Genomic DNA, 55,829 nt, shown 5'->3' on the forward strand with positions numbered 1-55,829 from the left:
AAGGCCCCCCCCCGGCGGGCCATATCTGGGGGGGGGCCCACTTGGGCGCCACGCCCATGATCTGCCCGCACTCCCTCGCTCCAGCCCCTTGACGAGCCACCGACAAAGATGACTTGATGTCCTCATGGGAGCGCTCCCACCTCGTCCAGGGAAGGGAACACCATGCGCGTCATCGACCGCTTACCGCTACGGGCCCTGCTCGTGCTGACCACCCTGCTCCTCCCGCTCGGCCTCACCCTCCCCCTCGCCCCGCGCGCGGTCGCGGCACCGGACGCGGCCCCCGTCCGCATCATGCCGCTGGGCGACTCGATCACCGGCTCACCGGGCTGCTGGCGGGCCCTGCTGTGGAACAGGCTGCAGGACGCCGGCCACACGGACATCGACTTCGTGGGCACCCTGCCCGGCCAGGGCTGCGGCGTGGCGCACGACGGCGACAACGAGGGCCACGGCGGCGAGCTGGTGACCAACGTCGCGGACCGGGACCTGCTGCCCGCGCGGTTGGCGGCGACTCGGCCGGACATCGTTGTCATGCACTTCGGTACGAACGATGTCTGGAGCAGCGTTCCTCCCGAGCGCATCCTCGCCGCCTACACCAAGCTGGTGACGCAGATGCGGACGGCCAACCCGGACACACGGCTCCTGGTCGCCCGGATCATCCCGATGAACCCTGCCGGCTGCACCGGCTGCGCCCAGCGCGTCGTCGATTTCAACGCGCGGATTCCGGGTTGGGCCGCGGAGGCGAGCACCACCCGTTCGCCGGTGACCGTGGTCGACCAGTGGACGGGCTTCGACACGGCCACCGACACCTATGACGGCGTGCACCCGGACGACGCCGGCAACGAGAAGATCGCCGCCCGCTGGTATCCGGCCCTGGCGGACGTCCTCGAACAGGGCGTCCCGGGCGGCCCCGGCGATCCTGGCGACCCCGGTGACGACGCCACCTGCACCGCGTCGTTCCTGGCCGGGTCGACCTGGCCGGGCGGCTACCGGGCCGAGGTGACGGTACGGAACACCTCCGCCGCCGCGCTCACCGGCTGGACCGTGACGGTGGTGCCGGCCGACGGCGCGCGGCTGACCCAGGTGTGGGGCGGCACGCCCGGCACCGCCGACGACGGCACGGTGACCGTCACCGACGCGGGCTGGAACGGCACTCTCGATCCCGGCGCGAGCGCCTCCTTCGGCTTCATCGCCAGTACCCCGGCCACCTCCGGGGTTCCGGCGGCAACCGTCGACTGCACGGCCACGGCGGCCTCCTGACCCGCGGCGCGCGTACAGCACTCCCCCCGTACAGCCCTCACACCGACGCACGCACCGCACCACCCACGGCACGGATGCCGCTCCCTCATGAACCACGGCACGGACAACGCACCAGCACCGGATCCGGAATCGAACCGGGACCGACCCGCCCCCCGCGTCACTCCTCCCACCCGAATCGCCCCTCTGGAGCCGCCATGAGATCCCGTCCGCCCGCGCCCTCCCCTGCGTCCGCACCGACCTCCGTCCCCCGTATCACCGCACTCCCCCGTACAGCCGGCCTGATCTCCGCCCTCCTGGGCCTCCTGCTCCCCCTCCTCGCCCTGGGCACCCCGGCGCACGCGGCACCCACCGGCTTCCGCGTCGAGAACGGCCGGCTGCTGGAGGCCTCCGGGAACGACTTCGTGATGCGCGGGGTCAACCACGCCCACACCTGGTACACGGACCGGATCAGCTCCCTCGCGCACATCAAGGCCAAGGGCGCCAACACCGTGCGCGTGGTCCTCTCCAGTGGCGACCGGTGGACCGCCAACGACACCGCCGACGTGACGAACGTCGTCGCGCAGTGCAAGCAGAACCGGTTGATCTGCGTCCTCGAGGTGCACGACACCACCGGTTACGGCGAGCAGAGCGGAGCGGCCACCCTCTCCCGCGCCGCCGACTACTGGATCGGCGTCCAGAGCGCGCTGACCGGCCAGGAGGACCACGTCGTCGTCAACATCGGCAACGAGCCCTACGGCAACACCGGCTACGCGAACTGGACGGCCGACACCAAGGCCGCCATCCAGAAACTGCGCAACGCGGGCTTCGACCACACGCTGATGGTCGACGCCCCCAACTGGGGCCAGGACTGGGCGTTCACCATGCGTGACAACGCCGCCTCGGTCTTCGCCGCCGACCCGGACGCCAACACGGTGTTCTCCATCCACATGTACGGCGTCTTCGACACCGCCGCCGAGATCAGCGACTACCTGGGCCGTTTCGTCTCCGCGCGACTGCCGATCGTCGTGGGCGAGTTCGGCCACGACCACTCGGACGGGAACCCCGACGAGGACGCCATCCTGGCCGTCACCCAGCAGCTCGGCCTCGGCTACCTCGGCTGGTCCTGGAGCGGCAACGGCGGCGGGGTCGAGTACCTGGACATGGTCACGAACTTCGACCCGGGCCAGCTGACCAGTTGGGGGCAGCGGCTCTTCAACGGCGTCAACGGCATCGCCGCCACCTCCGAGGAGGCCGAGATCTACTCCTCCGGCTCGGGCGGTGACACCACGGCCCCGACCGCCCCCGGCACGCCGGCCGCCTCCGCGGTGACCTCCTCGTCGGCCACGCTCTCCTGGGCGGCGGCCACCGACGAGAACGGGGTGACGGGCTACGACGTCGTCCGGATCGGCGACGGTGAGGAAACGGTCGCCACCACGACCACAAGCACCTCCGCCACCCTCACCGGTCTCTCCCCCGGGTCCTCCCACACGTTCGCCGTGTACGCCCGGGACGCGGCCGGCAACCGCTCACCGCGCTCCGGCACGGTGACGGTCACCACGTCCTCCGGCGGGAGCCAGGGCTCCTGCGCGGTCGCCTACCGGGTGGCGAACGAATGGCCCGGCGGATTCCAGGGCGAGGTGACCATCCGCAACACCGGCAGCTCGGCGGTCGCCGGCTGGACGCTGAACTGGACCTTCCCCGGCACCCAGCGCGTCACCACCATGTGGGGCGGCACCCCCGTCCAGACCGGTTCCGAGGTCGGTGTCGCCTCGGCCCCCTACACCGCGTCGATCCCCGCGGCGGGCTCCGTCACCCTCGGCTTCACCGCCACCACGACGGGCAGCAACCCCGCCCCGTCGGCGTTCACCCTCAACGGGTCGGTGTGCACCGTGGCCTGAAGAACGCGCTGCCCGGAAGGGTGCCCTTCCCCCTTCCGGGCAGCGATCCATTCGGGCCGGGCCGACCGGTTCGTGCACGTCAGACCAGGTGGGCGAAGACCACCAGGTTCTCGGTGTAGTCCTTGGCCTTGCGGTCGTACTCCCCGGAGCAGGTGATGAGCCGGACCTGGGCATCGTCCGTGTCGGCGTAGACGCGCTCGTCGGGGAAGCCGTCCTTGGCGAACGACTCCACGTGGTCGACCACGAACTTCGCCTCACGCCCGTCGGCCCGCTCCACCTCGAAGCGGTCGCCCTTCTCGAGTTCGGAGAGCCGGACGAACACCGCGGCCGAGGTCTTCGTGTCCACGTGTCCGGCGATGATCGATGTTCCGCGCTCCCCCGGGGACGCTCCGTCGGCGAACCAGCCGACCAGGTTGATGTCGTCCGGGGGTGGTGCGTCGAGCTGGCCCGAAGCGCCGATGGCCAGATCGGTGAAGGGCGCGTCGACTTTGATGTCGGGGATGCGCAACCGGGTCGGGGCGGACCGCGGCAGGTACGTGCCGGCCGGCTGAGGCGCGTCGGAACGGCTTGGCTCAGGACGCGTGGCGGAGGCAGAGGAAGAAGCGGCGGCGGAAGCGGTGACCGTGGCAGAGGCCGCGGGAGGGGCGTGCTTGCCGAGGGCGTCGGCAGGCGGGCCCTCCCTGCCGCCGAGCAGGGTCACCGCCAGCACCAGGATTGCCGTACCCCAGAAAATCGCCGTCATGACGGCGCGCAGCTTCCGCCGCGCCGGGGCCGGATCGGTGGGGACGGAGGAAGGGGGGCGGGCTGCCATCGGGGACCACCTCATTCGGATACGGCAGCAAGAACGGGGGGCGAAAGGGCGAGCGGGGCCGCCATGACACGCGACGCGTGTACGGCGGCCCCGTCTGCTATGGCGCCGGGCATGGCTCAGGCCACGCTTCCGGACGCCTTCTTGCGCCGCAGCGCGTAGGCACCGGCGCCGAGAACCGCCAGCGCGGCCAGGCCGCCGCCGGAGACACTCGGGTCGGAGAGCCCGCCACCGCCGGTGTGCATGCCACCGCTCGGCTTCTCGTGCTCCCAGTCCTTCTTGCCCTCGTACTCGTCCTTCGACTCTTCCTTGTCGTGCTTGCCGCTCCAGCCGTCCTCATTGACGGCGGCCAGGGCGCCACCACCGGTGTGCACACCGCCACTGGGCTTGTCGTGCCCCCAGTCCTTCTTCTTGTCCTCGTCCTCGTGCTTGCCCTTCTCCTCGTCCTTGTCCCCGTACTTGCCCTCGTCCTTCGACTCGTCCTTGTCCTCGTACTTGCCCTCGTCCTTCGACTCGTCCTTGTCGTGCTCGCTGCTCCAGCCGTCCTCGCTCACGGCGGCCAGGGCGCCACCACCGGTGTGCACACCGCCACTGGGCTTGTCGTGGCTGCTGTCCTTCTTCTTGTCCTCGTCCTCGTGCTTGCCCTTCTCCTCGTACTTGCCCTCGTCCTTCGACTCGTCCTTGTCGTGCTCGCTGCTCCAGCCGTCCTCGCTCACGGCGGCCAGGGCGCCACCACCCGTGTGGATTCCGCCGTACGGCTTGTCGTGGCTGCTGTCCTTGTCGTGCTCCTTGCTGTAGGAAGACTTGTCGTGCTCCCCGTCGCCCATCGTGAGGGAGAAGGCTGTGGGCGCCGAGACCACGAGGGCCGCGGTGGCCGTCGCGGTGGCGAGCAGCATGCGGGCAGAGCGCATCCGAGTGTCCTTCCGTCGGTGGCCCCGGCTGCTGACCCCACGTCAGCACATGGACCGAGCCCCGACGTGATCTACCGTCAGTCATGGACCCGACTCCCACCATTCGAGGCGCTCACACGGGTTACAGAGCCACTCCCACGGCGGTATCGACGCCTTCCCCATGCCGCACGGGCCAGGCCCGCCACCGGAAGCGGAACCCCTGCCGACTCCGCTCGCACGGTGTCGTGCCGCGCTCCGGCCTCGCCCGCCTCCTCCTCGTCCTGCCCCTCCTCTTCGCGCTCGACGGCTTCGTCCTCGCCGACTGGGTCGTGCGCATTCCGCCGTCAAGGAGCAGACCGGCGCCTCCGCGAGCGGACAGGGGCTCGCCCTGCCCGGGGTCCCCTCCGGGGCCGTCGCCATCATGGTCTTCACCGGCCGGCTGTGCCGCCGCTACGGCAGTCATCCTGTCACCGTGGTCTGCGCGGTCCTGCTCTGCCTCAGTGCCGGCCTGCCGCCGCTCACCCACTCCGCGCTCGCGCCCGGCGCCGTGCTTCTGGTGTGCGTCGCGGCCTACGGCGGTATCGACGTCGCCTTCAACGGTGCGGCCGTCGATCTGGTGGCCGTGCTGCGGCGTCCCGTCATGCCGGGCTTCCACGCCGCGTTCAGCCTGGGTGGCACGACCGGCGCGGGGCTGGGCGCGCCGGCCGCCGGCTCCCTCTCGCCCACCCGGTCTCGGTAGGTTCGGATGTTCGTCTGCGCGGAATAGCGCCTCAGAGGTCGTTTTCGCCTTGGGCACCCGGTCGAGGAGCTGTTCGGCCGGCTATGGAGCAACACCGACGACCTCGACCGCAGGGTCCTCGAGGACGTCCTGTCCGGCACGTACACCTGGCTGGAGGACGCCATCGCCCCGAACGCGACGGCGCCCCCGGATCGCCGCCTCCACTTCCGGCCCGTCGGCCGGGAAGAACGTCCACCGCCCCATCCGGTGATCGCGCCGATGGGGCGTGCGGTTCGTCGCCGGGACCGTCAGATGTCGATGACCCGGTAGGCGATGGTGTAGACGCCGCCGGACCCCTCGAGCGAGCGGTACTGGATCTCGGCACCCGCCTCACTGCCCGTCGCGAGCGTCGAACCCAGCTTGTCGTCGCCGCTCGTCGTGTCATAGTCCCACAGCGTCATGGTGCGCGCCTGCTGCTTGCCGAGGACGAGGGCCGCTTTGCCGTTGCCATCGGTCATCGACCGGACGTACCCCGTGCCCATCGTCTGGTACTTGAGGCTTCCCGGCCACACCTTGACGGCGTTGCCGTTGGCGTCGGTGACCTTCAGGTAGGCCTCGTCGTGATCGCCCTCGCTCTGCTGGTGCCAGGTCAGCTCCAGCAGTTCGATGCGGACGTGGTCGATCGGCTCGGCCTGGGCCGTCCCGGCGAACCCGGCGACGCTGCCCAGCGAGAACAGAGCGGCCGTGGCCACTCGAACGATTCCACGCATGACTGGTTCCCCCTTGGATGAGGTGGTGGCCCCGCCTGGTCCTGCGAGGCCCGTGCCGTCCCCCGGCACGCATCCACCCTGCCCACCGCTACCGCCTCACATCTACGCGCGTTCCGCTGAGCGGAACGCGGCCGGACACACGCTCACGGACGCACTTCGATCCCGGCCCGGCCCAGTGCACGGGTGACGGCGACGGCCGCTTCGGCGACCCGGCCCGCCACCACCTCCAGCCGCTGACCGGCCTCGACCATCACGGCCACCGCCCCCACCACGGCCCCCGCCGGGGACCGCACCGGCAGCGCGGCGCAGCAGACCCCGGCCACCACATCCTCCCGGTCCAGTACGACGCCGCTGCGCACCGGGCCCCGCAGCGCCTGGCCCAGCGCCGTCTCCAGCGGGAACGCCTCGCCGTTACGGACCGGCACGAGTGGCTCCACCCGGCCGGGCACCGAACAGACGGTCAGGGCCCGTTCCTCGTGCATCACCGCCAGCACCACACTGCCTCCGGTGGCGGCCCTCAAGCCGGTGCAGCGGCAGGCGTCCCGCCACGCGCAATCCCGGGTGCGGCTGCCACGCCTGGCCGAGCCGGTAGAGCTGCGCGCCCAGCCGGTAGCGCAGGCCACGGCGCTCCACGGCCCCCAGGGCCACCAGCTGCTCCAGCAGCCGGTGGGCGGTGCTCTTGGGCACTCCGCAAGCGACCGCCAGTTCGGTCACCCCTGCCTCGTCGCCGTGCTGCCGCAGGGCTTCCAGCAACGCGAACGCCCCCTCCAGCACTCCGCGCCCCCTGCCCGTCGTCCGTGTGCGTACGGCTGTGTCCATGGCATCCCCCCGGATGGCGTGGCCCGGTCGCGGTCCCCGACAACGGCGCGGCCCCGGCCCTTGGTGTCCGCGGCCATGTTCCCCGGACAGGCGTGACGAGCGGAACCATTCCGCCGTGTCGCCCCGCACACACGTGGAGACGTGGACGAGGTCGTCGCCCCACGAAGCCGGGTGTCACCACACATCGCTGCCGGTACGGCGCCGTACCGACGGGTGTGACCCGGCCGAGCCGGTGCGGGCCGTCGTGGCCGGGCGCCGAGAGTGCGTCTCCTGCGTGATCGCTCTCAGCCGTCCGGTCGGCGGGCGGCCTCGGCTGCGTAGGCGGTTCCGACGGCCTCGGCCGACCAGTGCTCGGCCGCCGGAGGACTGATCCCGGGGGGCGCCGGAGAACGCCTGGAGGGATTCGCGTGCAGAGGTCGAGCAGGGCCGCGCATCGTCCCGCTTCGGTGGGGAGTCCGGTGCCGGGCAGTCGACGGGCGATTTGCCTGCTGGTCATCGGCCTTCCCGGCATCTGCGGCGACGGGAAGAGCCGGGGTGCGGGGTGCTCGATGGCGGACTGGTTCAGCCTTCCGGCCGCCCTGGCCGGCGTGGCGGTACTCGCGGCGGCGGCCACGGTGATCGGGTTCGTGACCCGCAGGGCGGCCCCGGCCTGGCCTCTGGCCAAGGGAGGGGATGGCCCGCCACCCCTTCCTCCGCCGGCCACGGCCGCGTACGGCACGCTCCCGTCCGTGGACGTCTTCCGGTTCGCGGGAATCCTGGGCCGGGAGCCTCGGGTCAGTCGCGCGTGAGCATCCGGGTCAGCACCGCGCGCTGCACGGGCAGTACCTCGTCGTGCAGCGCGCGCCCCTTCTCCGTCAGCGAGACCCGCACGCCCCGCCGGTCCTCCGCGCACAAGCCCCGCTCGACGAGCCCTTCCCGCTCCAGGCGGGCGATCAGCCGGGACAGCGCGCTCTGGCTCAGGTGGACGCGTTCGGCGATCTCCTGGACGCGGTAGGAACAGCCGCGCAGCGCGCCCGCGAGGATGTCGAGGACTTCGAAGTCACTTCCGCACAGGCCGTGTTCGTGCAGTGCACGGTCGAGTTCGCACTGCGTGCGCGCATGCAGGGCCAGGATCTCCCGCCACTGCTGCACGAGCGCCTGTTCGACCTGCTTCGCCGCCATGGCCGCACCGTAGCAGGCACACCGCCCACGCCACGTACGCGCTTGGGGCTCCTTGTCCGCCCGGATCCGGGCTGCTTGACTTCTCGGAAGGTCAAGCAGGTTACACGGGTGGGGGGATCACGGGTGCGGCGAACTCAGGCCGAGCGGGATGCGATCACGGTCGAGACCGGCTACGCGCTGTGCAGCGCGGCGTTCGCCGCTGCGGTCGTCTTCGGCGCCGCGGCGGGTCCGGCGCTGCTCTTCACTCTCCCCGATGCCGTCGAAGGACTGCTGCTCGGCACCGGGGTGGTGCTTGCGCCGGTCCTCTTCCTCGTTCGGGTGATCAGTGTGCTGATGCGGTTCCGGGCACCGGATCAGCCGGACCGGCCCGGTCGGTCCAGGCCCGACGCGTAGGCCGGGAAGACCCGTTGAGTGCGGTCCCGGACGCCGGGTTCGGCCATGGCGCGGCTGACGTGGGTCTTGGCGGTGAGCGGGCTGCCGGCCGGGCGGCGGGCGGTCTCCTCGCCGGCCGGGCCGATGCCGGCCGGCGCCATCAGCGAGGGCCGGCCCCGCGGTCCCGGCCGGTTCCGCCGTCGCCCAGGACGCGATCACCATCTCCTCGTTCCAGGAGGCAACGGCGTCACCGGCCGGCGGCAGCCACCGCTGCGGCGGACGGGCGAGCAGCGGATGCCTTGCCCGGAGTGTCGCCCTCTCCCCCGTGCCGTATCGCCCCCGACCACCCGGTCTTCCGGATCACGGTCACGAACTGGCGGACGCGCCCCCGGCCTCGGACGCTCCACCGGCCGCTGTTCCGCCCCCGGCCCCGGCCCCGGACCCGTCTCCGGCCCCGCCCCCGGCAGCGGACCCGTTCCCGGCAGCGGACCCGTTCCCGGCAGCGGAGCCGCCGCCTGCGGGGCGCCGGTCCAGCGCGGTCATGGCGCGATGGGCCAGCGGGTGGGTACGGACCAGCTCGCCGAGGGTCGTCGAACCGCGGGTGATGTCCCGGAAGGCGTTCCAGGCGGGCCGGAAGCCGGTGAGGACGGCGTGGAACACCCCGGGGCGCCGCTCGAACGCGGCCAGCATCCGCTTGCCCACACTCATTTCGGTACCGAGTCCCGCCTTGACCGCGAAGGCGTAGTTCAGCGCCTGCCGACGGGTGTCCACGGCGTCGTGGGCCTCGGCGATGCGCACCGCCCACTCCCCCGCCAGCCGGCCCGAGCGCAGCGCGAACGAGATGCCCTCACGGGTCCACGGCTCCAGCAGTCCGGCCGCGTCCCCGCACACGAGCACCCGTCCGCGCGACAGCGGAGAGTCATCCGTCCGGCACCGGGTCAAGTGACCGGAGGAGACGCTCGGTTCGAAGCCGGCGAGACCGAGCCGTCCGATGAAGTCCTCCAGGTACCGCTTGGTCGCGGCGCCTTCACCGCGTCGGGAGATCACGCCGACCGTGAGCGTGTCGCCCTTGGGGAAAACCCAGCCGTAACTGCCGGGCATCGGGCCCCAGTCGATGAGCACCCGTCCCTTCCAGTCCTCGGCGACGGTGTCCGGCACCGGGATCTCCGCCTCCAGGCCCAGGTCGACCTGGTCCACCTTGACCCCGACGTGTGCTCCTATGCGGCCGGCGCTGCCGTCCGCGCCGACCACGGCCCGTGCGAGCACGGTCTCGCCACCCTGCAGGACAAGGGCGACCGTGCGGCGGTCCGGTACGGCCGAGCCGTGCTGCTCGATCCGCTGCACGGCTGAGCCGGTGCGCACCTCGGCGCCGGCCTTCTGCGCGTGTTCCACCAGCTGGTGGTCGAACTCGGGCCGGTTGATCAGCCCGAACAGCATCTGCCGGGACCGGCGGGTACGGGTGAAACGGCCGTTGTTCGAGAACGTCACCGCATGCACCCGGTCCTTGAGCGGGAGCTCGAAGCCGGGCGGCAGACAGTCGCGCGAGGGGCCGATGATGCCGCCGCCGCACGTTTTGTAACGCGGCAGTTCCGCCTTCTCCAGCAACAGCACGCGCCGTCCCGCAACCGCTGCCGCGTAGGCGGCCGAGGCCCCCGCGGGTCCCGCGCCCACCACCACGACGTCCCATACCTGCCGCGCGTCGTCCGCCGAAGAGTTCTCGCTGCTCACGATGGTCTACTGCTCCCGATCCAGCCGCCTGTCTCCCCCCAGCTCCCGGCTTCGATCGAGCAGGGGGTGCCCCCGTCTGTCCACCGCATACTACGGCGACGATCACTCGGAGCCGCTGTGGGAGGATCGTGCGGCATGGGTGCCCCGTACACCGGACCTCACCCGTGCTCCACGATCGCCTCGCTCACGAAGTACGCATCCGTACAACGTCGCACCCACAAGGAGCGTGCCCATGTCGTCGAATCAGGTCGCCATGACCGTCGCCTCGCTGATGCCCAGGGCGAAGGAGGAACTCGCCGAACTGGTGGCCTTCAAGTCCGTGGCGGACTTCGACCAGTTCCCGCGCAGCGAGAGCGAGGGCGCCGCACGCTGGGTCGCCGACGCGCTCACGGCCGAGGGGTTCCAGGACGTGGCCCTCCTCGACACCCCGGACGGCACGCAGTCGGTGTACGGCTACCTCCCCGGCCCCGAGGGTGCCAGGACGGTGCTCCTGTACGCCCACTACGACGTGCAGCCGCCACTGGACGAGGCCGGCTGGGACACCCCGCCGTTCGAGCTGACCGAGCGGAACGGCCGCTGGTACGGGCGCGGGACCGCCGACTGCAAGGGCGGTGTGATCATGCACCTGCTGGCGCTGCGCGCGCTCAGGGCCGACGGTGGCATTCCCGTCAACGTCAAGGTGATCGCCGAGGGTTCGGAGGAACAGGGCACCGGCGGCCTGGAGCGGTACGCCGAGCAGCATCCCGAACTGCTGGCGGCCGACACCGTCGTCATCGGCGACAGCGGCAACTTCCGCGCCGGTCTGCCGACGGTGACCGCCACCCTGCGCGGCATGACGCTCGTACGGCTGCGCGTCGACACCCTCGAAGGCAACCTGCACTCGGGCCAGTTCGGCGGTGCCGCACCCGACGCCCTGGCCGCCCTGGTCCGCGTCCTGGACTCGCTGCGCGCCGAGGACGGCAGCACCACCGTCGACGGGCTCACCGGCGACAGCACCTGGGAAGGGCTGCAGTACGACGACGAGCAGTTCCGCAAGGACGCCAAGGTCCTCGACGGCGTGGAGCTGATCGGCTCCGGCACGGTCGCCGACCGCATCTGGGCCCGCCCGGCCGTCACCGTCCTCGGCATCGACTGCCCGCCGGTCGTCGGCGCGACCCCGTCCGTACAGGCGAGCGCCCGCGCGCTGATCAGCCTGCGCGTGCCGCCGGGTGTCGACACGGCCGAGGCGACCAAACTGCTCCAGGCGCATCTGGAGGCGCACACGCCGTGGGGCGCGCAGGTGAGCATCGAGCACATCGGACAGGGGCAGGGGTTCCGCGCCGACACCAGCAGCCCGGCCTACCGGGCCATGGCCGACGCGATGGCGGTCGCGTACCCGGGCCAGGAGATGAGCTGTGCGGGCCAGGGCGGCTCCATCCCGCTGTGCAGCACCCTCGCGGCCCTCTACCCGCAGGCGGAGATCCTGCTCATCGGCCTGAGTGAGCCGGAGGCCCGGATCCACGCGGTGAACGAGAGCGTCTCGCCCGACGAGCTGGAGCGGCTGTCGGTCACGGAGGCGCTGTTCCTGCGCACCTACGCGTCCGCGGCCGGGCCCACGGGCTGATCCCACCCGCGCGGCCCGGCTGCGGGACAGCGTGCGAGGTCCGGTCGGGTTCCGGACGTCAGCCGACCGGAACCCCGGCTTCCAGATACATCGCCCTCCCGCGTTCCCGTGCCCGCAGGGCGCGGCGGAGCCGTTCGTAGCGGACCGGGGGCAGCATGTCGGCGGCCTCCGTCTCCGAGACGAAGCGCCAGTCGCGCAGTTCGGGGCCGGGCAGCAGCAGCCGTGCGGCATCGGCGGCGGCGAGGCGGCCGCCGTCGAAGAGCAGGCGCAGGCCGCCGTAGGCGGGTGGTGCGGGCGGTTCCCAGTCGACGACGAGCAGGGCCGGTACGTCGTCGAGGCGGATGCCGGTCTCCTCGGCGACTTCGCGGACACCCGCGCGCGCGGGTGCCTCACCGGGTTCGACGACTCCGCCGGGGAACTCCCAGCCCGGCTTGTACGTCGGGTCGACGAGCAGCACTCTGTCGCGCTCGTCGAAGAGGAGGACACCGGCGGCGACGGTCTCGGCGGTCGGCTCGGGTGTCTGCACGATGTCGCAGGCGGGGACCTCACCGCTGCCGACCGCCTCGGCGATCCGGACGGCGGTGTCGTACGGGCTGAGCGAGCCGGTGCCGACGGGGTAGGCGTCGGCGGTGAGCCAGGAGGCCAGAGCGGCTTTGTACGGCTCGATGTGGTCGTAGGACCACTGTCGGATCCGCATCTCGCCGTCCGGGAGGTCCGGCGGAACCTCCCGGCCCGCTATTCGCTCACGCAGGATCGTTTCCGCCGGAGCGAGGAGGACATGCCGGACCGGAATCCGGCGGGCCGCGAGGCCGCCGAAGATCTCGTCACGGTACTCCTGTCTCAGCAGGGTCATGGGGACGACCAGGGTCCCGCCGAGTTCGGCGAGCATCGCCGCCGCCGTGTCGATCACGAGCCGGCGCCAGATGGGAAGGTCCTGGAAGTCGCCCACCTCGGCGAGGCGTTTGGGCGGAAGCAGCTGACTGAGCGCCCCGCCGATGACCTCGGGGTCGAAGAGCGCGCTGTTCGGGATCAGCTCGATCAGTTCCCGTGCGGTCGTGGTCTTCCCCGCACCGAACGCACCGTTGATCCAGACGATCACGGTTCCCCCTCCTCCGTCGGCCCCCTGTGGCTTGCCCGCTCCACCCTGCCACGGAAACCAGCACGAGTTGAGAACGCACACCGACGACGCCGGTGCCCCTCAGGGGGGAGGCGCCGGCGCCGTGGGGGGGGGTTCCGCCGTGCGGCCCGTCAGTCCTTGGTTTCCCGGTCGCCGTCGGCCGTGGCGGCGAGGGCGTCGTCGGTGACGGCGTGATCGAGGGTGCTGAGTGCGTCACCGGCGGGAAGGCTGTCGAGTCCCTCACCGAGCGCGTGCGACGGGGTGACCGCCGCGACGACGAACCCGGTGGCGAGGGAGGCGATGGCGAGCATGCTGCGCTTCTTCATGCCGGGTTCAACGGCGAAGCCGCCCCGAGGTCACGCACGGCCGCACGGGAACGTACGGACACCCACGGCGGTACGGACTCGTACGGCACGGCGTGAACGTTCCTGCGGGCGTCCGTGCCCCGGTCTCGGTCAGACGCCTGCCGCCGCCGGGTCCGTCCGCCGGGTCAGGGCCGCCGCCGCGGCGCCCACCAGCCCGGCGTCGGTGCCCATCCGCGCCGGCGTCACCACGAGACGCCGGACGAACGACAGCGTCGCGTACTCGGTCAGGGCCTGGCGCAGGGGGGCGAAGAGGACCTCACCCGCCTTGCCCACTCCCCCGCCGACCACCGCGATGTCGATCTCGACGAGCGTCGCGGTGGCCGCGATTCCGGCGGCCAGCGCCCGCGCGGCCCGCGCGAACGACGCCACGGCCACCGGGTCCCCCGCGCGGGCCGCGGTGGCCACCGCGGCGGCGGAGGTGTCGCCGTCCGGTCCGGGGAGCCAGCCGTTCGCCAGGGCCCGGCGGGCGATGTTGGGCCCGCTCGCGATGCGTTCCACGCAGCCGCGCGAGCCGCACGGGCACGGGTCGCCGTCGAGATCCACGCTGATGTGGCCGATGTGCCCCGCGTTGCCGGTCGGCCCGGGGTGCAGCCTGCCGCCCAGCACGAGTCCGCCGCCGACCCCGGTCGAGACGACCATGCACAGCGCGTTGTCGTGGCCGCGGGCGGCGCCCTGCCAGTGTTCGGCCGCCGTGATCGCCACGCCGTCGCCGATCAGTTCCACGGGCAGGCCACCGGTGGCGGCCCGGACCCCGGCGACCAGCGGGTAGTCGCGCCATCCGGGCACGTTCACCGGGCTCACCGTGCCCGTGGAGGCGTTCACGGGGCCCGCGCTGCCGATGCCGACGGCTCTCGCGTGCTCCCACAGCGGGGACGCGGCGAGCTCGCCCAGCACCACGTCGACCGCCCGCATCACGGTCTCGCCGTCCTTCCGGGCGGGCGTCGGCCGCTGAGCGCGGACCAGTATCCGGCCCTGCCCGTCCACCAGCGCGCCGGCGATCTTGGTCCCGCCGATGTCGAGCGCTGCCACGAGGTCGGTGTGCATCAGTGTCGATTCTCCCCGTCAACCATGAAAAAGGCGCCGAAACAGCCCATGCGCGGCCATGAACCGGCACACGGGGGCGAGCCGCACCCCGATGTCGCGACCACTCGCGGGCCGGGGCGTGCGGTGGACAGTGTCCCTGAGCCTGACAACGTTGTCCAGGCTCTATGCTCGACGCCACATCCTCATACGACCCCATGGCCCCACGCAGCCCGTGGCCTACAGGACAGGACACCGTACCGTGCCGGAGACGCCCCGCCGCATCCACCGCCTCCCAGGGTCCCGTTACGGCAGCCGCCCGACCATGAAGGACGTGGCGGCCCGTGCCGGCGTCGGCCTGAAGACGGTCTCGCGGGTGGTCAACGGCGAACCCGGGGTCACGCCGGAGACGGAGCGCCGGGTGCAGGAGTCCATCGAGGCGCTCGGTTTCCGCCGGAACGACAGCGCGCGGGTGCTGCGCAAGGGCCGTACCGCCAGTGTGGGGCTGGTCCTGGAGGATCTCGCGGACCCGTTCTACGGTCCGCTGAGCCGGGCGGTCGAGGAGGTCGCCCGCGCGCACGGCGCACTGCTGATCAACGGTTCCAGCGCGGAGGACGCCGACCGCGAGCAGGAACTGGTGCTGGCGCTGTGCGCCCGCAGGGTGGACGGACTGGTGGTGATTCCGGCCGGTGACGACCACCGGTATCTCGAGCCGGAGCTCAGGGCGGGCGTCGCCACGGTCTTCGTGGACCGGCCGGCCGGCCGGATAGACGCCGACGTCGTCGTGTCGGACAACTACGGCGGCGCCCGTGACGGCGTGGCCCATCTGATCGCCCACGGGCACCGCAGAATCGGTTTCATCGGTGACATGCCCGGCATCCACACCGCCTCCGAGCGGCTGCGCGGTTACCGCGCGGCCATGGAGGACGCGGGCATACCGGTGGAGGGCGCCTGGATGTCCCTGGGGGTCACCGACCCCGAGCGGGTGCGCCGGGCCACCGAGGAGATGCTGTCCCGCCCCGATCCGGTCACGGCGGTCTTCACGGGCAACAACCGGGTGACGGTCACCGTGATCCGGGTCCTGAGCGAGCGGTCCCGCCCGGTCGCACTCGTCGGCTTCGACGACATCGAGCTCGCCGATCTGCTCCGGCCGGGACTCACGGTCGTCGCCCAGGACTCCGCCGCCCTCGGCCGGACCGCGGCCGAGCGCCTCTTCCGCCAGCTGGACGGCACCCTGATCGCCCCCGAGCGGATCGAGCTGCCGACCAGGCTGATCGCGCGCGGCTCGGGCGAGCTGCCCCCGGCGGACTGAGCGCCCCGGTCCGCCGGAACCGCGCGGGGCGGCCGCCCTTCGAGGAGGAGCCGCCCGTGCGGGCGCCGGTTCCGAAGCAGTACGCACGGCCCGGCGGCCGGGACCTCCTGGCACCGGCGCGGCGTCGCCGACGCCCCTCATCCGGGCCCTCCCGCCGGGTGACCCCGGCGCGGGGACGCGAAGCCCTCCAGGCCGGCGCGGGTCAGGCCCGTCGCCCGTGCCACTTCGGCGTGGTCCAGGGCACCGCAGTCCAGGCCGCGCAGCAGGTGACCGGCCAGCGCCCCGGCTGTGGCCGGCTCGTCCATGACGTCGCCGGAGGTCCGGGCGGCGTACCGGGCGAGCCGGGCGGCGGCCTGCTCGAAGCTCTCGCGATAGAAGGCGAAGACGGCCGCGTAACGGGTGGGCAGATGACCGGGATGCATGTCCCAGCCCTGGTAGTAGGCGCGGGCCAGGGCCCGGCGGGTGAGGCCGTGGTGCAGCCGCCACGCGGCGTGGACCTGTGGGGTCGGGCCGACGGGCAGGACGTTGGTGGAACCGTCCGACACGCGTACACCGGTGCCCGCGGCGGCGACCTGCATGACGGCCTTGGCGTGATCGGCCGCCGGGTGGTCACTGGCCTGGTGGGCGGCGGAGACCCCGAGGCAGGCGCTGTAGTCGAAGGTGCCGTAGTGCAGCCCGGTGGCCCGGCCCTCGGAGGCCTGGATCATCCGGGCGACGGTGGCGGTGCCGTCGGCGGCGAGGACGGCCTGGCTGGTTTCGACCTGGATCTCGAAGCCGAGCCGACCGGGTTCCAGCCCGCGCGCCTTTTCGAAGGCGTCGAGGAGCCGCACCATGGCGGTGACCTGCTCGGCGTACGTGACCTTGGGCAGCGTCAGCACCAGCCCGTCGGGCAGTGGGCCTGCCTCGGCCAGGCCGGTGAGGAAGATGTCGAGGGTACGGATGCCCCGGTCACGCACCGCGGCCTCCATGCACTTCATCCGGATGCCCATGTACGGGGGCGCCGCACCGTCCCGGTACGCCTCGGCGATCAGGCGCGCGGTGCGGGCGGCGGTCTCGTCCTCCTCGGAGTCGGGGCGGTTGCCGTACCCGTCCTCGAAGTCGACGCGCAGGTCCTCCACGGGTTCGCGCTCCAGCTTGGCGCGGACGCGCCCGTACACGTCCCCGGCCAGTGCGGGGTCCATCCCGACGGCTGCGGCGAACGAGACGGCGTCCGGAGCGTGTTCGTCGAGAGCGGCCAGGGCCTGATCGCCCCAGGAGCGAAGGGTGCCGGCGGTGAAGGCGTCGCCGGGCACGTAGACGGTGTGAACGGGCTGTCGGGTACCGGGGTCTCCGGGGTAGCGGCGCTCCAGCTCGGCGTCGACCGGCACCAGGGAGGCGCCGATCCCCGCACCGACGGGGCCCGGGATGCTCGTCGCCACCTGCTCCTGCCGGTTCCGGCTCATCCCGCGCCCTCCCGATCCCTGGCGCCTCGAGGCGCACCTGCCCCACATTTTCCGCGATGCGGAATCAACAATCCGTTGAATGAAGTTATCGGGCGGCCTTCGCGCCGGTCAACACCGTCCTGCCCCCTCCTGCGTCCCGATCCACTCCGCCATCTCGTCATGTTCACATCCATCTGGCACCGTCCGTCACGGAACCACGCAGCGCCCGGCACCGGACCGGCACGCACCACACCGCGCACCGGCGCACCCCGACATACGCCCGACTCACCCGGACACCGCCGCGCAGCACCAGCGAAGGAGCTCCTGTGCCGAACCGCAGCCGAGTCACGCGCCGCCTGGGACTGAGGACGGCGCTCGCCGCCTCCGTCGCCCTTCCGCTCTCCAGTACAGCACTGCCCGCCGAGCACACCTCGGCCCGGGAACGGCAGGAACGACAGGGCGGGCCGCTGAACTCATGTCGTTCAACCTGCGCTTCGCCAGTACGGCGGAGCCCCACAGCTGGGCCGTCCGGAGACCCGTGACACGCCGACTGCTGCGCCACGAGCAGCCGCACGTCATCGGCACCCAGGAGGGCCTCCACCAGCAGCTGCGCGACATCGAGGCCGACCTGGGCCCGTCCTACGACTGGATCGGCACCGGCCGGGCGGGCGGCAGCCGCGACGAGTTCATGGGGATCCTCTACGACACCCGCCGGCTCGCCCCGCTGGAGTACGACCACTTCTGGCTTTCCGACACGCCGTACCTGATCGCCTCGAACACCTGGGGCAACGCCCATGTCCGCATGGTCACCTGGGTCCGCTTCCGTGACCTGCACGCCGGTGACCGGGAGTTCTACGTGTTCAACACCCACCTGGACAACGCGAGCCAGTACGCACGCGAGCGGGCCGCCGCCCTGCTCGCCGAACGCGTCACCGGGCCGGCCCGCTCCCTGCCCGTGATCGTGACGGGGGACTTCAACGTCGCCGCCCACGGGAACCCGGTGTACGACACGATGCTGGACGCCGGTCTCGTCGACACCTGGGACGCGGCGGCCGAGCGGGGCGAGGCGTACGGGACGTTCCACGGGTACAGGCCGCTGGTGCCGGGCGGCCCCCGTATCGACTGGATCCTGACCACGCCCGGCGTCACGGTGCACCGGGCGTCGGTCAACACCTTCGCGCCGGCCGGGCGGTTCCCGAGCGACCATCTGCCGGTGCAGACGTCGCTCACCCTGGGACGGACGAACTGAGCCGGGGCGCCGCGCCGGGAACGGAACGGGGCGAGGCTCCTGCGACCGCGCCGGACGCGGTCGCAGGAGCCTCGTACGCCCCGGAGAGGATCAGCCCTTGCGGGTCTTGATCTCCTCGGTGAGCTGCGGGACGACGTCGAAGAGGTCGCCGACGACGCCGTAGTCGACGAGGTCGAAGATCGGGGCCTCGGCGTCCTTGTTGACCGCCACGATCGTCTTCGAGGTCTGCATGCCCGCGCGGTGCTGGATCGCGCCGGAGATGCCGGAGGCGACGTACAGCTGCGGCGAGACGCTCTTGCCGGTCTGGCCGACCTGGTTGGTGTGCGGGTACCAGCCGGCGTCGACCGCGGCACGCGACGCGCCGACGGCCGCGCCGAGGGAGTCGGCGAGCGCCTCGATGACCGCGAAGTTCTCCGCGCCGTTGACACCGCGGCCGCCGGAGACCACGATCGCGGCCTCGGTCAGCTCGGGGCGGCCGGTCGACTCGCGCGGGGTGCGGCCGGTGACCTTGGTGCCGGTCGCCTGCCCGGAGAACGACACGGACAGCGCCTCGACGCTGCCTGCGGCCGGAGCGGGCTCCACGGCGGCCGAGTTCGGCTTGACCGTGATGACCGGAGTGCCCTTGGAGACACGGGACCTGGTGGTGTAGGCGGCGGCGAACACCGACTGCGTGACCACCGGGCCCTCGTCGCCGGCCTCGAGGTCGACGGCGTCGGTGATGATGCCGGAGCCCAGACGCAGCGCCAGGCGGGCCGCGATCTCCTTGCCCTCGGCGGAGGAGGGGACCAGGACGGCGGCCGGTGAGACGGCCTCGTGGGCGGCCTGGAGGGCGTCCACCTTCGGCACGACGAGGTAGTCGGCGTACTCGGCGGCCTCATGCGTGAGGACCTTCGCCGCGCCGTGCTCGGCCAGCGTGGCGGCGGTGTCGGCGGCGCCGTTGCCCAGCGCGACGGCGACCGGCTCGCCGATGCGGCGGGCCAGCGTCAGCAGCTCCAGGGTCGGCTTGCGGACGGCGCCGTCCACGTGGTCGACGTAGACGAGAACTTCAGCCATGGGACTTCTTCTCTCCTGCTTGCGAAGTGTGAGGGGCGGGAAGCGAGTCGAGCCTCTTGGATCAGATGAACTTCTGGCTCGCGAGGAACTCGGCGAGCTGCTTGCCGCCCTCGCCCTCGTCCTTGACGATCGTGCCCGCGGTGCGGGCCGGGCGCTCGGTCGCGGAGTCGACCACGGTGTAGGCGTTCTCCAGCCCCACCTCGTCCTCGTCGAGGTCGAGGTCGGACAGGTCCCAGGACTGAACCGGCTTCTTCTTCGCCGCCATGATGCCCTTGAAGGACGGGTAACGCGCCTCGCCCGACTGGTCGGTGACCGACACGACCGCCGGCAGCGACGCCTCGAGCTGCTCGGACGCGGTGTCGCCGTCACGACGGCCCGAGACCTTGCCGTCCTCGACCGACACCTCCGACAGCAGCGTCACCTGCGGCACACCCAGGCGCTCCGCGAGCAGCGCCGGCACGACACCCATGACACCGTCGGTGGAGGCCATGCCGGAGACGACCAGGTCGTAGCCGGCCTTCTCGATCGCCTTGGCCAGGACCAGGGAGGTGCCGATGGCGTCGGTGCCGTGCAGGTCGTCGTCCTCGACGTGGATCGCCTTGTCCGCGCCCATGGACAGCGCCTTGCGCAGCGCGTCCTTGGCGTCCTCCGGGCCCACCGTCAGGACGGTGATCTCCACGTCGTCGTCGGAGTTCTCCGAGATCTGCAGCGCCTGCTCGACCGCGTACTCGTCCAGCTCGGAGAGCAGACCGTCCACATCGTCGCGGTCGACGGTCAGGTCATCGGCGAAGTGCCGGTCGCCAGTGGCGTCGGGCACGTACTTCACTGTGACAACGATCCTCAAGCTCACGCCGGCTCTCCTACTGCAATCGTCATTTCTGGCTGCCTGCCTTCAGGCAGCATAGGCGCCTCAAACGGCCGTTCCCGATCGGGGCGATCCACGTTTCCGAGCGAAATATTACTCGCCAGTACATCCCGTTCGTTCCCGCTGAGCAAGCGCTTTGAACTGTGACCTTCGCAACGCAGCGTAACCGGAACTCGACCTGCCCGCAGCAGCCGGCGCCTCCGGCTCAGCCCCGAGGGACGCCGGAACGTCCCTGGTGGCGGGCCTCGCCGACCGTCACACGGCCTCGCCGAGCGCGGCGATCACATCGGCCTTGCGCGGCTGGCCGGTGGCACGCCGGACGACGGCGCCCTCGGCGTCGAGGACGAGCACGGTGGGGGTCTTGAGGATGTCCAGCCGGCGCACGAGGTCCAGGTGCGCCTCGGCGTCGATCTCCACATGGGCCACGCCGGGAACCAGGCCGGCCACCTCATCGAGCACCCTCCGGGTCGCCCGGCAGGGTGCGCAGAACGCGCTGGAGAACTGGACGAGGGTGGCGCGTTCACCGAGGTCCGCGCCGATCTCCACCGCCCGCAGCCGCTTGCCGTCGCCCCGCCCGCGCACCCGCACCCTCCTTCTCCGCCACCGCACTCCCAGGACACACGCCGCCGCGAGCGCCGGCACACACCATCGGTCCGGTCGTCGTCTGTCGCAGCACGCACGGGACCCCAGGGGTTCCCGCTGCCGTACGAGTTTCCCATGCGGTGCCCCCTTGCGGACGACCGATCCGTGGCCGTCGACACGAGAGGACCCCGCTCCGGGGCGGCCGCTCACCGTACGGTCGGTCGACCCGGAGCGGGGTGCGGCCCCGGGCCGGGCCGGCGACCGACTCCGCGACGACCCCTTCCCGACGCCGCGTCCGGTTACCGCCTGGAGTACCGGACGCTTCCTGCTCCTGCGGAGGATGACGGGGCGCGGGGTCACGGCGACGCAAAAGCCCGAGGTGGATCATAGGAGTGGACGTGACGAGAATCTCGCCGCAGGCAGGCACCAGGGCTGGTTCACCGGCCGTTCTTGGGGCACCATCGGCGACAAGCCGTAAACCTACGGCTGCGTAACTTCGACTGGGAGTCCCCCTTCCCAGGCAGAGCAGGAAGGGTTCCACCGCACCCATGGCAGAACTCGTCTACCGCCCCGTGATCGGTTTCGCCCAGACTCTGTTCAAGGCGTGGGACCTCAAGATCGACTGCCGGGGGTCGGAGAACATCCCGCGTACGGGCGGCGCCGTGCTGGTCAGCAACCACATCAGCTACCTGGACTTCGTCTTCAACGGCCTCGCGGCGCTGCCGCAGAAGCGGCTCGTGCGCTTCATGGCGAAGGACGCCGTCTTCCGGCACAAGATCTCGGGTCCGCTGATGCGCGGGATGAAGCACATTCCCGTGGACCGCAAGCAGGGGGACGCGGCGTACGCGCACGCGCTCGACTCGCTGCGTTCCGGCGAGATCGTGGGCGTCTTCCCGGAGGCGACGATCTCCCAGTCCTTCACGCTGAAGAGCTTCAAGTCGGGTGCAGCGCGCATGGCGCAGGAGGCGGGCGTGCCCCTGATCCCGATGGCGGTGTGGGGCACTCAGCGGCTGTGGACCAAGGGGCACCCCCGCAACTTCAAGCGCAGTCACACCCCGATCACCATGCGCGTCGGCGAGGCGGTCGAGGCGTCCAAGGACAAGTACGCGGGCGCGCTCACCCGGCAGTTGCGGGAGCGGGTCCAGGAACTGCTGGAGGCCGCGCAGCGCTCCTACCCGGTGCGGCCCAAGGGCCCGGACGACACCTGGTGGATGCCGGCCCACCTCGGCGGCACGGCACCGACCCCGGAGCAGGTCCGCGCGGCCGAGGCACGCTGAGCCCCGTCGTCGCCGGGGCGTCACGCTCCGGCGAGGTCCGGCAGTGCGGCGGGAGGCGTCCGCCGCAGGTGTGCGCCGTCCACGGCGGCCTGGAGCGCCTTCCGTACGACGGGACGCGGTGCGGCGTACAGGAGCGGCGGCCGCAGGGTCGGGCGTGAAGACGAGCCGCTCGCCGACCAGGCCAAACCGGGCGCCGGTTTGCCACCCCGTGGGTCCTGCCGGTGCCAGGTACCGTCGAACCGTACGGCGACCAGGCCGTGCAGCACTCCGAGGTTCTGGCAGCACAGCGCCCCAGCCTCCCTCGTGAAAAGCCCCAACCGAGCCGGAATCCAGGTGGATACCGGACGCACCCTGGGCGCCGCGCACCCGAGCGCGTCCACCAGGGCCTTGACGCCCGGCGCGGCCCCACACCGCCACCACTGGCACGCGCGCCCGTCCCGACGCGGCCTCGTCGAAGCTGCCGGGAACGCGCTGAAGGCACCACACGGATCGCGGTGCCTTCAGCGCGCTTACGGCAAGCGTGAGGTGTGTCTGACCGGGGTCAGGCGTTGACGAGGAGCCTTCCGCCGAGGCCGCTGCACTGGTTCGCACTGCCCGTGGTGGCGCGGAACCCGGGCGGGACGGGCGAGGTGGGGCACACGTACAGGCCGGCACGGGCGAGCTTGCGGTACCAGGAGCCGATGCCGCCGCAACCGTACTTGTCATGGCCGGTCACGACGTACCCGGGCACGATCGGTGAATCCGCGCAGGTCCAGATGCCGTCTTTGGCGAGCTTGTGGCGCCAGGAACCGATGCCGCCGCAACCGTACTTGTCGTGGGCGCTGATGACGTACCCGGGCACGATCGGCGAGCCCGAGCAGGTCCGGATGCCGTCGCGGGCGGGTTCCTGGTACCAGGAACCCCTGCCGTTGCAGCCGGTGCGGTTGAGCGAGGTGATGACGTACCCGGGGGGAACCGGCTCCCCGCCGCAGGACCACCCGCCTGCCGCGGCCTGCGGGGAAGCGGCTTCGGCGGCGCTTGCCGTGGTGACGGTCGTGCCGGTGAGGACGGCCGCGAGCATCGCGACCGTTCCGACCGTCGCGGCGAACCTGGTCCGGAGGACCGCCGTCGCCGTACGCATTCGCAGGCGTAAGTGACTGTTCACTTCACACCCATTCTGGACAGGCTCGCGTGCCCGGCCTCGGCGGCCGAGGGCACCTGGCAGTGGAACGGGAGGGACTCTACTGGGCTCCGGTGACAGGCAGTGCTGCTGTGGGGAAACCTGCGACCACGGGTGTCCAAAAACAGATACCGAGCTGGTCGGTTCCGGCACAGACCACGAGCAGGCAGGCAGAAGCCCCGCCGCCGGAGTGCGCGGGCGGCCCCCGCGCACCCGGTTGCCCGGAGCCCGGTGGCCCGGAGTCAGGTGCGGGAGACGTCGCGCTCGTGGACGAGGCGCGGGCCGGGCCGGGCGCGACGGAAGGTGTCGCCCACGCGATCATCGTCTTCGTCGCGCAGGTCCTCACGACGGAGGAGTGCGGTGAGGCCGTCGCCGGCGTCCTGCGCCGGATGGAAGCCGTCGGCTTCGGCCAGGCCCTCGATGCGCACCCCGCACCGGCCGGTGCGCGCACGGTGCGCCTCCGCCAACTTGCAATCGCAGGTCGAAGGGCTGGTGTGACAGTCCTCCGGGGTGCTCACGCTGGTCGAGGGCGACAGTCTGCGGAGCAGGTCGTCTGGCCGAGCGGTCGGCTCACCGGTTCCAGCCTGCTGTGGCCGGGTGGCCTTCCACGATCCGGTCTGCTCGGGAGCCAGCCGGCATGGGGCCGGTCCAGGGCCGCCCCAGCCGCCTGGCTGTCCAGTGCGATGACGGCCGCCGGGGACACCGTGGTCACGCCGGCGGCGCACCACTCCGGGCGACAGCGTCCCCGGTCACAGGCGGGTGGTGAACCGGCCGTCGGGCAGTTTGCGCAGCCGGCCGCGGTCGGTCTGACCAGCCTCCCGTGCAGTGGTTCCAGCTTGGCCCGCACGGTGACGTCGTCTCCCAGCATCTCGCAGGCCGCCGGGCCGGGTCCGGCCCGGCGGCCTGCCGCACAGCGGCGAGAACGCGCGGGGGGGGCCCCGGGGCGGGGGGTCCTCCCCCGCCGGTGCGCGGTGCGGGATCAGCATCACCGCCCGGCCGCCCACCTGCCCGGGCGTCGGAGCGACCGAGGCACGCCCGTCAGCGAGCTGTCCGCTCACCCGCTCAAGGACCCGCCCGGCGACGGCGAGTTCGGCCCGCTCGGCCCGCACCTCCGCCAGCTGCTTGATCAGCTGTTCTTCGAGTTCGTCCGGTTCCGCGCGCCGCGCGGTGATCCGTTGCAGCAGCTCGGGGTCCATGCGCCGGATCGTAGAGGGCCGCCCGGCCCCGACGAGCGGGAACCAACGAACCGTCCGGCTCCGTCAGACGATCTGCTCCGCAGACCGCCGCCGACGACCGGCGCGAGTACCCCGAGACCCGGTCACACCAGCCCTTTGGCCTGTGATCTCAAGTTGGCGGAGGCTCCGTGAGAGCGGCTAGCGGGCCATCTCCTCCTTGAGGGCCGCCACGAACGTGTCCACGTCGTCCTCGGTGGTGTCGAAGGCGCACATCCAGCGGACATCGCCCGCGGTCTCGTCCCAGAAGTAGAAGCGGAAGCGCTTCTGCAGGCGCTCGGTCACGGCGTGCGGCAGGCGGGCGAAGACGGCGTTGGCCTGGACCGGGTGGAGGATCTCCACGCCGTGCACGGCGCGCACGCCCTCGGCCAGGCGCTGGGCCATCTCGTTGGCATGCCGGGCGTTGCGCAGCCACAGGTCCCGCGCGAGCAGGGCCTCCAGCTGCACCGAGACGAAGCGCATCTTGGACGCGAGCTGCATGGACAGCTTGCGCAGATGCCTCATGTGGCTGACGGCGTCCTGGTTGAGCACCACGACCGCCTCGCCGAACAGGGCGCCGTTCTTGGTGCCGCCCAGGGAGAGGAGGTCGACGCCGGCCGCGTTGGTGAAGGTGCGCATCGGCACGTCCAGGGTGGCGGCGGCATTGGCCAGCCTCGAGCCGTCGACGTGCACCTTCATGCCGTGGGCGTGCGCGTGCTCACAGAGGGCGCGCATCTCGTCGGGCGTGTACACCGTGCCCAGTTCGGTGGCCTGGGCGATGGACACCACCTGCGGCATCGCGCGGTGCTCGTCCTCCCAGCCGTACGCCTGCCGGTCGATCAGCTCGGGGGTGAGCTTGCCGTCGGGGGTCGGCACGGTGAGCAGCTTGATTCCTCCGACACGCTCCGGCGCCCCGCCCTCGTCGACGTTGATGTGCGCGCTCTCGGCGCAGATCACGGCGCCCCAGCGGTCGGTGACCGCCTGGAGCGCGACGACGTTGGCACCGGTGCCGTTGAAGACCGGGAAGGCCTCGGCGGTGGGGCCGAAATGGCTGCGGATCACCTGCTGGAGGTTCTCCGTGTACGCGTCCTCGCCGTACGCGACCTGGTGCCCGCCGTTGGCCAGGGCCAGGGCGGCGAGCACCTCCGGGTGGACTCCGGCGTAGTTGTCGCTGGCGAAACCGCGGACGTCCGGGTCGTGATGGCGGCGCGCGTCGGTCCGGGGTGGGTTCACGGCTTCTCGGTCAGCCACAGACGGTTTCCGTTCAATTCCGCGGCGGGCTTGTCCCAGACGCCGACGATCGCCTCGGCGAGATCCCTGACGTCCGTGAAGCCCGCGAACTTCGCGTTGGGGCGCTCGGCGCGCATCGCGTCGTGCACCAACGCCTTCACCACCAGGATCACAGCCGCCGATGTCGGCCCCTGCTCGCCCCCCGCCTTGCGGAAGTAGTCGCCCATGGCCAGCGTCCACGCCTCGGCGGCGGCCTTGGCCGCGGCGTAGGCGGCGTTGCCCGCGGTGGGCTTGCTGGCCCCGGCCGCGCTGATCAGGACGTACCGGCCCCGGTCGCTGCGCTGCAGTCCCTCGTGGAAGGCGAGGGAGGTGTGCAGCACGGTGCGGACCAGGAGCAGCTCCAGCAGGTCCCAGTCGTCCACCCTGGTCTTGGTGAAGGTCTCGCTGCCGCGCCAGCCGCCGACGAGATGGACCAGGCCGTCGACGCGGCCGAACTCCTTCTCGGTACGCGCGGCCCACTCGCGGGTGGAATCCAGGTCGAGCAGGTCGACCGTGTCACCGGTGACAGTGGCGCCCCCGTGCGCGTAGCGCGCCGCGTCCACGGCCTCCGCCAGCCGCTCCGGTTCGTTGTCGGAGCCGACGACGACCGCCCCCGCCTCGGCCAGGCGGAGCAGGGCCGCCCGCCCCGCGGGTCCCCCCGCGCCGGCCACAGCGATCACCGCACCGTCGAGCGCCCCGTTCCCCATGGTCATCGCCTCCTGCACAGTGGTGTGAACGAGATCGCTCACGCGGCGATCCGCTCGGCGCCGTCCGCCGTGATACCCCGGGTCGAGGCGATCACGTTCTTCAGTTTCTTGGACAGTGCCTCATAGAACATGCTCAGCGGAAACTCGTCCGGAAGCACGTCATCGACGAGTTTCCGCGGCGGCTGGGTCAGGTCCAGGGCGTCGGGGCCCTTGGCCCACTTGGACCCCGGGTGCGGGGAGAGGTAGCGGGAGACCAGCTCGTACCCGGCGAACCAGTGGACGAGCTTGGGGCGGTCGATACCCTCGCGGTACAGCGTCTCGATCTCGGCGCACAGCTGGTTGGTGACCCGCGGGGCGCGGTCCCAGTCGATGGTGAGCTTGTTGTCGGTCCAGCGGACGACGTCGTGCTTGTGCAGGTAGGCGAAGAGCAGCTGGCCGCCGAGGCCGTCGTAGTTGCGGACCCTCTCGCCGGTGACCGGGAAGCGGAACATGCGGTCGAACAGCACCGCGACCTGTACGTCGCGCGCCTGCGGGACGCCGTCGCCGGCGAGCTCGACGGCCTCCCTGAAGGCGGTGAGGTCACAGCGCAGCTCCTCCAGGCCGTACATCCAGAACGGCTGGCGCTGCTTGATCATGAACGGGTCGAAGGGCAGGTCGCCGTGGCTGTGGGTGCGGTCGTGCACCATGTCCCACAGGACGAACGCCTCTTCGCAGCGCTTCTGGTCGTGCACCAGTGCGGCGACGTCCTCGGGCAGCTCGAGGCCCAGGAGGCCGACGGCGGCGGCGGACACCCGGCGGAAGCGGGCGGCCTCGCGGTCGCAGAAGATGCCGCCCCAGGTGAACCGCTCGGGGGCCTCGCGCACGGCGATGGTCTCGGGGAAGAGCACCGCCGAGTTGGTGTCGTAACCCGCGGTGAAGTCCTCGAACGAGATGCCGCAGAACAGCGGGTTGTCGTAGCGGGTGCGCTCCAGCTCGGCCAGCCAGTCCGGCCACACCATGCGCAGCACGACCGCCTCGAGGTTGCGGTCCGGGTTGCCGTTCTGCGTGTACATCGGGAAGACGACCAGGTGCTGGAGGCCGTCCTCACGGTGCGCGGCGGGGTGGAAGGCCAGCAGCGAGTCCAGGAAGTCGGGCACCTCGAAGCCGCCTTCGGCCCAGCGGGCCAGGTCCTTCGCCAGGGCCTCGTGGTAGGCGCGGTCGTGCGGGAGCAGCGGGGACAGCTCGCCGAGGGCGTCGGTCACCCGGCGCACCTCCGCCTCGGCCTCGGCGCGGGCCGGGGCGCCCTCGGCGTCGAGGTCGATCGACCCGTCCTTCGCCTGCCAGGGCCTGATCCGCTCCACGGCATCCTTGAGCACGGGCCACGCCGGGTGCTCGACCACCCTGGCTGCCGAAGGAACGTGCCCCTCCGTACCCACCTGCGCAAGAATTTCCGTCATATCCCATCCTCCAGCGAAGAAACTGCGTGGAGCGACCGTATACATACGAGGTTTCCCCCAGCAAGGGACACCTCCGTAAATTATCCTGCGCCACCCCGGCTGCCACCGCATTTCTTCCTGCCCGTCACGTGGTTGGGTGACGCTCCTCGGCTTCGGTGTTCAGCATCTGGACGGGGCGGGCACAGGCGATACGGTCCAGGAGGGCCGCAGGGACGCGGTCCCGCGTCTCCGTCGACGGAAGCGAGTCGCATCTTGAACTTCCTCACCATCGGTCACCGCGGAGTCATGGGTGTCGAGCCCGAGAACACCCTCCGGTCCTTCGTCGCCGCCCAGGAGGCAGGCCTCGACGTGATCGAGCTCGATCTGCATCTGAGCAAGGACGGCACGCTCGTCGTCATGCACGACACGGACCTGGACCGCACGACGGACGGCACGGGTCCGGTCGCCGACCGGACCGTCGCCGAACTGCGCGCCCTGGACGCCGGGCGCGGCGAGCACGTCCCCGTCTTCGAGGAGGTGCTGGACACCGTCCACGCGCCGCTGCAGGCCGAGATCAAGGACGTGCAGGCGGCCAGGGCGCTGGCCGAGGTGATGAACCGGCGGGATCTGGCGGGCCGGATCGAGGTGTCCTCGTTCCACGACGACGCGATCGCCGAGGTCGCCCGCCTGGTGCCCGGCGTACGCACCGCGCTCGTCGCGAGCCGTTACGGCACGGACGTCGTGGAACGGGCCGTCGGCGCCGGCGCGTCGACCGTCTGCCTGAACATCCGCCGCCTCACCCTGGAGATCGTCGAACAGGCCCGCGAGGCCGACCTGAGGATCATCGGCTGGGTGGTGAACACGCAGGACCAGCTCAGACTGGTCCGGGCCCTCGGGCTCGACGGCGCGACCACCGACCACCCGGAGATCAAGCGCACCGGCCGCTTCACCGCGTGACGGCCCGGGCGTCCCGCCTCAATCGGGACCGCCCCGTGCCGGTCGGACCGGCACGGGGCGGCAGGGGTGGAGTCCGGGAGGGCTCCTCCGACGGTCAGGGCAGTTCCTTGACCAGCAACTCGAACCGCAGGTCGGCCCGGAGCGGAATGCCGAACCGCTCGTCGCCGTACGGAAAGGGACTCGTCCTGCCCGTACGGCGGTAACCACGCCGTTCGTACCAGGCGATCAGGTCCTCGCGCGCCGTGATCACGGTCATGTGCATCTCGCGCGCGCCCCAGGTGTCCCGCACCTGCCGCTCGGCGTGAGCGATGATCGTCTTGCCGAGCCCGGCGCCCTGGAGCCCGGGGCTGACCGCGAACATCCCGAAGTAGGCGTGCCCACCGCGGTGCTCGAGCTGGCAGCAGGCGACGATCCGGCCCTCGCGTTCCACCGTCAGCAGCCGGCTGCCCGGCGACTTGACGACCTCCCGTACGCCCTCCGCGTCGGTCCGCTGCCCCTGGAGGATGTCGGCCTCGGTGGTCCACCCGGCCCGACTGGAGTCGCCCCGGTACGCCGCCTCGATCAGCGCGACGAGGTCGTCCACGTCCGCGTCGGTGGCGTCACGGAAGACGAGTGCGCTCTCGGTGACGGATTCCATGGGGCACTTCTCCGCTTCGCCGCTCGGGTTTCTCCGGGTACGAGGTTATCCCGGCCGCTACGCTCGACCGCATGGTGCATGTACTGGGCAGCCGGGTCCTCCTCCGCCCCACCGATCCCGAACGCTCCCGCGTCTTCTACGGCGAGCAGCTGGGCCTCGCGGTGTACCGCGAGTTCGCCACCGGCCCGGAGCGCGGCACGGTCTACTTCCTCGGCGGCGGCTTCCTGGAGCTGTCCGGCCGCTCCGACCCCGCCACGGACACGGCGGATCCGGCGACGAGGCTGTGGCTCCAGGTCGCGGACGTGACGGCCGCCCACGGGGAACTGAGGGACAAGGGCGTCGAGATCGTCCGGCCACCGGTGAAGGAGCCGTGGGGCCTGATCGAGATGTGGATCGCCGATCCGGACGGCACACCGATCGTCCTCGTGGAGATCCCGGCCGATCATCCGCTGCGCTACCGGCCGGGGATCTGAGACGGTCTGCGTCACTCCGGAGGCCTCGGCCGGGCTCGTCACGCCCGCGGGGCGCCCAGGCGTCCTTCCAGCCGGCTCAGCAGCGCCCCGAGCAGCGAGGCCAGCTCGTCGAGCGCCGGCCCCTCCAGGCCGGACAGCACGGCACTCTCGTAGGCGAGCTGCGCGGGAACGACCCCGTCGATCGCGTCCCGCCCGGCGTCGGTCAGGCGCACTCGGGCCACTCTGCGGTCACGGGGGTCGCCGCGGCGCTCCACCAGGCCGTGCGCGCCGAGCCGCTTGAGGCGTTTGGTGACGGCGGCGCCCGAGGAGAAGGTCTCGCGCGCCAGTTCACCCGGGGTGAGTTCGCGCCCCGTGCGGCGCAGCGCGCCGAGCAGGTCGAACTCCGGGCGGGTCAGTCCGGCCCGGCCGAACGGGGCGTCCTCGGCCTGCTGGAGCAGGGCGGCGCAGCGGTTGATGCGTCCGATGACCTCCATGGGCCCGGTGTCGAGGCCGGGGTGCACGGCCCGCCACTGCCGGACCACCTCGGCCACGGTGTCCTGGCCGGCCGCCGGTGTGCCTTCGCCGGCGGGGACTCCCGCACCGCCCTCCGGGAGCCCCTCGTCCGCCGGAGGTCCTCCGTCGGCCCGGTGGACCTCTTCGGCGGGGCGCCCCGCGTCGGCCGGGAGTCGTTCGGTAGCCGTCATGGCCGTACATCCTCCGTGTCGTCGCCCGGGTCCTGGCCGGTGCCGGTGCCCGCCTTCGCGGCGCCACCCGAACTCCTGCCCGAGCCTGCGTCCGGGCCCGTACCGGGGTACGTGTCCGTGTCTGTGCCCTGGTTCGCGTCCGTGCCGGAGCCGGCCGCGAGGCCCTGGCGTCGTACCGTCGGCGCGAGCGTACGGTGTCCCGCCTGCTCGGCGAGCACCACGTGTTCCCGCGACAGCGTGCGAAGCCACCATTCACCCGCGGCCGCGTCGGCGGTGGCCCGCAGGTGGGCGCCGGCGACGGCCAGGCCGCGTCGCGCGGTCTCCAGGGCGGCGGGACCGGCCTGCCGGCCGGCCAGGAGCCGGGCCGTGTGTCCACGCCTCAGGCCCACCGGGGTGAGCGCGTTCGCGGCGCGGCGGCCCGCCCACCGGTCGGTGACGGCCAGGGCGGCGCCGAAGCCGACCAGCACGCCGACCAGGGTGCCCACCACACGGTCGGTGACCAGGGGGCCGGTCGCCTGGTAGCCGGGGACCCCGGTGACGAGCGGGGCCGGCGGGGTGACACAGACGCTGCCGAGCCAGTAGGTGCGGCCGATCAGCGCCTCGGCGCCGAAGTCGGGGACAAGACAGCACAGGACGAGGGCGAGCGGTCCGGGGCCGGTGAGGGGGTGACGGCCGCGAAGACCAGCACGCCGACGAGGTTGCCGACGACCCGCTGCACGGTCCGGCTCCAGGTCAGGGTGATGCCGCGAGCGCCTTGGCACGGACGGCGTACGGACGGTTGGGGGCGCAGAGCGCGCACAGGAATCCGGCCATGGTGCAGACCGCGAGGTCGAGCCGGCCGAGGGCGACGAGGATCCGGCCCGGCGGCGCGACCGCTGCCACCACGCTGAAGGCGGGCTTGAACCAGACGCCGGAGGGCGGCCCGACGCGCAGCACGTCGACGAGCGGGAACCGTCGGGGTCCGGACATCGGCCCTGTCTCGGGGCGGGTCCGGAACCGGGGGGCGCACTGCTCATGGCGTACAACACCGCCAATTCTTTTGCCAGTAAAATATATGCGTGCTCTGCGGTGCTCCCCGAATGCTCCTCGCGCACCCCCGTGCGCTCGCGTGCACGCCTTCGAGCGCGGGCATGCCTTGACCGACCGTGGAGGGGTCCTCCCATGCGGCGGGGACGGCCCCAGGGGAGGTTCGCGTGCACGGACCGGCGGTGTCCGGCTGGCTGCTGGTCGCGCTCTGCGCGGCGACCGGCGCCTACTGCCTGCTGCGGATGCGCAGCAGCGTCGAGGAGCAGCGCCGCAGCGCGGGCGGCGAGGCACTGATGGGCTTCGGCATGGCCGCGATGGCCGTACCGGCGGCGGTCCTCACTCCGCCCCCGTGGGCGTGGCCCGCCTACGCGGTGGTGTTCGGCGCGACGGGGCTGCACTCCCTGTGGGCGTCGCACGGGGACACCCGGCATCTGCACCATCCGCTGGGCGCCGCGGCCATGGTCTACATGGCGGTGGCGATGCCCCTCTCCCCCGGGCCGGGGCACGCGCACGGGAGCGCGGGCCTCCCTCTGCTGACCGGCCTGCTGTTGCTCTACTTCACCGCATACGTGCTGGTCACGGGTGTACGGCTGGTGCCGGTGACCGCCGTGGCGGGAAGGCCGCCACCCGGGGCGGTCAGGGCCCCGGGCTGGGGGGACCGGCCGGAGCTGGCACGGGCGTGCCGACTGTCCATGGGCATCGCGACGGTGGTGATGCTGCTGACGATGTGAGACGGGTGGCGGCCCGCCTGCCGCCGGACGGGACCGTTGCCTGCGTCACTTCGCCCCGGTGGGCCGTACCCGGGAGTGGGGTGCGCTCCTAGGCTGAACGCATGATGCTCCCCGCGGCACTGTTGCTGTTCGGCGTCCTGATCGCCGTCGCCGGCCCCCGGTTGCTGGCGCGGGCCCACTGGGCGGACCGCGAGCCGGTGGTGGCGCTGTGGGTGTGGCAGTGCGTGGTCGCGGCGGTGCTGCTGTGCTGCGCCCTGTCGATGACGTTCAGCGCGGCGGCCGCCTCGCACGTGATCGGCCGCCCGGTCTTCGCCACGGCACCGCACGGGGCCGTGGAGGCCTACGCCCTCGGTACGGCCGGGCCCCTGGCGGCGACCACCGCGGTCGTGCTGGCGTGCGGCGGGCTGTGGACCGCGGCGATGCTGGTCCGTGAGGTCGTCCGGGCCCGGGCGCGGCGGCGGGCCCGTCGGGCCGAGCTTCTGGTGCGGGCGCCGCTGCTGCCCGGCGAGGAGCCCGGCGCCGAGCGGCTGGTGGTCCTGGAGGGCGAGCACCCCGACGCGTGGTGGCTGCCCGGCACCCCGCCCCGACTGGTCGTCACCACGGCCGCGCTGCGCCGCCTGACGGGCCGCCGGCTGGACGCCGTCCTCGCACACGAGCGGGGGCACGCGCAGGCCCGGCACGACTGGCTGCTGCACTGCTCCTCCGCGCTCGCCGACGGTTTCCCGCAGGTACCGGTGTTCGCCGCGTTCCGCGACGAGATGCACCGGCTGGTCGAACTCGCCGCCGACGACACCGCTTCCCGCCGCTTCGGCCGGCTGACGACCGCCCTGGCGCTGGTCGAGCTCAACGAGCACCGTGGGGTGTTCGGCCCCTGCCCGTCCCCGGGGGGCCAGGTACCGGCCCGGGTGCACCGGCTGCTGGCTCCCCCGAACCGGCTCCCGGCGTGGCACCGGCTGCGGCTGACCGCCGTGGCGTCGCTGGTACCGGTGATCCCGGTCCTGGTGGCGTTCGTACCGGGACTGCGGGCGCTGGGGTAGGGCCTGCCCGGCGGATCCCGCCGAGGACACGGGGCCGGCGGGGCCCCGGGGGCGCGGGGACGAGAGGGTGAGGAGGGCCGGCCGGGCCCATGAGACCGCCGGCGGGCGGAGAACTGGCTCCGGACCCCGTGGGTCGGCGAGGATCGCTGTATGCCATCCCCCCACATCTCTCCCGTCGACCTCGAGCCACCGCCCCGTCCACCGGAGCACCGCCCGTCCGCCGCCCTCCTCGGCGTTCCGGCCGTGTGCTCGGCCCTTCTGCTGGTCCTGGTCGCCGCAAAGTGGCGCCCGCTGACCGGCCTGGACCGCGACATCGCCTCGGCCGTCCACCGCTGGGCGGTCGACGAACCGGGTCTGACACAGGCGGCACGCGTCCTGACGGACTGGGTCTGGGACCCATGGACCATGCGCCTGCTGTGCGGGGCGGTCGCGCTGCTGCTGTGGTACCGGTACACGGCCCGGTGGACCGCGGTGTGGCTGGTGGTGACGTGCGCCGTGGCGGCCGCGGTGCAGCAGGTCCTGAAGGCGGTGGTGGGCCGGGCCCGCCCCGTGTGGCCTGACCCGGTGGACTCGGCCCACTACGCGGCGTTCCCTTCGGGGCACGCCATGACCGCGGCCGTCACCTTCGGTCTCCTGCTGTGGCTGCTGCACCGGCACGGGGTGGGCCGGACCCTGTGGGTCTGGGCCGTGGCCCTGGCGGCGCTCTCCGTCGGCGGCGTCGGCCTCACCCGCGTCTGGCTCGGCGTCCACTGGCCCACGGACGTGCTCGGCGGCTGGCTCCTCGGCCTCGTGGTCGTGGCGGTGGGGGTACGGATCCACGGGCAACGGCACCCGTGACCGTGAGAGGTGCCCCGGCGTCCTGATGGCCTGGCGGCCCTGTGTCCTGAGCGAAAAGACCCGCGCCGCGCCACCGCCGCTCTCCTCGGGCGATCCCCCGCGCCGCCCGAGGAGGACGGCAGCCCGGCGTGGACCCACGAAGGGCCCGACCGGATGCGCTGAGTATAGTTGGCTGCCAGCCAGTCAACGCAGGAGTCCAGCATGTCCCCGCGCAGCGCCTCGGTCAATGAAGAGTTGCGAAGGCGTTCGAAGGAGCGGCTTCTGCAGGCCGCCGTGGAGCTGGTGAGCGAGCGCGGTTACGACGCGACGACGCTCGGCGACATCGCCGACCGAGCGGGTTCCGCACGGGGTCTGGTGTCGTACTACTTCCCGGGGAAGCGCCAGTTGGTGCAGTCCGCCGTGCACCGCCTGATGCACCGGACACTCGAGGAGGCGCTGGAACAGGAACCGCGCACCGAGGACGGGCGGGAGCGGATGGCGCGGGCCATCGACGCGATCCTGGGCCTGGCCCGGGACCGTCCCGTACTGATGCGCCAGCACATGGCCGGGCTGCTGCAGGCCGAGGGTTTCCTGCCCTGCCCCGAGCAGCGGCGGCTGGCGGAACTGCTGAGCGACACCGTCGCCCGGTACGGCTCGACGCAGGTCGACAGCGACTATCCGATGCTGCGCGCCCTACTGATGGGCGCCGTCTACTCGGCGCTGGTGCCAGGTGTGCCGATGCCCGTCGCGGTGCTGCGGGAGGAGTTGTTCCAGCGGTACCGGCTGGACTGGGAACTGGGTGTCCCGCCGGGCACCGGGGTGCCCGGCGGGACGGGTGCGACGAGTCCGACGGACCGGCCCCAGGAGGGGGAACCGAGCGACGGGCCGAACCCCTCGCACGGAACGCCCGGCCCGGAGGGAGCGGGCGGCACGGACGCACCGAACCGGACGGATGTGTCACGGTTCTTCGCGACCGGGGCGGCGCAGGAGTCCCTGGCGCCCTCCCGTCGCCCCGAGCCGGACGGTCAGTCGAAGTAGTCCGGCTGCGTCTGCACGTTGAGTTCACGCATCTTGACCCAGCGGGCCGGATCCGTGCGCCGGTCGTCGATCTTCAGGACGTCGAAGCCCTTGGCCATGTCGTTCGAGTAGATGTAGCCGTTGTAGTAGTACGCCGACCACGAACCGCCGGTGACGAGCCGGTCGGTGCTCAGCGGCCCCCGCTCGAAGTAGGCGATCTCCTTCGGCTTCGAGGAGTTGGTGAAGTCCCAGACGGAGACCCCGCCCTGGTACCAGGCCTGGACCATGAGGTCCTTGCCCTTGACCGGGATCAGCGAGCCGTTGTGGGCGACGCAGTTCTCGGTGTCGGCCTGGTGACGCGGGATCTTGAAGTAGCTGCGGAAGACGAGCTTGCGCTTGTCACCCTTGCCGACGACGTCGTAGATTCCGTCCGCGCCGCGGTCCGGTCCGACCTCGGCGTTGCAGGTGGCGGCGCCGCCGCCGCCCAGCTCGTCGGTGAACACGATCTTGTCGGCCCGCTGGTTGAACGTCGCCGAGTGCCAGAAGGCGAAGTTGACGTTGTCCTGCACCCGGTCGATCACCCTGGGGCGCTCGGGGTCCTTGATGGAGAGCAGGACGCCGTCGCCCATGCAGGCGCCGGCCGCCAGGTCCCTGGAGGGCAGCACGGTGATGTCGTGGCAGCCCGTGGTCTTGGAGACACCCGGGTTGGTGGGCCCGCCCGGGTTGCCGCCGCCGTCGGGCCCCTCGCCGGGGAACAGCACCGGGAACCCGACCACGGCCGCCCGGTGCGGGGCCTTGCGCGGCACCTTGATGACGGAGATGCCGTCGTGCGGCGGCTGGCAGTCGGGGTAGGCGGCGTTCGGCGAGTACGAGGAGACGTACACGTAGACGTTCCTGCCCTCGGGCACCAGCGAGTGGGTGTGCGAGCCGCAGGCGGTCTCGACGGCGGCGACGTAGCGCGGGTTGCGCTTGTCGCTGATGTCGAAGACCTTCATGCCCTCCCACGAGGACTTCTCGGTCACCGGCTGCGTGGTGCTGTTGCAACTGCTGTCACTGCGCGAGGAGTCGGTGGAGAGGAACAGCAGATCGCCGGAGACGGAGATGTCGTTCTGGGAGCCGGGGCACAGCACCTGGGACACCGTCTTCGGTGACCTCGGGTTGCTGATGTCGTAGATGGTGAAGCCGTCGTAGTTTCCGGCGAAGGCGTACCGGCCCTGGAAGGCCAGGTCCGAATTGGTGCCGGTCAGCGCGTCCTTGGGGACGTGCGCGACATGGCGGATGTTGTCCGAGTGGACGATCTCGTCCTGGGCGGGTATCTCGCCCTCCGCGATGGCCTCGCGTGCTTCTGCCTGTGCGCTCTTCGGCATCTCCTTCGAAGAGGGCGGCGCGTCCCCGGGGTCGGGGGTGGCCGCGGCCGGGGCGGCGGTCAGGAGCGCCGCCAGCAGCCCACCGGCCGCTGCGGCAACTCCCAGCCGTCTGCGCCGGGTTCGGGGAACATTCAACAGGATCACTGTCTTCCTCCCTTGTACCGTTCAGCTCGGAACGGGTTCCGCTCCGGCAGTATGGTCCTGAGCATGCACATATCAACAGTGGGCAACACACTCGCAACGAAGTTTTCTGATCACTGCCCCGCGGAAGCGTGCTAGGACAGTCGTCAGCGCTCACGAGGTGCCGTGCCGCCCACCTGCCCCAGGAGGTCCCGTGTTCCACCGCCGTGCGTCACGCGTGTCCGTCGTCGCGACCGGGCTGATCGCCCTGGCCGTACTCGGGCTCACGGGCTGCGACTCCGGGACGGACGACGCCGGGCCGGCCTCGGCGGACGGTCCTTCGGTGATCGCGCCGGGCGAGCCCGGAGGGCGGAACCGGACCCTGTCGGCCGAGGAGGCGGCGGAGCAGCGCGCCGAGGACGACTCCCCCAACTCGGCGGACGTCTCCTACTCCCGCATGATGATCGAGCACCACGCGCAGGCCCTGGAGATGACCGAACTCGTCCCGGACCGCGCCGAGTCGACGAAGATCGTCAAACTGGCCGAGCGGATCGCCGCCTCGCAGCAGCCGGAGATCAAGGCGATGGAGGGCTGGCTGATGGCACACGGCAAGTCCAAGGAGGCCGACGGGCACTCCCACGGACACGACCACGCGACGATGCCCGGGATGGCGACCCCGGGCCAGCTCAAGAACCTCCGCGCGGCCGAGGGGAAGGCCTTCGACCAGCTCTTCCTCACATTGATGATCACCCATCACGAAGGGGCGATCACCATGGCCACGGAGGTGAAGTCGGAGGGCAACAACATTCGGGTCGAGGAGATGGCGGACGACGTGGTCGCCCAGCAGACGAGCGAGATCACCCGGATGCGCTCCCTACTCTGACGACCGCCGGATGTGACGCGGGGTCAGCAGGCCCGCGTCACGCGCCCGTCCGATGGCCCTGAGCGCTCCGCGCCGGCTGTATCCGGTCGCGCACATCACGGCGAGGACCGGGTCGACGCCCTCCTCCTGGGCCGCGCGGTACTCCCGCGCCACGAGACGTCTCCCCACGGGCTCCCGCGGCCGGACCGCGCGGCTGCGCGCCTCCGGCTCCCCCGCGCCGGGGGGCCGGGCCCGGGCGGCGGAGCCGCCCTCGGACGCCGCGTCGCCGTCGGCAGCCGACTGGACGGCGGGGGTCGATGCGCTCCCGGCCGCCACGACACCGACCGTCCCGTCGCCGAGGCCCGGCCCGTCGTCGGCACCGCACGCCCGTGCGAGCGGCCCCTCGATCCAGTCGGCGAACAGCGCCAGATCCTCCAGTGACAACGCGGGCCGGGCCCGTACGTCCTCGACGCAGACGCAGAGCCCGGACACCAGGGCGAGCGCTTCCACACCGGCCCCGTCGGCGAAGGTGAGCCGCACGTGGAACCAGCGCGTCGCGTGCTCGCCCTCCCGCACCTCCCAGGCCGGCCACACGAAGACCGCCCCGTCCGCCGGAGAACGATCGGAAAGATGGAGAAAAGATTCCTCAAGCACGCGCGCTACGTAAGCACGCGATCACTTTCCATACGAACGAACACGCACCCCGGCTGCCGGACGGCACCCTGTCAGCGCAGCGGACGCAGTCCACGCCGTGAGGAACTACCGCCCGCGTGGACGGGAAAGGCCGCACGGAGACGGTAGGCGGTACCGGCTGCCCGGACGGCAGGGCGGGGCAGGCATACCGGTGGGCGGCTGACGAGGCGCCGGTCGCGGGACCGGTCCGAAGCCTTCCGCGGACAACGCCCTGTTACCCGCGGGGGGCCGGTCGCGACCTGCGGGAACGGCTCGGAGGCCGTGTGCGAAGCGGCCCCGTCATCTGCGGCAGGGCCGCCGCCTTGCCGTCCTTGAGCTGAACTCCGGCCCTGGCGCAGTGGTGCCGCCCGGTGGCGCCACCGGGCGGCACCATGCTGCCTGCATCACATCGTCCGCCGGCCCTTGGTCCTGCTAGTGGCCGATCTTGTCCAACTCGGCGAGTTCCTCGTCGGAGAGCGGGAGTCCCGCGCCGGCGACGTTCTCGCGCAGGTGCGTCACAGACGAGGTGCCGGGGATGAGCAGGATGTTCGGCGACCGCCGCAGCAGCCATGCCAGGGCGACCGACATCGGCGTCGAGTTCAGCCGGGTGGCCACGGCAGAGAGCGCCGCGGACTGCAGCGGGGTGAAGCCGCCGAGCGGGAAGAACGGCACGTAGGCGATGTTCTTGGTGGCGAGGTCGTCAATCAGTTCGTCGTCCTGGCGGTAGGCGAGGTTGTACATGTTCTGCACGCACACGATCGGTGCGATCGCCTGCGCCTCGCTGACCTGTTCCGCGGTCGCGTTGCTCACTCCTAGGTGTCGGATCAGGCCCTGCTGCTGGAGTTCGACGAGGGTCTCGAAGGGCTCGGCGAGCGAGCCGGGCCGGGGGCCCTGGGCGTCGCCGAGCCGGAGGTTGACCACGTCGAGCGCATCGAGGCCGAGGTCCTCGAGGTTCTCGTGGACGGCGCGGCGCAGGTCTTCGGGCTGCCGGGCAGGGGGCCAGCCGCCCTGCCGATCGCGGACCGCGCCGACCTTGGTCACGATGTGCAGCGATGCGGGACAGGGGTGCAGCGCTTCACGGATCAGCTGGTTGGTGACGCGTGGTCCGTAGGCGCCGGCGGTGTCGATGTGGGTGATCCCGAGGCTGGCGGCCTCGCGCAGGACGGCGAGCGCACCGTCGTGGTCGGCGGGCGGGCCCATGACCCCGGGGCCGGCGAGCTGCATGGCACCGTAACCGAAACGGGTGACGCTCAGATCGCCCAGCATCCAGGTGCCGCCGGGCAATGACGCGGAGGGTGTGTTCATGGCTGTGTCTTTGGTCTTTCCTGCTGGGCGGGATGTTGCAGAGGGCTGCGTGTCACGCGATGTGCCGCTTTTCGTGGGCAGCTGTCCGCGTCGGTCACCGGCGCGGACTTCGCTTGGCCCATGCCGTAGATGTTCGCTCGCAGACGAGCGGCGCATCCAATACCGACCCGGTGCCCTGTAATACCCGTCAGGTATCACAGGAGTACGCTGTAGCTGTGGACACCTTGGAGACCCGTGAGCTGAGGTACTTCGTCGCCGTTGCCGAGGAACTGCACTTCGGCCGCGCCGCCGAGCGCCTCGGCATGGCCCAGCCACCGCTCTCCCGGGCGATCCAGCAGCTCGAGCGGCGTCTTGGTGTTCGCCTGCTGGACCGCAGCCGCCGCGGCGTCGCCCTGACCGGCGCCGGAGAGATGCTGTTGCACGAGGGCCGCGCGGCCCTCGACGCGACCGCCGCCGCCGCTCGCCGCACCCGCCGTGCCGGTGGTGCCGACAGCCCCGGCGGCCCCCGCAGCCGCCTGGTGCTGGCGGTGAAGGCCGGCGCGTCCCACGAGCTGCTGCACAAGCTCCTCGACGCCTACGCGGCCGAGCCCGACGCCGCCGAGATCGAGGTGCTGCCGAGCGGCACGTGCGAGCAGGGAGAGATGCTGCGCGACGGCCGCGCCGACGTGGCGCTCATGCACGCCCCGTTCAACTCCCTCGCCGGGTTCGACAGCGAGGAACTGATGACCGAGGGGCAGATCGCCGTCCTGCCCGCCGGACACCCTCTCGCAGCGCACAGGACTCTGTCCCTGGCCGACATCACCGGCATCCCCGATCTTCCGCTCGCCCGCTGGTCCCGCGACGGCACCTACCCTCCCGGTCCGGGCCCCGAGATCCACGACCAGACGCAACTGGCCCAGCTGATCGCCCTCGGACGCACCGCGGCCGTCTTCCCCGACTCAGCCCGCGCCTGGCTGTGGGCCGAGCACACCGCCGTCCCCCTGACCGACGCGCCCTCCGTCGTCACCCACATCGCCTGGCCCGCGCACAGCCGCTCCCTCGCCCTCGCCGGGCTGGTCCGCACGGCCACACGGCTATGACCCTCTCCTGCCGTCCCTCACCGCCGCCACCCTGATGACACGCCGCCCGACAGCCGGTCCGCGCACGGGACGGGCCGGCCCGCGAAGCCGTCACAGCCCTGACCGGCGAGACGGCTCCCGGAACCCCTTCTGGGACGCTGACCAGTAGGTATGCCTTGGCCAAGATGGTCACGACCCTGACGAGCCGACAACGCCGTACGCCATTGCCGCATCACTCGTCGTCGATGGCGTCCTTGTCGCGCGGCGCGCGCAGGCCGTCCGGCAGCCCAGGAGCTGGAAGGGATACCGGCCGAGCATGCCGGTGTGGTGCCGTACGAACGGTGAGAGGCGGGCGACGTCCTCGTCGCGGACATCGCCGACCGCTGCACCGCTGCTCCTCACGACCGCCCTGACAGACGGCCGAATACGGCTGCCCGAGGCGTTGACCAGAAAGCGCTTGCCCTCTACGTTCCGTTCAGCGATGCGAACCGGCCCGGGCGGCGCGGTGCCGCCCCGGCGTCCTCCACGTCGCCGCATCCCCCACATCACGACAGAAGGAACCGGAACATGACTTCCGCGACACGACCACGCGCCCGCGGGCGCGCACTGACCGGAGCGCTGGCCACCCTCGGCCTCTCGATTGGCATGCTCATGACCACCGGGGCGTCCTCGGCGAGCGCCGCCACCTGGCCGACCCCGAACGGCAGCGAGGGCGTCTCCTCCACCATCCCGGTGTCCGGTACCAGGGACTACGGGATGAAGCGCCTCTACGGCACCGGCGACCTGGGCTCGGGCGGTCAGGACGAGGACCAGGGGCCGATCCTGCAACTGGCGGACGGCGCGGTCCTGAAGAACGTCATCCTCGGCGCCCCCGCGGCCGACGGCATCCACTGCACGGGCTCCTGCACACTGCAGAACGTGTGGTGGGAGGACGTCGGCGAGGACGCGGCCACCTTCAAGGGCAAGTCGTCGTCCTCGGTCTACACCGTCAGCGGCGGCGGGGCCAAGGAAGCCAGCGACAAGGTGTTCCAGTTCAACGGCGCCGGCACGCTGAACGTGTCGAACTTCGCGGTCAAGAACTTCGGCACCTTCGTGCGCTCCTGCGGCAACTGCTCGACGCAGTACAAGCGCACGATCAACCTCAACACCGTCGAGGTGAGCTGGAAGGGCGGCAGGATCGCCGGCATCAACACCAACTACGGCGACAGCGCGACCCTGCGCAACATCAGGATCGTCGGGGACAGCGGCAAGAAGATCGTCCCCTGCCAGAAGTACATCGGCAACGACGACGGCGACGAGCCGAGCAACAACGGTTCCGGCGCCGACGGTACGTACTGCAAGTACGCATCGTCCGACATCACCTACCAGTAACCCTTCCGACAGCCCCCCACGGTGAAGGAGGCGGCCGTGCACGGCGCCCGCGTGGCGCTGCGCACGGCCGCCGTCCTCTGTCCGACGGCCGTTCCCCGCCCGTCCCACGTTTTTCCCCAACGGCTCCGCCGCACCCGCCTCACGTTCCGCCGCACCGCTTTGACCTGCGTCGGCGCCTGATCCTGAGGTGACTGTCAGTGGTGGGGTGCAGACTTACGGATGTCCTGAACGAGGGCGTCGACGAAGACGTCGCGGAGGTGATCGGCATGTCCGAGGTACTGCTCGCCGTGGGCACCCGTAAAGGCCTGTTCATCGGGCGTCGGCGGGGGACCCGCTGGGAGTTCGACGAAAGTCCCTACTTCAACGCGCAGGCGGTGTACTCGGTCGCCGTCGACACCCGCGGCGCGGTTCCGAGGCTGCTGGTCGGCGGTGACAGCGCGCACTGGGGCCCGTCCGTGTTCCATTCCGACGACCTGGGCCGGTCGTGGACCGAACCGGCGCGGCCCGCCGTCAAGTTCCCCAAGGACACGGGGGCGTCGCTGGAGCGGGTCTGGCAGCTCCATCCGGCGGCCGCGGAGCCGGACGTGGTGTACGCGGGCACCGAACCGGCCGCGCTCTACCGCTCGGAGGACCGCGGGGAGACCTTCGATCTGGTCCGGCCGCTGTGGGAACACCCGACCCGCTCCAAGTGGGTGCCGGGCGGTGGCGGCGAGGGCCTGCACACCGTGCTGACCGACGAGCGGGATCCGCGGGCGGTGACGGTCGCCGTGTCCACGGCGGGCGTGTTCCGCACGCTGGACGGCGGTTCGAGCTGGGCCCCGTCCAACTCGGGTGTCTCCGCGGTGTTCCTGCCGGATCCGAACCCGGAGTTCGGCCAGTGCGTACACAAGGTGGCCCGGGACGCGGTGACGCCGGACCGGCTGTATCTGCAGAACCACTGGGGTGTGTACCGCAGCGACGACGCGGGCGCGCAGTGGACGGACATCGGTGCCGGGCTGCCGTCGACGTTCGGTTTCGCGGTCGTGGCCCATCCGCGTCGGGGTGACACGGCGTACGTGTTCCCGATCAACGCCGACTCCGACCGCGTACCGGCCGGCCGGCGCTGCCGCGTCTACCGCACGACGGACGCGGGCCGGAGCTGGGAGCCGCTCGGCGCGGGCCTGCCGCGGGGCGACCATTACGGCACGGTGCTGCGCGACGCGATGTGCCACGACGGCGCCGACCCGGCGGGCGTGTACTTCGGCAACCGCAACGGCGAGGTGTACGCGTCGGCGGACGACGGCGACAGCTGGCAGCAGCTCGCCGCACACCTGCCGGACGTGCTGTGCGTCCGGGCCGCGGTGCTCCCCTGACGGGACGCGGTGAGTGTGCGGCACCGCCGGGCCCGGGGTGGGGCGGTAGTGGGTCAGGTGATGCGTCAGCCGGTCGTCGCCGGTCGCGTGCTGCCGTGAACCACGGATGGCAGGGGCCGGTCACAGAGGCCAAGTCCGCCCGCGGGTCTTTCGGCTCCGAGATCGTCCACCGACTGGAGGCCGGGCACACCACCGTCGTGGCGGACGGCGCGTCACCCTGACAGCGATCCCCCGCCTCTGCCCTGCTTCGCAGGAGTCCGGTTCCTCCCGACCGGAGGCCGGAGCGTTCTCGGAGGTTCTCGGTGCCCCTGGACCGGCACGCGTCGGCGTCCTTTGGCACGGGGGCGACACAGGTCGACGTCTCGTCGGGGCGAGCGCCCGGGCGGACGTCGGCCTGGTCGGGTGACGCCGGCCCCCTGGGGAGCCCGGAGTCCTGCCGGTCCCCCGCACCGACGGCTCTAACCGGCCGGCGCGTCCGCCTCCTGGACGGACGGCAGCCGCCAGTCCACGGGGGCGGCGCCCTGCCGGACCAGGTAGTCGTTGGCCCGGCTGAACGGGCGCGAGCCGAAGAAGCCCCGGTCCGCCGACATCGGCGAGGGATGGGCCGACTCGATCGCGGGGTGGTCCCCGAGCAGTGGGCGCAGGTTGCGCGCGTCCCTCCCCCACAGGATCGACACCAGGGGTCCGCCCCGCACGGCGAGGGCGCGGATGGCCTGCTCGGTGACTTCCTCCCAGCCCTTGCCCCGGTGCGCGGCGGGCTTGCGCGGGGCGGTGGTGAGCGCCCGGTTGAGCAGCAGGACGCCCTGTTCGGTCCACGGGGTCAGATCACCGTTGACGGGCCGGGGCAGGCCCAGGTCCGCGTTCAGCTCCCGGTAGATGTTCTCCAGGCTGCCCGGCAGCGACCGTACGTCCGGTGAGACCGCGAAGCTCAGTCCGATCGCCATTCCCGGCGTCGGATAGGGGTCCTGACCGACGATCAGGACCCTCACGTCGTCGAAGGGCTGCTGGAACGCCCGTAGGACGTTCGCTCCCGCCGGCAGGTAGGTGCGGCCGGCCGCGACCTCCGCGCGCAGGAAGTCCCCCATGGCCGCGACGCGCCCGGCCACCGGTTCCAGAGCCTTTGCCCAGCCGGGCTCAACAAGTTCGTGCAAGGGTCGTGGTGCCACGGTGGATCACTCTACTGGCTGCCACCGACATGCCTTGCCCAGCAGCCCGCTTCCGGCCCCGGGGGCGTCCTGGGGCGCTACTCTTCCTCCCCGTCGAGGTCGGGACAGAGGCCAGGGAAGAGAGAAGAGAGGGGAGCCCGTTGAGTCCGTCCGGCAACGGTCTGCAGACGAGCGGTCGGCCGAGCAGCGGTCAGCCGGTCCGGCAGGAGGTGGCGGCGTCAGGCGCGCGGGACGCCGGGCCCGGATTCGTCGCCGTGGACTCCGGAGGCTCGGGGCTGCGGGTCGTCGTCGGTGCCGCCGGGCGCGGCCCGCTCGCCCGGGGCGCCTCCGGGGAGCCGGTGCGGACCGGCTCCCGAGGGATCGACCCCGTCCATGTGGCGGAACAACTGGTGCCCATGGCGCGGGAACTGGCCGCCGAGGCCGGCATCGGTCGGCTGGACACGGCGGCCGTCGGTGCGGCCGGGCTGGCCAGCCTCGGGGACGCGCTGCGCGCCGAACTGCCGGGGGCGCTGGCCCGGGAACTGGGAGTGCGCCGCGTCGCGCTGGCCGCGGACGCCGTCACCGCCTACGTCGGCGCCCTGGGGCCGCGGCCGGGCGCCGTGGTCGCCGCCGGTACGGGCCTGATCGCCGTCGGCACCGACCTGGCCGGCTGGCGCCGGGCGGACGGCTGGGGACATCTGCTCGGCGACTGCGGCGGCGGCGCGTGGATCGGGCGGGCCGGACTGGAGGCGGCGCTGCGCGCGCACGACGGACGGGACGGCGGCTCCGGGCTGCTGCTGGAGTGCGCCGAGGGAATGTTCGGCCCGGCGGCGTCCCTTCCCGGCCGCCTGTATCCGCGTACCGACCGGGCGGCCGTTCTCGCCTCCTTCGCGCCCCGGGTGGCCGAGTGCGCCGACCGTGACGCCGTCGCCGCGGGCATTCTGCGGGCGGCCGCCCGGCACATGGCGGACTCGGCGGTGGCCGTCTGCCCGGAACCGGGCTCGGGCTCGGGCTCGGGCTCGGGCTCGGAAGCAGGCTCGGGCGAGCAGCTGGTTGCGTTCACCGGTGGTCTGCTCAACCTGGGGGACCCCCTCCTCGTACCCCTGGGTGAGGAGCTGGCGAAACGGTTGCCACGGGCACGGCTGCTGGCCGCGGAAGGAGATCCGTTGCACGGGGCGGTCCGTATCGCCACCGACCTCGCGACGGGTTCGCTCACCCTTCCGAGGGACGAGAAGATGCTGTACGTGACGGGCCCGGCAGGTGAGGGCGGCACCGGTGCGCCCGATGTCCGTACATAACACATCAGACAAATAAGGACGTAGTCCGCGCAGGCGCACCCTCCCCGAACGGGGGAGCCCGGGAAACCACTAACATTCCGCTCCATGAGCACCCCCCCTGGGCCCGCGTCCGGCCTGCCCGTACGAATGCCGCGCCCCCGCCAGCCCGGACGGCACCGCCGTCCCGAGCCTCTGGTGGCTCCCGAGGGCGCGCCCGCGCTCGTCCTCGCCGTGCCGGGTACTCCCAGCAGTGCCACCCGCTCCCTCGCCGACGAGGTCATCAGCATCGCCCGTTCCGAGCTGCCCGGCCTGGACGCCCGGATCGGTTACCTCGACGGGGACGACGCGGAGTTCCCCACGCTGCAGTCGGTGCTGGCGCACGCCGCCGAGGAGCGCACCGCCCGCTTCGAGCAGGCCCGCGCGGCCGGTATGGACGTCAAGGAGCCGGACGGCCCCGCCGCCGTCGTCGTGCCGCTGCTCGCCGGTCCGGACAGCGCGCTGCTGCGCCAGGTCCGCCAGGCCGTGATGGACAGCCGTGTGGCCGCCGAGCTGACCGACGTCCTCGGTCCCCACCCGCTGCTCGCCGAGGCGCTGCACGTACGGCTGTCCGAGGCCGGGCTGGCCCGCGCCGACCGCGCCCGTCTGTTCACCGTGGCAACCGCCGCGGACGGCATCATCCTCGCCTCCGTGGGCGGTGACGAGGCCGTGCAGGCGGCCGGGATCACCGGCATGCTGCTCGCCGCGCGTCTCGCCGTGCCGGTGATGGCGGCGGCCCTGGACGAGGAGGGGTCGATCGCGTCGGTGGCCGAGCAGCTGCGCAGCTCCGGTTCGCAGCAGCTGGCGCTCGCGCCGTACCTGATCGGCCCCGAGATCGACGCGAGCCTGGTCGAGGAGGCCGCGAAGGAGCTGGGGTGCTCCGCCGCCGAGGCGCTGGGCCCCTACCCGGCGATCGGCAAGCTCGCCCTGGCCAAGTACACCTCCGCGCTGGGCATCAGCCCGCAGCAGGCGCAGAGCACGTCGGCGCACTGACCCCGGGCGGGGCTCATCCGCTCCACGACGCAGACGCCGAACAGGCCCGCTCCGGTCACCGGGGCGGGCCTTTCGGCGCGCGCGGACGGGTGCCCGCGAACGGGTGTGCGCGGCCGGGGCCGTGCGGCCTGGGTGCTCAGCCGACGACCACGCAGGACGCCGCCGTCACAGGGATCGAGCCGCGGCGCCTGGGGGTCCCCGTGTCCGGGTCGATCGCGAACCAGGTCACGTCCCCGGAGCGCTCGTTCGCCACGTACAGGAAGCCGTGGGACTCGACGAGCGCGCGGGGCCAGTGGCCGCCGCAGGGCACGGTGGTGATCAGCCGCAGACCGGGCGCCCCGTCCGTCCCCGCCGCCCCGTCGCCTCCGTCCGGGCGGTCGACGACCGCGAACACCGACAGGACGTCCTCTCCACGGGTCGCGGTCCATACGAAGCGGCCGTCGGGCGAGACGGCGACGCCCGACGGGTAGGCGTCGCCGGACGGGACGCCGGGCAGGACGGGGATCTCGGCGAGCGGCCGCAGCGTGCCCCCGGCGGTGTCCCAGCGGCAGACGGTCAGGGTGGGAGTGAGTTCGTGGAGGAGGTACGCGCGCGTGCCGTCCGGGTGGAAGGCGAGGTGACGCGGACCCGAACCGGCACGCAGCACCGTCTCGCTGTGCGGCGCGGGGGTCCCGTCGGCCAGCGTGTACACCCGTACCGAGTCGGTGCCGAGGTCGACGGCGACCGCCCAGCGGCCGCTCGGGTCGGGCTGTACCTGGTGTGCGTGCGGCCGCTGCCGGCGGCCCCCCGGGCCGGTGTGCGGGAACACCCCCGACGCGGAGCGTGCCAGGCTCCCGTCGGCGCGGACGGGGACGGCGGTGACGCTGCCCGAGCCGTAGTTGGCGGTGAGGACGTGTCCGGCGAAGAGGCAGAGATGGGTCGGCCCGTCCCCGTGGACCGGCACCGCCGGCCCGGCCGGCTCCGGCATGTCATCCGCGTCCCCGGCTCCGTCCCCTGCCCCGTCCTCGGCCCCGGGCAGCCGGAACGCGGCCACGGCCCCTTCGGTCGTCTCGCTGACCGCGTAGAGGGTCCGCCCGTCGGGCGAGAGCGCCAGGCAGGAGGGGTCGGGCAGACCGTTCACGGTGTTCAGGACGGTCAGGGCGCCGTCGTCGGGGCTGAGGTCCGCGGTGACGACGCCCGGACCGCCCGCCGTCGTGAACGACCCGATGAACGCCCGCCGTCGTCGTCCGCCGTCCGGCACACCCGTGTCCCCCACGCTCACGCCTGCTCCCCTCTCGCTTCCCACCGACCGGGGTGACGCTAGCAGCCGACCCCTGAAGGTCTGGACCAGGAGGGAACCTGCCCCCCGTCCGCTCGGAGCACCGCCCTCAGGGACCGACCAGCGGAGACCCGGAGGGGGCCCGCAGGGGCGCGGCGAGTTCGGCGAGAGCCCGTTCCAGGCCGTGGAGATGGATCAGGGCCGGTTCCGTCGCTGCCGGGGGCCTCCGTACGGTGATGTCGTCCCGGCCGTCGGTGAGCGCCTCGACCGCCCTCTCCACACGTCGGCACGCACCGGCCAGGCGGGCGTCGTGGGAGGCCTCCGGGTCGGCGGCGACGAGCACCAGGCCGCGGATCTCCCGGGCGCAGTCGTCGAGCAGCGCGAGAACCGCACGGGCGCGCCGCTTGCGGCCGAGCATGGGGTTCAGCGGGTGCACGAGGGGGGCGACCGAGAGCCGCACCCGGGCGAGCAGCTGTTCCAGCTCGGCCACCTTCGGCGCCGGGTCGGCGCCCTCGGCTCCCGCCAGCCGCGCGGCCGCCTCCGCGGTACACGCGTGGACGCACCGCAGGGCCCGCTGGATCCAGGCGTCGGTGACGCCGTGGGTGGTCACGGGCAGGACGAGGGCCACGGCCAGCCCGGCGCCGAGCGCTCCGACGCCGGTCTCCACCACCCGCAGGGCCAGCAACCCGGGGTCGAGCACGCCCAGGAGGCCGTAGAGCATGGCGGCGAGCAGCGTCACCCAGAGCATCATCCAGGTGTAGGACACGGCGGCCGTGTAGAAGATGCCGAAGACGGACACCGCGACGACCAGCGCCGTGGCGAGCCCGTCGCCGTGCGCGGGAACCGCGACGAGCAGGCCGAGGCCGATGCCGATGACAGTGCCCAGCACCCGCCGGAAGCCCCGGACCAGGGTCTCGCCGCGCGAGGTGGTGTTGACGAAGACCCACCAGGTGGCGCCGACGGCCCAGTACCAGCGCTCGCCGGACACCAGCTGGCCCACGACGAGCGCGAAGCCCGCGCCGGCCGTCGCCTGGACCGCCTGCCGCGTGGTCACGCGGGCCAGCCCGGTACCGCCGGGCGCGGCGGGCACCACCGCGGGAGGCAGGCGGCGCTCGTAGCACCACAGCCCGAAGCGCACCGCGGCCGCGGTGGACACGGACAGCAGGACGGAGGCGTACAGCTCGGGCAGCTGGTCCGTGGTCGCGTGCAGGAACTGCGCCACGAAGTAGGTCATGAACGCGAACACGCCGAGGCTGTGCCCGCGCGGGCCCCAGCGCCGCACGTAGACGCCCAGCCCGACCACGGCGAGAAAGGTGAGGTCCCGGGCCACCGGGTGGTCGTACAGCCCGGCCGCGGCGGCGAGCACGGGCAGTCCGACGGCGGGCAGCAGGGCGGTGGTGAGCGCCTGCCCGCGGACGGTGGCGTCGGTGACGGTGAACAGGGCCAGGAGGGCGGCGAGCCCGCCGGTGACGACGCCGGTGAGCGAGTGGCCGGCCAGGCCGCAGACAGCGACCGCCAGGCCGATGCCGAGCACGGCCCGCGCGGCGAAGCGCAGCCGCGCCCGGCCCGGGTCCGGGGCCGTGAACACCCTCTTCAGCACTGCCGACCGCCCCTCGGAGAATCGTGGTGTGCGCGGATGCGCGGTTGCGTGCCATGACGCCGTTGCGCGTCGGCACGAGAAAGGCGCCGCGGAGTCCGCAGCGCCATCGATGCGCATATCTCAGCATCTCGGCCCCCGCTGGCTCAACTCTCCTTTTTCTGGCTGGACCAATGGCACAGCAGAGGTGGCCGGAGAGTGGCCGGTGGAGTACCAACGGCCGACGATGTGTGGCTCAACGGTACGGACAGTTGGCCGGCCATTGGTACAGTCGGGAGCGATCACCGGTGACGAGCCCGCAGGACAGGAGGCCGGGCACCATGGCCGTGGACGATCTGGACACCCGCATCCTGCGACTGCTGCTGGAGCAGCCGCGCACCAGCGTGCGGGAGTACGCCCGCGTCCTCGGAATCGCGCGCGGCACGCTCCAGGCCCGTCTCGACCGGATGGAGCGCGACGGCGTGATCACGGGGACGGGTCCGACCCTCTCCCCCGCCGCGCTGGGCCATCCGGTGCTCGCGTTCGTGCACATCGAGGTCACGCAGGGGCATCTGGACGAGGTCGGCGACGAACTCGCCGCCGTGCCGGAGATCGTCGAGGCGTTCTCGATCACCGGCGGCGGGGATCTGCTGACCCGGGTCGTGGCGCGTGACAACGCGCATCTCGAGGACGTGGTCCAGAAGCTGATCAACCTGCCCGGCGTGGTCCGCACCCGCACCGAGGTGGCCCTGCGCGAGCGCGTCCCGCACCGGTTGCTTCCGCTGGTGAAGTCGATCGGCCGGACGGCTCGCTCCTAGAGTCCGCCCGGGAGCCCCTCCACCGTCCGGACCTTGGCATCCTTGGACCCCATGAGCACTTTCGGCACACTTGCGGTCGTCTTCGATCTCGACGGAACACTCGTGGACAGCGAGCCGAACTACTACGAGGCGGGCCGGCTGACCCTCGCCGAGCACGGCGTGCCGGGCTTCTCCTGGACGGAGCACGAGCGCTACGTGGGGATCAGCACCCGGGAGACGATCACCGACTGGCGGGAGCGCTACGGGCTGCACGCCTCGGTGGAGGAACTGCTGGAAGTCAAGAACGGCCACTACCTCCGGCTGGCCGGCGCCTCGACACACGTGTACCCCGAGATGCGCCGGTTCGTCGAGCTGCTGGCCGCCGACGACGTACCGATGGCCGTCGCCTCCGGCTCCTCGCCCGGGGCGATCGGGGCGATCCTGGCCGGCACGGGCCTGGACGCCCACCTGCGTACAGCCGTCTCGGCGGAGGAGGTGCCGCGCGGCAAGCCCGCTCCCGACGTCTTCCTGGAGGCGGCCCGCCGGCTCGGGGCGGACCCCGCCGACTGCGTGGTGCTGGAGGACGCCACCCCGGGCGCCGCCGCCGCGCACGCCGCCGGCATGCGCTGCATCGCGATCCCGTACGTCGCGGCGCAGGCCGACGCCCCGGAATTCGCCACGGCCGCGCTGCTGCTGCGCGGCGGGCAGCGGGAGTTCACGGCACGGGCCGTGCACGAGTGGCTGACGCGAGCCGCCCGGCCGGCCTGACGGGGCCCGCCCGACGGGGCCGCGCAACACGGCGGAAGCGGCCGGGCGGCGGGCCCGGGACCCGTCGGGCGGGTGTCTTCGGCGAACGGCCGGATCCGGTCCCCCCTGCCTGTTGACACCCTTCCGACCCGTTGACGCCCTCCCGCCCTCTCCTTATCGTCTGGTCGATCAATCGCACGACGTTCGCAATGCCGAACACCTGGACTCGGCGCCCCCACCCCACGCCGATACCCAGGTCCCGATCAGAGGAGCGTTCATGGCACGGCCCCTCTCCAGACGAACCCTCTTGCGGACCGCGGCCCTCGCGGCGACGGCGACCGCGGTCTCCGCCGAGGCCGCCGGGCGAGCCGCCGCCGCTCCGGGCCCACCGGGCGCCGCGGCAGCCGCCACCAGTGCTGCCGCCGCCTTTACCACCGTCGTGCCGTCCACCTGGACGGTGCGTCCGTTCGGGTTGGAGGACGTGACGCTCGGTCCCGGCGTCTTCGCCGACAAGCGGCACCTGATGCTCGACCACGCCCGGGGCTACGACGTCCACCGGCTGCTCCAGGTGTTCCGCGCCAACGCCGGCCTGCCCACCGGCGGTGCGGTCGCCCCGGGCGGCTGGGAAGGGCTGGACGGGGAGGCCAACGGCAATCTGCGCGGCCACTACACCGGCCACTTCCTGACCATGCTGGCACAGGCGTACCGCAGCACCGGGGAGCAGGTGTTCGCGGACCGGATCGGGACCGTGGTCGGGGCTCTGGCCGAGGTGCGCGAGGCGCTGCGCCACGCTCCGGCGGTGCTGAGCGTCGACGGCCGGTTCGGCCGGGCGGCGGAACAGGTACGGGGCTCCCACCAGTACGTGGACCTCCCCGCCGCCGTTCTGGGCACCGCCCCGGCGCTCACGCTGTCCGCCTGGGTGCGGCCCGCCCACGACGCCGTCTGGGCCCGGGTCTTCGACTTCGGCGACGACACGACCCGCTACCTGTACCTGGCGGCCCGCAACGCGAACGGCGTGCCCCGGTTCGCCGTGACCGCCTCCGGGCCGGGCGGTGAACAGGGGCTCGACGGCACCGCGCCGCTGCCGCTCGGCGAGTGGAGCCACCTGGCCGTCACCCTGGACGGCGCCGCCGGCACCCTCTACGTCGACGGCACCGCCGTGGCCCGCAACACGTCCCTGACCCTGACCCCGGCGTCCCTCGGCCCCCTCGCCCACCACTGGCTGGGCCGCTCCCACTTCTCCGGCGACCCGGTGTTCGCGGGCGCTTTCGAGGAGGTCGACGTCTTCTCGCGCGCGCTGACCGGGGCCGAGATCACCGAGCTGGCCGACCGCCGCGCCGCCGACGCGTCGACCGGCCGGGGCGACCTGGCCTCGTACTCCTTCGACGAGACGTCCGGCGGGACCTTCGCCGACGCCTCCGGCCGCGGACTCGACGCGACGCTGCGCCGCACCTGGGGCGGTCCGAGCCATCCGGGGTTCCTGGCCGCGTACCCGGAGACGCAGTTCATCGAGCTGGAGTCGATGACCGGCAGCGACTACACACGGGTGTGGGCGCCCTACTACACCGCGCACAAGATTCTCCGGGGGCTCCTGGACGCGCATCTCGCCACCGGGGACGACCGCGCGCTCGATCTCGCCTCCGGCCTGTGCGACTGGATGCACGCACGGCTGTCCGTACTGCCCGCGGCCACCCTTCAGCGGATGTGGGGGCTGTTCTCCAGCGGAGAGTTCGGCGGCATCGTGGAGGCGGTCTGCGACCTGCACACGCTCACCGGCCGTGCCGAACACCTCGCCCTGGCCCGCCTGTTCGACCTGGACCGGCTCATCGACGCCTGCGCGGCGAACACCGACGTGCTCGACGGACTGCACGCCAACCAGCACATCCCGGTCTTCACCGGCCTGGTACGGCTGCACGACGAGACGGGCGAGGAGCGGTACCTCACGGCCGCGAAGAACTTCTGGCACATGGTCGTCCCGCATCGCATGTACGGGATCGGCGGCACCAGCAGCGGCGAGTTCTGGCGGGCGCGCGATGTCATCGCGGGCACGATCGGTGCCACCACGGCCGAGACCTGCTGCGCGTACAACATGCTCAAGCTGAGCAGGACGCTGTTCTTCCACGAGCAGGACCCGGCGTACATGGACTACTACGAACGGGCCCTGCACAACCAGGTCCTCGGCTCCAAGCAGGACCGGCCGGACGCGGAGAAGCCGCTCGTCACCTACTTCATCGGCCTGTCGCCCGGTCACGTGCGCGACTACACGCCCAAGCAGGGCACGACGTGCTGCGAGGGAACCGGCCTGGAGAGCGCCACGAAGTACCAGGACTCGGTGTACTTCGCGAAGGCCGACGCGAGCGCCCTGTACGTCAACCTCTACAGCCCCTCCGAACTCACCTGGTCCGAGAAGAGCGTCACGGTCACGCAGACCACCCGCTTCCCCGAGGAGCAGGGCAGCACGCTCACCATCGGGGGCGGCCCCGCCTCGTTCGCCCTGCTGCTGCGCGTGCCGTCCTGGGCGACCGGCGGGTTCCGGGTGACCGTCAACGGGCGGGCGGCGCCCGGGACTCCGGTCCCGGGCGGCTACTTCGGCGTCCGACGGACCTGGCGGGCCGGTGACACCGTGCGGGTCCTGGTGCCGTTCCGGCTGAGGGCGGAGCGCACGCCCGACGACCCCACGCTGCAGACCCTGTTCCTGGGTCCGGTCAACCTGGTCGCCCTGGACCCGTCGACCGAGCACCTGCGGTGCGCGCTGTACGGCAACGCCGGTCTCTCCGGCGATCTGCTGCCCTCGCTCACCCCGGTCGCCGGGAAGCCGTTGCACCACACCCTCGACGGCGTCGAGTTCGCTCCCTTCGCCGAGGGGACCGAGGACCCGGCCCACGCCTACTTCCGGCGCTCGGAACCCCGCGTGGTCTTCGGCACCTCCGACGCCGGCGTCGCCAACCCCGCCCGGAACGACGGCGTCACGCTACTGGACGAGATCTGGGCGGGAGCCCCCTTCGGCAGCAAGGACGCGCTGGTCACGCGGGTACGGACGACGGTCGCCGACTGGGTCCTCGCCGGCCTGCTGAGCGGCACGGACGGTGACAGGGTGGTGCGTACCGCACGGAACGCCTCCTACGCGGCATGAGGCCGTACGGCGGGAGACCGTGCGCGTCCCGGCAGAAGATTTCTTCCGGAACGGTGATTGTCTCGCCACTTCCGTCCGTACTCCCTGGTGTTGGGCTGTTGATACACCAGGAGGAACGATGCGCATCTCGCGCAGCACGGCAGGAACCGCGTTCGTGGGCGGAGCCATGGTTCTCACCCTCTCCGCGCTCGCCTACCCCACCATGCTGGGCGTGCAGAACACATCGAGCACCCCGGACCGGGTCGTCGCCAACACGCAGTACGGCCAGCTGACCGAGGCCGACCGCGACTTCGTGGTCAAGGTGCGCGCGGCCGGGCTGTGGGAACACCCCCTGGGCCTGCTGGCGATGGAACGGGGTACGACGCCGGAGATGAAGGAGGCGGGCGAGCACCTGGTCGTCGGGCACGGGCGGCTCGACGAGAGCTGCCGCAAGATCTCCCTCGAACTGGGCATCACCCTGCCCAACCAGGCCTCGCCCCAGCAGGAACAGTTCGTGGAGAGCATCAAGACCACCAACGACAAGGAATTCGACACCTTGGCGGTGAACATCATGCGGGTGACCCACGGCCAGATCTTCCCGGCGATCGCCAAGGTGCGGGCCAACACCAGGAACACCCTGGTGCGGCAGCTGGCCGACCAGGCCAACGACACCGTGCTCGACCACATCACGGTGCTGGAGAAGACCGGGCTGGTCAATCACGAGCAGGTCAACTTCCAGCAGACCAGCCCGCCCAAGATGCCCCGGGAACAGGTGACGCCGCCAGCCCCGCCGGCGGGCGCCCCGGTGCTGGTGCTCGAGATCCCCGAGGAACTGAAGGACCTCAACACCGTTTCCCCGGCGCCGACGCCGGCCTCGACGGTGAAGTAGACGCCCCGCGGGATCCGGGGCCCCGGGCTCAGGACCCGCGGCGGGGTTTGCCCCGGCGCGGGTTCTTCGGTGTACCGCCGGTGCCGGTGCCCTTCCGCCTCCCGCGGCCGTCCGGCCCTCCCGCCCCCTGCCGGCGCCGGGCCCCGGCTCCGCCCTTCCCGGCGGCCCGTCCGGGTTTCTCCTCGGACTTCCCCTGCGCCGCGGAAGGCTGGGGCCGGGTGCGGCCCCGGGTGCTGTTGACGGTCCGGCCGCGGACGATCCCGATGAACTCCTCCACCAGGTCGGTGGTCGCGTCCTCGGGCCAGGCCAGTGCCACACTCGACTCGGGAGCGCCCTTGAGCGGCCGGTGGGTGAGGTCCTTGCGGTGGTGCAGCCGCGCCAGGGACAGCGGTACGACGAGCACGCCGATCCCGGCCGCGACGAGCTCGACGGCGTCGGCGGTGGTGGAGGGGCGTTCGAGGGCGGGCCTCCCGGGCAGGGTCTCCCAGGT

Annotated in this window: 55 protein-coding genes and 4 pseudogenes (1 of these 59 cut by a window edge); 26 read left to right on the forward strand and 33 right to left on the reverse strand. The window is 72.2% G+C overall.

Features of this window, described 5'->3' with window-relative positions; all coding sequences use genetic code 11:
- The first annotated feature begins 162 nt into the window (after positions 1-162).
- A complete protein-coding gene (locus ORI94_RS14180; RefSeq protein ID WP_266075130.1) occupies positions 163-1,257 on the forward strand; it encodes a GDSL-type esterase/lipase family protein in 1,095 nt (364 codons plus the stop codon).
- A gap of 194 nt (positions 1,258-1,451) precedes the next feature.
- Positions 1,452-3,134: a cellulase family glycosylhydrolase gene (locus ORI94_RS14185; protein ID WP_266075132.1), complete on the forward strand. Its 1,683-nt coding sequence runs from the start codon at positions 1,452-1,454 to the stop codon at positions 3,132-3,134.
- Positions 3,135-3,213: 79 nt separating this feature from the next.
- Here ORI94_RS14185 and ORI94_RS14190 read toward each other — a convergent pair whose 3' ends face one another.
- The gene (locus ORI94_RS14190) at positions 3,214-3,945 is read right to left on the reverse strand and encodes a class F sortase (protein WP_266075134.1); all 732 of its coding nucleotides are present in this window, start codon (positions 3,943-3,945) and stop codon (positions 3,214-3,216) included.
- A 116-nt stretch (positions 3,946-4,061) separates the two neighbouring features.
- On the reverse strand, positions 4,062-4,853 hold the full coding sequence (locus ORI94_RS14195; RefSeq protein WP_266075136.1) for a hypothetical protein: 792 nt from the start codon (positions 4,851-4,853) through the stop codon (positions 4,062-4,064).
- Between the two features lie 224 nt (positions 4,854-5,077).
- On the opposite strand from ORI94_RS14195, the pseudogene ORI94_RS14200 reads away from it, so the two are divergent.
- Positions 5,078-5,562: pseudogene (locus tag ORI94_RS14200) on the forward strand (MFS transporter); the annotation flags it as partial.
- 69 nt (positions 5,563-5,631) lie between these two features.
- A pseudogene (locus tag ORI94_RS14205) lies at positions 5,632-5,821 on the forward strand (hypothetical protein); the annotation flags it as partial.
- 37 nt (positions 5,822-5,858) lie between these two features.
- Here ORI94_RS14205 and ORI94_RS14210 read toward each other — a convergent pair.
- The 4 genes from ORI94_RS14210 to ORI94_RS14225 all read right to left on the reverse strand — a co-directional run bounded on the left by ORI94_RS14210 (position 5,859) and on the right by ORI94_RS14225 (position 8,300).
- On the reverse strand, positions 5,859-6,320 hold the full coding sequence (locus ORI94_RS14210; protein ID WP_266075138.1) for a hypothetical protein: 462 nt from the start codon (positions 6,318-6,320) through the stop codon (positions 5,859-5,861).
- A gap of 143 nt (positions 6,321-6,463) precedes the next feature.
- Entirely contained in the window at positions 6,464-6,745 is a 282-nt protein-coding gene (locus tag ORI94_RS14215) for an IclR family transcriptional regulator domain-containing protein (RefSeq protein WP_266075140.1), read from the reverse strand.
- Positions 6,732-7,139 carry a helix-turn-helix domain-containing protein gene (locus ORI94_RS14220; RefSeq protein WP_266075142.1) on the reverse strand — a complete coding sequence of 136 codons (408 nt, stop codon included), beginning with the start codon at positions 7,137-7,139 and terminating at the stop codon, positions 6,732-6,734. The genes ORI94_RS14215 and ORI94_RS14220 overlap by 14 nt, the downstream gene beginning before the upstream one ends.
- Before the next feature lie 774 nt (positions 7,140-7,913).
- Positions 7,914-8,300 carry a MarR family winged helix-turn-helix transcriptional regulator gene (locus ORI94_RS14225; protein ID WP_266075144.1) on the reverse strand — a complete coding sequence of 129 codons (387 nt, stop codon included), beginning with the start codon at positions 8,298-8,300 and terminating at the stop codon, positions 7,914-7,916.
- Between the two features lie 123 nt (positions 8,301-8,423).
- Here ORI94_RS14225 and ORI94_RS14230 point away from each other — a divergent pair, with 123 nt between their 5' ends.
- Positions 8,424-8,693 (forward strand): DUF6332 family protein, encoded by a 270-nt coding sequence (locus ORI94_RS14230; RefSeq protein ID WP_266075146.1) that lies wholly within the window; start codon positions 8,424-8,426, stop codon positions 8,691-8,693.
- Here ORI94_RS14230 and ORI94_RS14235 read toward each other — a convergent pair.
- Both ORI94_RS14235 and ORI94_RS14240 read right to left on the reverse strand, forming a co-directional pair.
- A pseudogene (locus ORI94_RS14235) lies at positions 8,654-8,836 on the reverse strand (DNA-binding response regulator); the annotation flags it as partial. The gene ORI94_RS14230 and the pseudogene ORI94_RS14235 overlap by 40 nt on opposite strands.
- Positions 8,837-9,038: 202 nt before the next feature.
- Positions 9,039-10,400, reverse strand: coding sequence for a geranylgeranyl reductase family protein (locus ORI94_RS14240; RefSeq protein WP_266075148.1), 1,362 nt, complete (start codon positions 10,398-10,400; stop codon positions 9,039-9,041).
- A gap of 232 nt (positions 10,401-10,632) precedes the next feature.
- Between ORI94_RS14240 and ORI94_RS14245 the strand changes: the two genes are divergently transcribed.
- Positions 10,633-12,003: a dipeptidase gene (locus tag ORI94_RS14245; RefSeq protein ID WP_266075150.1), complete on the forward strand. Its 1,371-nt coding sequence runs from the start codon at positions 10,633-10,635 to the stop codon at positions 12,001-12,003.
- 58 nt (positions 12,004-12,061) lie between these two features.
- On the opposite strand, the gene ORI94_RS14250 is transcribed toward ORI94_RS14245, so the two are convergent.
- The 3 genes from ORI94_RS14250 to ORI94_RS14260 form a co-directional block, all read right to left on the reverse strand.
- Entirely contained in the window at positions 12,062-13,102 is a 1,041-nt protein-coding gene (locus tag ORI94_RS14250) for an NUDIX hydrolase (RefSeq protein WP_266075152.1), read from the reverse strand.
- A 149-nt stretch (positions 13,103-13,251) separates the two neighbouring features.
- The gene (locus ORI94_RS14255) at positions 13,252-13,446 is read right to left on the reverse strand and encodes a hypothetical protein (protein ID WP_266075153.1); all 195 of its coding nucleotides are present in this window, start codon (positions 13,444-13,446) and stop codon (positions 13,252-13,254) included.
- A 129-nt stretch (positions 13,447-13,575) separates the two neighbouring features.
- Entirely contained in the window at positions 13,576-14,529 is a 954-nt protein-coding gene (locus tag ORI94_RS14260; protein WP_266075154.1) for an ROK family protein, read from the reverse strand.
- Between the two features lie 238 nt (positions 14,530-14,767).
- Here ORI94_RS14260 and ORI94_RS14265 point away from each other — a divergent pair, with 238 nt between their 5' ends.
- On the forward strand, positions 14,768-15,817 hold the full coding sequence (locus ORI94_RS14265; RefSeq protein WP_266075155.1) for a LacI family DNA-binding transcriptional regulator: 1,050 nt from the start codon (positions 14,768-14,770) through the stop codon (positions 15,815-15,817).
- Positions 15,818-15,954: 137 nt separating this feature from the next.
- Here the strand turns inward: ORI94_RS14265 and ORI94_RS14270 are convergent, their stop codons facing one another.
- Positions 15,955-17,259, reverse strand: a complete 1,305-nt coding sequence (locus ORI94_RS14270) for a DUF6986 family protein (RefSeq protein ID WP_266075157.1) — start codon at positions 17,257-17,259, stop codon at positions 15,955-15,957.
- Positions 17,260-17,564: 305 nt separating this feature from the next.
- Here ORI94_RS14270 and ORI94_RS14275 point away from each other — a divergent pair.
- Positions 17,565-18,487, forward strand: a pseudogene (locus ORI94_RS14275) (endonuclease/exonuclease/phosphatase family protein).
- A gap of 90 nt (positions 18,488-18,577) precedes the next feature.
- Here the strand turns inward: ORI94_RS14275 and ORI94_RS14280 are convergent.
- The 3 genes from ORI94_RS14280 to ORI94_RS14290 form a co-directional block, all read right to left on the reverse strand.
- Entirely contained in the window at positions 18,578-19,540 is a 963-nt protein-coding gene (locus ORI94_RS14280) for an electron transfer flavoprotein subunit alpha/FixB family protein (RefSeq protein ID WP_266075159.1), read from the reverse strand.
- A 61-nt stretch (positions 19,541-19,601) separates the two neighbouring features.
- Positions 19,602-20,390 carry an electron transfer flavoprotein subunit beta/FixA family protein gene (locus tag ORI94_RS14285; protein ID WP_042169412.1) on the reverse strand — a complete coding sequence of 263 codons (789 nt, stop codon included), beginning with the start codon at positions 20,388-20,390 and terminating at the stop codon, positions 19,602-19,604.
- A gap of 270 nt (positions 20,391-20,660) precedes the next feature.
- Positions 20,661-20,993 carry a thioredoxin family protein gene (locus ORI94_RS14290; protein WP_266075163.1) on the reverse strand — a complete coding sequence of 111 codons (333 nt, stop codon included), beginning with the start codon at positions 20,991-20,993 and terminating at the stop codon, positions 20,661-20,663.
- Positions 20,994-21,535: 542 nt separating this feature from the next.
- Between ORI94_RS14290 and ORI94_RS14295 the strand changes: the two genes are divergently transcribed.
- Positions 21,536-22,264 (forward strand): lysophospholipid acyltransferase family protein, encoded by a 729-nt coding sequence (locus tag ORI94_RS14295; protein ID WP_266075164.1) that lies wholly within the window; start codon positions 21,536-21,538, stop codon positions 22,262-22,264.
- A 20-nt stretch (positions 22,265-22,284) separates the two neighbouring features.
- Here ORI94_RS14295 and ORI94_RS14300 read toward each other — a convergent pair whose 3' ends face one another.
- From ORI94_RS14300 to ORI94_RS14330, 7 genes are all read right to left on the reverse strand, one after another.
- Entirely contained in the window at positions 22,285-22,581 is a 297-nt protein-coding gene (locus ORI94_RS14300; protein ID WP_416237823.1) for a hypothetical protein, read from the reverse strand.
- A gap of 224 nt (positions 22,582-22,805) precedes the next feature.
- Positions 22,806-23,384, reverse strand: a complete 579-nt coding sequence (locus tag ORI94_RS14305; protein WP_266075165.1) for a hypothetical protein — start codon at positions 23,382-23,384, stop codon at positions 22,806-22,808.
- A gap of 281 nt (positions 23,385-23,665) precedes the next feature.
- Entirely contained in the window at positions 23,666-23,890 is a 225-nt protein-coding gene (locus ORI94_RS14310; protein WP_266075166.1) for a hypothetical protein, read from the reverse strand.
- Between the two features lie 282 nt (positions 23,891-24,172).
- A complete protein-coding gene (locus ORI94_RS14315; protein ID WP_266075168.1) occupies positions 24,173-24,619 on the reverse strand; it encodes a hypothetical protein in 447 nt (148 codons plus the stop codon).
- Between the two features lie 177 nt (positions 24,620-24,796).
- Entirely contained in the window at positions 24,797-25,867 is a 1,071-nt protein-coding gene (locus tag ORI94_RS14320; protein ID WP_266075170.1) for a threonine aldolase family protein, read from the reverse strand.
- Entirely contained in the window at positions 25,864-26,610 is a 747-nt protein-coding gene (locus ORI94_RS14325) for an SDR family NAD(P)-dependent oxidoreductase (RefSeq protein WP_266075541.1), read from the reverse strand. Before ORI94_RS14325 ends, ORI94_RS14320 begins: the two co-directional genes overlap by 4 nt.
- A 38-nt stretch (positions 26,611-26,648) precedes the next feature.
- Positions 26,649-28,046, reverse strand: coding sequence for a DUF6421 family protein (locus ORI94_RS14330; protein ID WP_266075172.1), 1,398 nt, complete (start codon positions 28,044-28,046; stop codon positions 26,649-26,651).
- Positions 28,047-28,298: 252 nt separating this feature from the next.
- Between ORI94_RS14330 and ORI94_RS14335 the strand changes: the two genes are divergently transcribed.
- Positions 28,299-28,982: a glycerophosphodiester phosphodiesterase gene (locus tag ORI94_RS14335; protein WP_266075174.1), complete on the forward strand. Its 684-nt coding sequence runs from the start codon at positions 28,299-28,301 to the stop codon at positions 28,980-28,982.
- Between the two features lie 94 nt (positions 28,983-29,076).
- Here the strand turns inward: ORI94_RS14335 and ORI94_RS14340 are convergent, their stop codons facing one another.
- Entirely contained in the window at positions 29,077-29,619 is a 543-nt protein-coding gene (locus ORI94_RS14340) for a GNAT family N-acetyltransferase (RefSeq protein ID WP_266075176.1), read from the reverse strand.
- A gap of 71 nt (positions 29,620-29,690) precedes the next feature.
- Between ORI94_RS14340 and ORI94_RS14345 the strand changes: the two genes are divergently transcribed.
- Positions 29,691-30,092 (forward strand): VOC family protein, encoded by a 402-nt coding sequence (locus tag ORI94_RS14345; protein ID WP_266075178.1) that lies wholly within the window; start codon positions 29,691-29,693, stop codon positions 30,090-30,092.
- Positions 30,093-30,130: 38 nt separating this feature from the next.
- Here the strand turns inward: ORI94_RS14345 and ORI94_RS14350 are convergent, their stop codons facing one another.
- The 3 genes from ORI94_RS14350 to ORI94_RS14360 are packed head-to-tail and all read right to left on the reverse strand — an operon-like array spanning position 30,131 to position 31,744.
- Positions 30,131-30,775, reverse strand: coding sequence for a MarR family winged helix-turn-helix transcriptional regulator (locus ORI94_RS14350; RefSeq protein WP_266075179.1), 645 nt, complete (start codon positions 30,773-30,775; stop codon positions 30,131-30,133).
- Complete coding sequence (locus ORI94_RS14355; RefSeq protein ID WP_416237824.1) at positions 30,772-31,536, reverse strand: FUSC family protein; 765 nt, start codon at positions 31,534-31,536, stop codon at positions 30,772-30,774. Before ORI94_RS14355 ends, ORI94_RS14350 begins: the two co-directional genes overlap by 4 nt.
- Complete coding sequence (locus tag ORI94_RS14360; RefSeq protein ID WP_266075180.1) at positions 31,508-31,744, reverse strand: hypothetical protein; 237 nt, start codon at positions 31,742-31,744, stop codon at positions 31,508-31,510. Before ORI94_RS14360 ends, ORI94_RS14355 begins: the two co-directional genes overlap by 29 nt.
- A gap of 224 nt (positions 31,745-31,968) precedes the next feature.
- On the opposite strand from ORI94_RS14360, the gene ORI94_RS14365 reads away from it, so the two are divergent.
- From ORI94_RS14365 to ORI94_RS14380, 4 genes are all read left to right on the forward strand, one after another.
- On the forward strand, positions 31,969-32,532 hold the full coding sequence (locus tag ORI94_RS14365) for a DUF5134 domain-containing protein (protein ID WP_266075181.1): 564 nt from the start codon (positions 31,969-31,971) through the stop codon (positions 32,530-32,532).
- A gap of 101 nt (positions 32,533-32,633) precedes the next feature.
- Positions 32,634-33,569, forward strand: a complete 936-nt coding sequence (locus tag ORI94_RS14370; RefSeq protein ID WP_266075183.1) for a M56 family metallopeptidase — start codon at positions 32,634-32,636, stop codon at positions 33,567-33,569.
- A gap of 150 nt (positions 33,570-33,719) precedes the next feature.
- Entirely contained in the window at positions 33,720-34,406 is a 687-nt protein-coding gene (locus tag ORI94_RS14375; protein WP_266075185.1) for a phosphatase PAP2 family protein, read from the forward strand.
- A 201-nt stretch (positions 34,407-34,607) separates the two neighbouring features.
- Positions 34,608-35,423 carry a TetR/AcrR family transcriptional regulator gene (locus tag ORI94_RS14380; protein ID WP_266075187.1) on the forward strand — a complete coding sequence of 272 codons (816 nt, stop codon included), beginning with the start codon at positions 34,608-34,610 and terminating at the stop codon, positions 35,421-35,423.
- On the opposite strand, the gene ORI94_RS14385 is transcribed toward ORI94_RS14380, so the two are convergent.
- Positions 35,411-36,913 carry an LVIVD repeat-containing protein gene (locus ORI94_RS14385; RefSeq protein ID WP_266075189.1) on the reverse strand — a complete coding sequence of 501 codons (1,503 nt, stop codon included), beginning with the start codon at positions 36,911-36,913 and terminating at the stop codon, positions 35,411-35,413. The genes ORI94_RS14380 and ORI94_RS14385 overlap by 13 nt on opposite strands.
- A 190-nt stretch (positions 36,914-37,103) precedes the next feature.
- Between ORI94_RS14385 and ORI94_RS14390 the strand changes: the two genes are divergently transcribed.
- Positions 37,104-37,772: a DUF305 domain-containing protein gene (locus ORI94_RS14390; RefSeq protein ID WP_266075191.1), complete on the forward strand. Its 669-nt coding sequence runs from the start codon at positions 37,104-37,106 to the stop codon at positions 37,770-37,772.
- On the opposite strand, the gene ORI94_RS14395 is transcribed toward ORI94_RS14390, so the two are convergent.
- On the reverse strand, positions 37,764-38,405 hold the full coding sequence (locus ORI94_RS14395) for a DUF6214 family protein (protein WP_266075193.1): 642 nt from the start codon (positions 38,403-38,405) through the stop codon (positions 37,764-37,766). The two genes, ORI94_RS14390 and ORI94_RS14395, sit on opposite strands and share 9 nt — an antisense overlap.
- Before the next feature lie 450 nt (positions 38,406-38,855).
- Complete coding sequence (locus ORI94_RS14400) at positions 38,856-39,728, reverse strand: aldo/keto reductase family oxidoreductase (RefSeq protein WP_323056055.1); 873 nt, start codon at positions 39,726-39,728, stop codon at positions 38,856-38,858.
- A 215-nt stretch (positions 39,729-39,943) separates the two neighbouring features.
- On the opposite strand from ORI94_RS14400, the gene ORI94_RS14405 reads away from it, so the two are divergent.
- The 4 genes from ORI94_RS14405 (at position 39,944) to ORI94_RS14420 (ending at position 43,730) form a co-directional block, all read left to right on the forward strand.
- Positions 39,944-40,807: a LysR family transcriptional regulator gene (locus tag ORI94_RS14405; RefSeq protein WP_323056056.1), complete on the forward strand. Its 864-nt coding sequence runs from the start codon at positions 39,944-39,946 to the stop codon at positions 40,805-40,807.
- Between the two features lie 546 nt (positions 40,808-41,353).
- Positions 41,354-42,157, forward strand: coding sequence for a pectate lyase (locus ORI94_RS14410; RefSeq protein WP_266075195.1), 804 nt, complete (start codon positions 41,354-41,356; stop codon positions 42,155-42,157).
- Positions 42,158-42,354: 197 nt separating this feature from the next.
- Positions 42,355-43,509, forward strand: a complete 1,155-nt coding sequence (locus ORI94_RS14415) for a WD40/YVTN/BNR-like repeat-containing protein (RefSeq protein ID WP_266075197.1) — start codon at positions 42,355-42,357, stop codon at positions 43,507-43,509.
- Between the two features lie 95 nt (positions 43,510-43,604).
- A complete protein-coding gene (locus ORI94_RS14420) occupies positions 43,605-43,730 on the forward strand; it encodes a hypothetical protein (protein WP_266075199.1) in 126 nt (41 codons plus the stop codon).
- Between the two features lie 237 nt (positions 43,731-43,967).
- On the opposite strand, the gene ORI94_RS14425 is transcribed toward ORI94_RS14420, so the two are convergent.
- Positions 43,968-44,675, reverse strand: coding sequence for a uracil-DNA glycosylase (locus ORI94_RS14425; protein ID WP_266075201.1), 708 nt, complete (start codon positions 44,673-44,675; stop codon positions 43,968-43,970).
- A gap of 209 nt (positions 44,676-44,884) precedes the next feature.
- On the opposite strand from ORI94_RS14425, the gene ORI94_RS14430 reads away from it, so the two are divergent.
- Positions 44,885-45,952: an N-acetylglucosamine kinase gene (locus ORI94_RS14430; RefSeq protein ID WP_266075203.1), complete on the forward strand. Its 1,068-nt coding sequence runs from the start codon at positions 44,885-44,887 to the stop codon at positions 45,950-45,952.
- A gap of 84 nt (positions 45,953-46,036) precedes the next feature.
- A complete protein-coding gene (locus tag ORI94_RS14435; protein ID WP_266075205.1) occupies positions 46,037-46,960 on the forward strand; it encodes a sirohydrochlorin chelatase in 924 nt (307 codons plus the stop codon).
- A gap of 136 nt (positions 46,961-47,096) precedes the next feature.
- Here ORI94_RS14435 and ORI94_RS14440 read toward each other — a convergent pair whose 3' ends face one another.
- Both ORI94_RS14440 and ORI94_RS14445 read right to left on the reverse strand, forming a co-directional pair.
- Positions 47,097-48,200: a lactonase family protein gene (locus ORI94_RS14440; protein ID WP_266075547.1), complete on the reverse strand. Its 1,104-nt coding sequence runs from the start codon at positions 48,198-48,200 to the stop codon at positions 47,097-47,099.
- A gap of 127 nt (positions 48,201-48,327) precedes the next feature.
- Complete coding sequence (locus tag ORI94_RS14445) at positions 48,328-49,818, reverse strand: FUSC family protein (RefSeq protein ID WP_266075207.1); 1,491 nt, start codon at positions 49,816-49,818, stop codon at positions 48,328-48,330.
- Between the two features lie 317 nt (positions 49,819-50,135).
- On the opposite strand from ORI94_RS14445, the gene ORI94_RS14450 reads away from it, so the two are divergent.
- From ORI94_RS14450 to ORI94_RS14465, 4 genes are all read left to right on the forward strand, one after another.
- On the forward strand, positions 50,136-50,612 hold the full coding sequence (locus ORI94_RS14450; RefSeq protein ID WP_266075209.1) for an Lrp/AsnC family transcriptional regulator: 477 nt from the start codon (positions 50,136-50,138) through the stop codon (positions 50,610-50,612).
- A 51-nt stretch (positions 50,613-50,663) separates the two neighbouring features.
- Positions 50,664-51,359: an HAD family hydrolase gene (locus ORI94_RS14455; RefSeq protein ID WP_266075211.1), complete on the forward strand. Its 696-nt coding sequence runs from the start codon at positions 50,664-50,666 to the stop codon at positions 51,357-51,359.
- Between the two features lie 256 nt (positions 51,360-51,615).
- Positions 51,616-54,471 (forward strand): beta-L-arabinofuranosidase domain-containing protein, encoded by a 2,856-nt coding sequence (locus tag ORI94_RS14460; RefSeq protein WP_266075213.1) that lies wholly within the window; start codon positions 51,616-51,618, stop codon positions 54,469-54,471.
- Between the two features lie 118 nt (positions 54,472-54,589).
- Positions 54,590-55,339, forward strand: coding sequence for a DUF4142 domain-containing protein (locus ORI94_RS14465; protein WP_266075215.1), 750 nt, complete (start codon positions 54,590-54,592; stop codon positions 55,337-55,339).
- A 28-nt stretch (positions 55,340-55,367) separates the two neighbouring features.
- Here ORI94_RS14465 and ORI94_RS14470 read toward each other — a convergent pair whose 3' ends face one another.
- On the reverse strand, positions 55,368-55,829 hold the 3' portion of the coding sequence (locus ORI94_RS14470; protein ID WP_266075217.1) for a LysR family transcriptional regulator substrate-binding protein. It continues 339 nt past the right edge of the window; the window shows 462 of its 801 coding nt (coding positions 340-801); its start codon lies beyond the right edge, outside the window — the gene reads right to left on this strand; its stop codon occupies positions 55,368-55,370.

The organism is Streptomyces sp. NEAU-W12 (genome assembly GCF_026242095.1).
GTDB lineage: Bacteria > Actinomycetota > Actinomycetes > Streptomycetales > Streptomycetaceae > Streptomyces.

Bases quoted from the DNA above. Each gene is read 5' to 3' on its own strand.
- ORI94_RS14180 (WP_266075130.1), top strand. From the start codon at position 163: ATGCGCGTCATCGACCGCTTACCGCTACGGGCCCTGCTCGTGCTGACC.
- ORI94_RS14185 (WP_266075132.1), top strand. From the start codon at position 1,452: ATGAGATCCCGTCCGCCCGCGCCCTCCCCTGCGTCCGCACCGACCTCC.
- ORI94_RS14190 (WP_266075134.1), bottom strand. From the start codon at position 3,945: ATGGCAGCCCGCCCCCCTTCCTCCGTCCCCACCGATCCGGCCCCGGCG.
- ORI94_RS14195 (WP_266075136.1), bottom strand. From the start codon at position 4,853: ATGCGCTCTGCCCGCATGCTGCTCGCCACCGCGACGGCCACCGCGGCC.
- ORI94_RS14210 (WP_266075138.1), bottom strand. From the start codon at position 6,320: ATGCGTGGAATCGTTCGAGTGGCCACGGCCGCTCTGTTCTCGCTGGGC.
- ORI94_RS14220 (WP_266075142.1), bottom strand. From the start codon at position 7,139: ATGGACACAGCCGTACGCACACGGACGACGGGCAGGGGGCGCGGAGTG.
- ORI94_RS14225 (WP_266075144.1), bottom strand. From the start codon at position 8,300: ATGGCGGCGAAGCAGGTCGAACAGGCGCTCGTGCAGCAGTGGCGGGAG.
- ORI94_RS14245 (WP_266075150.1), top strand. From the start codon at position 10,633: ATGTCGTCGAATCAGGTCGCCATGACCGTCGCCTCGCTGATGCCCAGG.
- ORI94_RS14255 (WP_266075153.1), bottom strand. From the start codon at position 13,446: ATGAAGAAGCGCAGCATGCTCGCCATCGCCTCCCTCGCCACCGGGTTC.
- ORI94_RS14260 (WP_266075154.1), bottom strand. From the start codon at position 14,529: ATGCACACCGACCTCGTGGCAGCGCTCGACATCGGCGGGACCAAGATC.
- ORI94_RS14270 (WP_266075157.1), bottom strand. From the start codon at position 17,259: ATGAGCCGGAACCGGCAGGAGCAGGTGGCGACGAGCATCCCGGGCCCC.
- ORI94_RS14280 (WP_266075159.1), bottom strand. From the start codon at position 19,540: ATGGCTGAAGTTCTCGTCTACGTCGACCACGTGGACGGCGCCGTCCGC.
- ORI94_RS14295 (WP_266075164.1), top strand. From the start codon at position 21,536: ATGGCAGAACTCGTCTACCGCCCCGTGATCGGTTTCGCCCAGACTCTG.
- ORI94_RS14305 (WP_266075165.1), bottom strand. From the start codon at position 23,384: ATGCGTACGGCGACGGCGGTCCTCCGGACCAGGTTCGCCGCGACGGTC.
- ORI94_RS14315 (WP_266075168.1), bottom strand. From the start codon at position 24,619: ATGGACCCCGAGCTGCTGCAACGGATCACCGCGCGGCGCGCGGAACCG.
- ORI94_RS14325 (WP_266075541.1), bottom strand. From the start codon at position 26,610: ATGGGGAACGGGGCGCTCGACGGTGCGGTGATCGCTGTGGCCGGCGCG.
- ORI94_RS14330 (WP_266075172.1), bottom strand. From the start codon at position 28,046: ATGACGGAAATTCTTGCGCAGGTGGGTACGGAGGGGCACGTTCCTTCG.
- ORI94_RS14340 (WP_266075176.1), bottom strand. From the start codon at position 29,619: ATGGAATCCGTCACCGAGAGCGCACTCGTCTTCCGTGACGCCACCGAC.
- ORI94_RS14345 (WP_266075178.1), top strand. From the start codon at position 29,691: ATGGTGCATGTACTGGGCAGCCGGGTCCTCCTCCGCCCCACCGATCCC.
- ORI94_RS14350 (WP_266075179.1), bottom strand. From the start codon at position 30,775: ATGACGGCTACCGAACGACTCCCGGCCGACGCGGGGCGCCCCGCCGAA.
- ORI94_RS14360 (WP_266075180.1), bottom strand. From the start codon at position 31,744: ATGTCCGGACCCCGACGGTTCCCGCTCGTCGACGTGCTGCGCGTCGGG.
- ORI94_RS14370 (WP_266075183.1), top strand. From the start codon at position 32,634: ATGATGCTCCCCGCGGCACTGTTGCTGTTCGGCGTCCTGATCGCCGTC.
- ORI94_RS14375 (WP_266075185.1), top strand. From the start codon at position 33,720: ATGCCATCCCCCCACATCTCTCCCGTCGACCTCGAGCCACCGCCCCGT.
- ORI94_RS14380 (WP_266075187.1), top strand. From the start codon at position 34,608: ATGTCCCCGCGCAGCGCCTCGGTCAATGAAGAGTTGCGAAGGCGTTCG.
- ORI94_RS14400 (WP_323056055.1), bottom strand. From the start codon at position 39,728: ATGAACACACCCTCCGCGTCATTGCCCGGCGGCACCTGGATGCTGGGC.
- ORI94_RS14410 (WP_266075195.1), top strand. From the start codon at position 41,354: ATGACTTCCGCGACACGACCACGCGCCCGCGGGCGCGCACTGACCGGA.
- ORI94_RS14435 (WP_266075205.1), top strand. From the start codon at position 46,037: ATGAGCACCCCCCCTGGGCCCGCGTCCGGCCTGCCCGTACGAATGCCG.
- ORI94_RS14450 (WP_266075209.1), top strand. From the start codon at position 50,136: ATGGCCGTGGACGATCTGGACACCCGCATCCTGCGACTGCTGCTGGAG.
- ORI94_RS14455 (WP_266075211.1), top strand. From the start codon at position 50,664: ATGAGCACTTTCGGCACACTTGCGGTCGTCTTCGATCTCGACGGAACA.
- ORI94_RS14460 (WP_266075213.1), top strand. From the start codon at position 51,616: ATGGCACGGCCCCTCTCCAGACGAACCCTCTTGCGGACCGCGGCCCTC.
- ORI94_RS14465 (WP_266075215.1), top strand. From the start codon at position 54,590: ATGCGCATCTCGCGCAGCACGGCAGGAACCGCGTTCGTGGGCGGAGCC.